Here is a 57,671-nt window from a genome sequence, read left to right as displayed (position 1 = left end):
GCCTGCTCAGGCGCCTTCTCGAATTGGGTCAGTGCCTCGGCCTCGTCGTCGCCGTGCAATGCCCGCAGCCCATCGATGAAGGCCGCCTCGTCGGCGGGGGTGATCAGGCGCTTGAAGAAGCCCAGCGTGAGTCGATCGCGCACCGGCACCGATGGCCGATCCGGTTGCGGCCGCGCGGTGGCGGAGCGGGACTTGCCGCGCCCGGGATTCTGCACCGTGTAGAAGAGCCCGGTGCCGGGCAGGCCGACCGTGGCGCGTGTGCCGCGCGGGCCGATGGTGTACTTGGCGCCACGCGGACCGAGCGACAGCGAGGCGCTGGTCTTGCTCAGATTCAGAGTGACGCCGGGGAAAAGCTGCACGCGGCGCCAGAAGCGAAAGGCCATGAGGTTTCCTCCCTGATGGGCGGTCAATGACGATGGTTGGTTGCGATGCAAGCCTAGCGCAGTCTCGGCGTTCTGTGGCGCCGCGCCATGGACCTCAGGTGCCCTGAATCCGGTCGTAGTAGCGCGGGCGATAGAGCAATCGCGGCACCGCGCCATCGCTGAAGCCGGCGCGAGTGTGCAAGACATTGTTGCTGATCAGTCCCCAACCGGATTCCAGGCGGCCGCGCAGATGCCAATCAGTCTCGCGCTGCAAGATCGCCTTCAGCCGCGCGACGGCCTCCTGCGTCGGCGGATCGTCGCGCCAGGAGATATTGCGTGCTCGATGGGTGTAGCGCATGTGCAGCTGGCCGTCGGCGCGGACCGAGAACACCGGGCCGGTTCGATCGGGACGCACCTGCTCGCCGTCGACGAAACTCGCCGGGATGGTCATGCACTCGGGGTGCATGAGCGCGCGGATCGACTCCGGCGATTGATCGCGCAGCAGGATGTAGGCGATCTCGTGATCGAGCAGGTCGTTGGCGCCGCCCTGCTCGGCAGGCTGGACGCAATGCAGCAGCAGGCTGTCGATGCGCTGCTCGGGCGCGTTGTAGTAGCCGTCGGTGTGCCAAGCAATCGGGCGGTTGGAATAGGGGATGTAGTCGCGATGGCGGGCGTCGGTCTGCACCGTCAGCGAGGTGATGGCATCGTCGTCGGCGCCGCGATTGTGGTCGAGCCGTTGCAGCCCAAACGCGGCACCGAGGCGGGTCGGGATCGCCTTGTCGGGATCGTCGCCGGTCTTGCCGATGTAGATCGCCATGTTGGCGCGCTGGCAACGCTCGAGGATGGCTTGCTGTTCGGCCGGGGTGAGCTGACGCGGGTCGCCGATCTCGACCACCAGTTCTTCAAGTCGGGTTGGGGCGGCGGCGAGTTTGCGCTCGCGCCAGCGTTGGTAGGCGTTGTCGTCGGCGAGATCGAATGGGGAGTTCAACATCTTTGAAACGGCTGAAAGGCGTGATTTGTGTTGTTTTTGGTGTTTGCTTCTGTTGTGAAGCGCGTCTTGCTGTAAGTCTAACCGGGGAAGAGTTTCCCTGTCGGTGACGCTGATCGGCTCATGCCGGCGGCTACCAACCCCGCGCCAGCAACGGCTTCAAGAACTGCCCGGTATAGGACGCCTCGCAAGCGGCGATCTGCTCCGGGGTCCCGCTGGCGATGACCTGCCCGCCCTTGTCGCCGCCCTCGGGGCCGAGGTCGATGATCCAATCGGCGGTCTTGATCACGTCCAGATTGTGCTCGATGACGACCACCGTATTGCCGGCATCGCGCAGCCAGTGCAGCACTTGCAGTAGATGCCGAACGTCCTCGAAGTGCAGGCCGGTGGTCGGCTCGTCGAGGATGTAGAGGGTGCGGCCGGTGCCGCGCTTGGACAGCTCGCGGCTGAGCTTGACGCGTTGTGCCTCGCCGCCGGAGAGGGTGGTCGCGGCCTGGCCCAGGCGCAGGTAGCCGAGACCGACGTCGGCGAGCGTCTTGAGCTTGCGGCGGAGCGCCTGCACCGGCCCGAAGAAGGCGAGCGCGTCCTCGACCGTCAGGCTCAGCACTTCATCGATGGTCTTGCCCTTGTAGCGGATCTCCAACGTCTCGCGGTTGTAGCGCCGACCCTGGCAGACATCGCATTGCACATAGACATCGGGCAGGAAGTGCATCTCGACCCGGATCAACCCGTCGCCCTTGCAGGCCTCGCAACGTCCGCCCTTGACGTTGAAGCTGAAGCGGCCGGGCCCATAGCCGCGTGCGCGCGCCTCGGGCACGGCGGCGAACAGATCGCGGATCAGGTTGAACAGCCCGGTATAGGTGGCCGGGTTCGAGCGCGGGGTGCGGCCGATCGCGGACTGGTCGATGTCGACCACCTTGTCGAACTGCTCCAGGCCCTCGATGCCGGCATGCGGCGCGGGCTGTAACGAGGCGTTGTTGAGCAGGCGCGCGGCGAGCGGATAGAGGGTGTCGTTGATCAGGGTCGACTTGCCGGAGCCGGAGACGCCGGTGACCACGCAGAAGGTGCCGATCGGGATCGCGGCATCGATGGCGCGCAGATTGTTGCCGCTGGCGCCGCGGATGATCAGTGGCTGCTCGCCGCGCCCTGGTCGCCGCTCGCTCGGGATCTCGATGCGCCGGGTGCCGCTGAGATACTGTCCGGTCAGCGAGGCCGGCTCGGCGGCGATCGCCTCCGCCGTGCCTTGGGCGACGATCTCGCCGCCATGGGCGCCGGCGCCGGGGCCGAGATCGAGCACATGGTCGGCGCTGCGGATGGCGTCCTCATCGTGCTCGACCACGATCACCGTGTTGCCGAGATCGCGCAGCCGGGTCAGGGTGCCGAGCAGACGGGCGTTATCGCGCTGATGCAGGCCGATCGAGGGCTCGTCGAGGATGTACATCACGCCGACCAGCCCGGCGCCGATCTGGCTGGCCAGCCGGATGCGCTGCGCCTCGCCGCCGGAGAGGCTCTCGGCGCTGCGCGCGAGCGTGAGATAGTCCAACCCGACATCGACCAGGAAGCGCAGGCGCTGGGTGAGTTCCTGGACGATCTTGGCGGCGATCTCGCCGCGCGTGCCGGGCAGTTGGAGCGTCTCGAACCAGCGCAGCGATTCGCCGACTGGCAATGCGGACAGGGCCGGTAGGTTGCGGCCGTCGATCAGCACCTGCCGCGCCGCCTCATTGAGCCGGCCACCGGCGCAGCTCGGGCAGGGGCGCGCCGAGATGACCTTGGCCAGTTCCTCGCGCACCGCCGCCGAGTCGGTCTCGCGATAGCGGCGCTCCAGGTTCGGGATGATCCCCTCGAAGGCTCGCGGCTTGCCGCTGCCGCGCTCGTGCGGCAGTTTGAACTTGAGCCTTTCCTTGCCGCTGCCGAACAGGATGGTCTGCTGTACCCGCTCGGGGAGATCGTGCCAGGCTGCTTTGAGATCGAAGCCGAGATGCTCGGCGACACTGGCGAGCATCTGGAAATAATAGCCATTGCGCCGATCCCAGCCGCGAATGGCGCCGCCGGCCAGGCTCAGCTCCGGATGCCGGATCACCTTGGCCGGATCGAAGAACTGCTCGACGCCAAGCCCGTCGCAGGTCGGGCAGGCGCCGGCCGGGTTGTTGAACGAGAACAGCCGCGGTTCCAGCTCGGCCAGGCTCCAGCCGCAGTGCGGACAGGCATAGTTGGCCGAGAAGGTCAGCGGCGGGCGTTCTTGGCCAGCCGCGTCTGGGTCCATCCAGGCCACCCGCAGCAGACCCTTGGAGAGGGCTAGCGCGGTCTCGATCGATTCGGCCAGGCGCAGCTGCAGGTCGGCGCGGACGCGGAAGCGGTCGACCACCACCTCGATGCTGTGCTTGCGCTTGGCGTCCAGCGGCGGCGGGCTGTCCAACTCGCAGAGTTCACCATCGACGCGAGCGCGGACGAAGCCTTGGGCATTCAGCTCGGCGAACAGGGACTGCTGATCGCCCTTGCGCTCGACCACCACCGGCGCGAGCAGCATCAGCCGCTCGCCCTCGGGCAGCGCCAGGATCTGATCGACCATCTGGCTGACCGTCTGCGCCGCCAGCGGCTCGGCATGGGTCGGGCAGTGCGGGATGCCGACGCGCGCGAACAGCAGACGCAGATAGTCGTGGATCTCGGTGATGGTGCCGACGGTCGAACGCGGGTTGTGCGAGGTGGTCTTCTGCTCGATCGAGATCGCCGGCGACAGCCCCTCGATGTGATCGACATCCGGCTTGTCCATCATCGACAGGAACTGCCGGGCATAGGCGGACAGCGATTCGACGTAGCGGCGCTGACCCTCGGCATAGAGGGTGTCGAAGGCGAGCGACGACTTGCCGGAGCCGGACAGCCCGGTGATCACCACCAGCCGATTGCGTGGCAGATCGACATCGATGTTCTTCAGGTTATGGGTGCGCGCGCCGCGAATGCGGATCTGCTCGACCGATGGGCTGCCCGGCAGCAAAGCGTTGGTCCTGCTTGATCGTGGGGGCTGGTGATATGCGCTGGCGCATCCGTGGCGGTCGGACTCGTCGAGCGCGCCGCTCGCTCAGAACCCCTCGGTGGAGGTGAACAGACCGACGCGCAGATCCTTGGCGGTGTAGATCACCCGGCCGTCGACATCCATGGTGCCATCGCCGATGCCGAGGACCAGCTTGCGCGAGATGACCCGCTTCATACAGACGCGGTAGGTGACCTTCTCGGCGCTGGGCAGCACTTGGCCGGTGAACTTGACCTCGCCGACGCCGAGCGCGCGGCCGTGGCCGGGGTTGCCGACCCAGGCCAGATAGAAACCGACGATCTGCCACATGGCGTCGAGCCCGAGACAGCCCGGCATCACCGGATCGCCGGGGAAGTGGCAGCCGAAGAACCAGAGTTCCGGTTTGATGTCGAGTTCGGCGATGATCTCGCCCTTGCCGTACTCGCCGCCATAGTCGGCGATGCGCGTCACGCGGTCCATCATCAGCATGTTCGGCACCGGCAGTTGGGCGTTGCCGGGCCCGAACATCTCGCCATAGCCGCAGGCGAGCAGCTGCTCGCGATCGAAGGATTCGGTTCTACTCATTCTTGGTCTGGATTCCGTCTCGGTGGGCGAGATTGCCGTGAAATAAACGCTGCGTGTTCAGTGGGGCAGGGCGCTATGCAGCCAACGGCGCGGCCGATTCGTAGTCAGCGGGCCAACGCGCGTTCGAGGAAGGGAACGATCTCGTCGAGCGCGATCAGCTGCATCTCGGTATCGCGCCGGCCCTTGTATTCGACCTGGCCGTCATCGAGGTGCTGATCGCCGATGACGACGCGATGGGGAATGCCGATCAGTTCCATGTCGGCGAACATGAAGCCGGGGCGGACGTCGCGATCGTCGAGCAGGACCTCGATGCCGACCGCCCGCAGGCGTTCATAGAGGTCGTCGACGGCCGCGCGCACGCGAAACGATTTGCCGAGCTTCATCGGCAGCAGCGCGACCTCGAACGGCGCGATGCTGGCCGGCCAGCGGATGCCGCGCTCGTCGTGGTGCTGCTCGATAGCGGCGGCGACCACGCGCGAGACGCCGATGCCGTAGCAGCCCATGGTCATGGTCACGGCCTTGCCGGACTCGTCGAGCACCACGGCCTTCATCGCCTCGCTGTACTTGCGCCCGAGCTGGAAGATGTGACCGACCTCGATACCGCGTGCGATCGTCAAGGTGCCTTGGCCGTCCGGGCTGGGGTCGCCCTCGACCACGCTGCGCAGGTCGGCGACCGCGGGCGTCGGGAGATCGCGGCCCCAGTTGAGGCCGAACCAGTGCTTGCCGTCCTGGTTGGCGCCGGCGCTGAAGTCGGCGGTAGCGGCAACGCTGCGATCGGCGATGCAGGGCAGGGGCAGATCCTTCGGCCCGAGCGAGCCGGGACCGGCGCCGACCGCGGCGCGGATCTCGTCCTCGCTGGCCATGCGCAGTGGCGCCAGGACCTGGGGCAGCTTCTCGGCCTTGACCGGATTGAGTTCGTGGTCGCCGCGCACCAACAGCGCGACCAGTCCCCGCTCCGCGCCGGTCTCCGAATCGGCGCCGGCGACGACCAGGGTCTTGACCGTGCGCTCGATCGGTTGGCCGAAGCCTGCGACCAGATCGGCGATGGTCTTGGCGTTGGGGGTGTCGACCAGACGCCGCTCCTCGCCGGGCGCCGGTGCGCTGGCGTCGAGTCCGACCGCCTCGGCCAGCTCGACATTGGCGGCGTAGTCGCTGCCGGTCGAGAAGGCGATCGCATCCTCGCCGGAGTCGGCGAGGACATGGAACTCATGCGAGGCGTTGCCGCCGATGGCGCCGGTATCGGCCTGCACGGCGCGGAAGTCGAGTCCGCAGCGACGAAAGATGCGGCTGTAGGCCTGATACATCGCCTCGTAGGTCTGCGCGAGCGAGTCTTGGTCGACATGGAAGGAGTAGGCATCCTTCATCAGGAATTCGCGCGCGCGCATGACGCCGAAGCGCGGACGGATCTCGTCGCGGAATTTGGTCTGGATTTGATAATAATTGATCGGCAATTGCTTGTAGCTGCGCAGCTCGTTGCGCGCGAGTTCGGTGATGATCTCCTCGTGCGTCGGGCCGAAGCAGAACTCGCGCTGGTGGCGGTCCCTGAGGCGCAATAGCTCGGGACCATAGTGCTCCCAACGCCCCGATTCCTGCCACAGCTCGGCCGGTTGCACCGCCGGCATCGAGACCTCCAGGGCACCGGCGCGATCCATCTCCTCGCGCACGATGCGCTCGACCTTGCGCAGCACGCGCAAGCCGAGCGGCAGCCAGGTGTAGAGTCCCGCCGCAAGCTTGCGGATCATGCCGGCGCGGAGCATCAGCCGGTGACTGGCGATCTCGGCGTCGGCCGGCGTTTCCTTGACGGTGTTCAGCGGAAATTCTGAGGTACGCATGGGCGGCGGGACTCTATGAACAAAATGTCGAAGTCTATCTCAATACATGTGCTGGCCGCCATTGACCGACAGCGTGGTGCCGGTGATGAAGCCGGCCTCGTCGGCGACGAGAAACAGCACCGCGCGCGCGATGTCCTCGGGCTGGCCAAGGCGGCCGACCGGGATGCCCGCGATGATCTTCTCCAGCACATTGGCCGGCACCGCGCGCACCATCTCGGTATCCACATAGCCGGGGGCGACGGCGTTGACGGTGATGCCCTTGGCCGCGCCCTCTTGGGCCAGCGCCTTGGTGAAGCCATGGATGCCGGACTTGGCCGCGGCGTAGTTGACCTGGCCGTATTGGCCGGCCTGGCCGTTGATCGAGCCGATGTTGACGATGCGCCCGAAGGCCCGCGCGCGCATGCCCTCGATGACCGCGCGCGCGCAGTTGAAGCAAGAGCCCAGGTTGGTGTCGATCACCTGCTGCCACTGCTCGGGGCGCATCCGATGCAGGGTGCCGTCGCGGGTAATGCCGGCGTTGTTGACGAGGATGTCGATGGGGCCAAGATCCTGCTCGATGCGCTGGATGCCCGCGCCGACGGCGTCGAAATCGGCGACATCGAACTTGTAGGCCGGAAGGCCGGTGTGGTCGCTAAAGGTCTTGGCGGCCTGATCATTGCCGCCATAATTGGCCGCGACCTGATAGCCGGCCGCCTTGAGCGCGATGCAGATCGCCTCGCCGATGCCACGGGTGCCGCCGGTCACCAATGCTGTTCTTGCCATGGGATGGTCTCTCTCTCTCGCTCTCGTCTTTGGTCGATTGTTTTTATGCCGCGTTGCGATCGGTCACCGGCTGAGCCGGAGAATCGGCCATCCGGATCGATCGCCGCGCTGGCGACATAGTAACGCAGACCTCGACCGCGTTTCGCGGCGACGCGGACGCTTGAGCCGGCTAGAATGACGGGAAGAACAATGAGGACAAGCTTGGAGGGGTAATCGCCTTGAAAGAACGCGTGATCGCGATCATCGTATCGCTGTTGGTGTGGAGCCTGGCCGGGGCCTTGTTCGGCGGTTTGTTCATCGGCCTGCACCAGGTCCTGGTGCTGCTCGGGCTCGGCGGTTGGCAGCCGCTGGTGTTCGGCGCCGTGGCTGCGGCAATGACCACGGCCGCGTTCTACAGCGCCATGCCCTTGGCCCTGGTGGGGGCGACCTCCGGGGTGTTGGCGTCGATCGGCTATCTGGTGATCTCCGGCCAGAGGATCGAGCTGGCGGCGATCACGCTGTTAGCGGCCGGGACCGGGATCGCCGCCGGCGCCTTTTTTGCCTGGACCGGCCGCCAGAACGCCCGCCCCCTGGCCGAGACCCTGACCGGGATGCTTGCCGGTTTCGGCGCCGGCTTGGCGCTGGTGTTGGTGTTGACCACCCTGGGGACGCCGGTTGGTTCGTTCGTGATGGCCGCCGGCGTGGTGGCGATGGTCGGCACGCTGTTCCAGCTCAATGAACACTGGATCGTGCAGGCCTGTCACGGCTGGTTGCCGGATAGCCTGGCCGCGCCCCTGGTCGCCGGGCTGATCGCCTCGGTGATCGGCGCCGCCGTCTGGCTGATGGCGGGGATGACGACGCCGATGCTGTTCGGCGGCGAGCGTTCGGTGATCGATCAGGTGTTGCGCGAGGTCCCATCCGGCGCCTTGGGCGGGATGCTCGGTGGCGCGGTGACGGGGCTGATTCTTGAGCTATTGGGCTTTCGGCTCGAGGATCACGATGTGGTTTGAGAGGGATTTGCGGCAATCGCTGGCATGCGCACGCGGCCTCTCTGTGCCGCCGCTCGGCCTTGCGCCTGTTCGGCCCTGCGCAAGCGCGATCGCTGGCAGGGCCGGTCCCGCCTCATGAGCCGGGCTTCCAGGCCTCTCAGACCAGCACGCCCGGCGAGAAGCTATAGCTGTCGATGATGTTGACGTAGTTGGCGCGCTCGAAATCGACCGGATTCGGCACCGCCAGCGCGCTGACGCGGCCGCGAATGTCGGCGATCGACTCGAAGCTCTGCTCGTCCATCCAGTGCGTGATCCCATCGAGGATACGCGCAATCTGGGGGGCGCCATTCTTCAGCAGCGTGCTGCACAGATGCACCGCATCGGTGCCGGCGAGCAGCAGCTTGATGGCATCGTCTGCGGTATGGATGCCGCCGGTGGCGCCGAGCGACAGCCCATCGATACGGCCGTAGAGGATCGCGATCCAACGCATCGCCAGCAGCGCCTCGGCCGAGGTCGAGGGATGCAGGCTCGGCTGCAGGCGCAGGCTGTCGATATTGATGTCGGGCTGATAGAAGCGGTTGAACAGCGACACGCCATCGGCGCCGGCCTCGGCCAGGCGTCGCACCATGTTGCCGACCGAGCTGAAGCTCGGCGACAGCTTCATATTGATCGGGATGCCGATCTGGCTCTTGAGCAGACGCAGGATCTCGAGATAACGCTCTTCGACCTGGCTGCCATCCAGATCGATATCGGCGGCGATATAGTAGACGTTGAGTTCGAGCGCGTCGGCGCCGGCCTGCTCGAGTTCCTTGGCGTGCTCGATCCAGCCGCCCGGGGTGACGCCGTTGAGGCTGGCGATGATCGGGATATCGAGCGCCTCTTTCAGCTTGCGCAGATTGTCGAGGTAATTATCGAGGCCGGTACTGAAGTCGTTCCAGTCCGGGATGAAGCCCTCGCCGATCTCGGCGAAGCCGGTGTCCTGCTGATGCAGGAACCGATTCATGGTCTCGGTCTCGGTGGTCACGGCCTCCTCGAACAGCGAGTACATGATCAGCGCCGAGGCGCCCTGATCCTCGAGTTCCTTCGCTTGCGCGATGCTCTTGGACAGGGGCGAGGAAGAGGGGACGATCGGGTTCTTGAGTTCGAAGCCGAGGTAGTTGGTGGTCAGGTCCATGGGGATCTCCGGGGCGAAGGTCTGAGTCGGGCGAGTGCGCCGCGAGGGGCTTGGCCCCTCGCGCGCTGACGGCTGTTAAGGTCTCACTCGGCGCTTGCGGGCTTCTCCGCCTTCTGCCAGGCCAGATGGGCCAGCTGCTCATAGAGCGAGTACTTGCTCTCGACGTGCTTCTGCGCCAGCTTCAGGAAGCGCTCGGCGTCATCCGGATGGGTGCGGTTGAGCACGCTGAAGCGGGTCTCGCTGGCCAGATAGTCCCGATACGGGATGCTCGGCGCCTTGCTGTCCATGTGCAGCGGATTCTCGCCTTGCGCGATCTTGCGCGGATCATAGCGGAACAGCGGCCAGTGACCGGAGTTCACCGCCATATCCTGCTGGCGCAGGTTGTTCGACATGTCGACGCCGTGCGCGATGCAGGGCGAGTAGCAGATCAACACCGAGGGACCGGGATAGGACTCGGCCTCGAGGAAGGCGCGAATGGTCTGCACGTCCTTGGCGCCGAAGGCGATCTGGGCCACATAGACGTTCTCGTAGGCCATCGCCATCATCGCCAGATCCTTCTTGAAGGTCGGCTTGCCGCCGGCCGCGAACTTGGCCACCGCGCCCATCGGCGTCGCCTTCGAGGTCTGGCCGCCGGTGTTGGAGTAGACCTCGGTGTCGAGCACCAGCAGATTGACATCGCGCCCGGTCGAGAGGACGTGGTCGACGCCGCCGTAGCCGATGTCGTAGGCCCAGCCGTCACCGCCGACGATCCAGACGCTGCGCTTGACCAGGTTCTCGCAGACGCTGAGCAGGACCTTGGCCTCGCGGCTGTCCATCCCGGCGAGCTTGTCCTTGAGCGCGGCGACGCGTTGGCGTTGCTCGAAGATGCCGGCTTCGGTGCTCTGATCGGCCTTGAGCAGCCCGTCCGCCAGGTCGGTGCCGATCTTGTCGGCGAGCAGGGCGACGTATTCGCGGGCCTGATCGGTCTGCTTGTCCACCGCCAGACGCAGGCCGAGGCCGAACTCGGCGGTGTCCTCGAACAGCGAGTTGTTCCAGGTCGGGCCGCGGCCATCGGGGTTGGTCGTGTAAGGCGTGGTCGGCAGGTTGCCGCCGTAGATCGACGAACAGCCGGTGGCGTTGCCCATCAGCATGCGATCGCCGAACAGCTGGGTGGCGAGCTTGATGTAGGGCGTCTCGCCGCAGCCGACGCAGGCGCCGGAGAACTCGAACAGCGGCTGCAGCATCATCGCGTGCTTGATCTTGCTGGCGTCGAGCTTGGTGCGGTCGTATTCCGGCAATGACAGGAAGAAGTCCCAGCGTGGCACCTCGAGGTCGTGACGCTCCTCGGCCGGACGCATGTTGAGCGCCTTGCGGCTCGGGTCCTTGCGGTCGCGGATCGGGCAGACCTCGACACAGAGGCCGCAGCCGGTGCAATCGTCGGGCGCGATCTGATAGCTGATGCGGTAGCCCTCGGGGAAATCCTTGCCCTTGAGTTTGGCGCTCTGGAAGCCCTCGGGCGCTTGCGCGAGCGCTTCCTCGGGGAACACCTTGGAGCGGATCGCCGCGTGCGGGCAGACCAGCGGGCACTTGCCGCACTGGGTGCAGAGGTCGTCTTCCCACTGCGGCAGTTCGAGGGCGATGTTGCGCTTCTCGTAGCGGGTGGTGCCGGTCGGCCAGGTGCCATCGGCCGGCATCAGGCTCACCGGTAGGCTGTTGCCCTTGTTCGCGATCAGGGTGGCGGTGACGCGCTGGACGAAATCCGGCGCGTCGGCAGGGACCACCGGCGGGCGCTCGAACGGGCTGCTGACGGCGCCCGGGATCTGAACCTGGTGCAGCCCTTCGAGCGTGGCATCGATGGCGGCGTAGTTGCGATCGAGCAGGCGCTGGCCCTTCTTGCCGTAGGTCTTCTTCACCGCGTCCTTGATCTTGGCGATCGCCTCGTCCTTCGGCAGGATGCCGGAGATGGCGAAGAAGCAGGTCTGCATGATGGTGTTGATGCGCCGCCCCATGCCGGTCTTCTCGGCGATGTCGTAGGCGTCGACCACATAGAATGCGATGCCCTTGTCGATGATCTGCTGCTGCATCGACTTCGGCAGATCGTCCCAGACCCGATCCGCCGGGGTCGGCGAATTGAGCAGGAAGGTCGCGCCGTCCTTGGCCTTGGCGAGCATGTCGTAACGGGTCAGGAAGGTCGGCTGATGGCAGGCGACGAAACTGGCCTCGCCGTCACCGATCAGATAGGTGCTGTTGATCGGGTTGGGACCGAAGCGCAGGTGCGAGATGGTCACCGCGCCGGCCTTCTTGGAATCGTACTCGAAGTAGCCCTGGCCGAAGTTCGGCGTCTCCTCGGCGATGATCTTGATCGAGTTCTTGTTCGCCGAGACGGTGCCGTCGGAGCCGAGCCCGTAGAAGACGCACTCGGTGACGCCTTCGCCCGCAGGCTTGAAGCTCGGGTCCCAGTCCAGGCTCGTGTGGCTGACGTCATCGATGATGCCGAGGGTGAACTTGTTCTTCGGCTTGTCCTTGGCCAGCTCGTCGAACACCCGCTTCACCATCGCCGGCGTGAACTCCTTCGATGAGAGCCCATAGCGCCCGCCGACGATGCGCGGCAGGGTCGCCATGCTGCCCTCGCCGACCGCCTCGGCGAGCGCCGTGACCACGTCCAGATAGAGGGGCTCGCCATTGGAGCCCGGCTCCTTGCAGCGATCGAGTACGCCGAGGGTCTTGACCGTGACCGGCAGGGCCTCGAGCAGATGCGCCTTGCTGAACGGTCGGAACAGCCGGACCTTGATCAGGCCGACCTTCTCGCCCTGGGCGGCGAGGTGTTCGACCGCTTCCTGCGCGGCGCCAATGCTGGAGCCCATCAACAGGATGACCCGTTCGGCATCCTCGGCGCCGACGTACTCGAACAGCTTGTACTGGCGTCCGGTCAGCTCGGCGAGCTGATCCATGCGCTTCTGCACGATCTCCGGCACTGCGGCGTAGTACGGATTCACCGTCTCGCGGCCCTGGAAGTAGACATCCGGGTTCTGGCTGGTGCCGCGGATGATCGGATGATCCGGATTCATCGCCCGCTCGCGATGGGCCTTGACCAGATCCTCGTCGATCATCGTGCGGATCTGCTCGTGCGAGAGCTTGGCGATCTTGTTGACCTCGTGCGAGCTGCGGAAGCCGTCGAAGAAGTGCAGGAAGGGCACCCGCGATTCGAGCGTCGAGGCCTGCGCGATCAAGGCGAAGTCCATGACCTCCTGTACCGAGCCGGAGCAGAACATCGCATAGCCGGTGGCGCGGCAGGCCATGACGTCGGAGTGATCGCCGAAGATCGACAGGCCCTGGGCGGCCAGCGAGCGCGCCGAGACATGGAACACCGCCGGGGTCAGCTCGCCGGCGATCTTGTACATGTTCGGGATCATCAGCAGCAGACCCTGCGAGGCGGTGAAGGTGGTCGACAGGGACCCCGCCTGGAGCGCGCCATGGATGGCGCCGGCAGCGCCGGCTTCACTCTGCATTTCGATGACACTAGGGACCGTGCCCCAGAGATTCTTGACCCCCAACGAGGACCATTCGTCCGCCCACTCGCCCATGTTGGAGGAGGGCGTGATCGGATAGATGGCGATGACCTCGTTGGTCAAATGTGCGACGTAGGCGGCGGCTTCGTTGCCGTCGACGGTGACCATGTGCTGTTGCGACATCGTGTTACCACGTTGGATGGATGATGGGCGCTCCGACCGAGGAGCCTGTGAGCCGCCGGGGCGGTCTCTCAGCAGACCTTGGCGACGTCTCTTTGACGATCCGGACGCCGGTTCGGTCGGAGACGGAGAACTCGGTGAAACTATAACGAGATTCTTGCCGTCGCCGGCTGATCTCGGTTCAAGAACGACCAGGAATTCACCTCTCACATGATCCGGGTCAGGAAATCGAGACGGTTACTCCTGAAGTGCTCGAGAGCCACGCTCTGTCGCTTTCGGTTTAGGTCAAATCTTATTATTGATTAATACCTTGGCGCTGGGGTTTTGGGTGTGGGTCATTCGTTGTTTCTGGAACCAGCCTTGGTCTGTATCGGGCTGTTGGCGATCTCGCGGTTGGCTATAATCGGCCGATGACTGGCCCCCTGACACCCGTGCGCGCGATCGCCTTGCGGCGCATGACCGAGGCCGATCTCGGCGAGGTGATGCGCATCGAGCGCGCGGCCTATGCGGTGCCCTGGACCGAGGGCATCTTTCGCGACTGTTTGCGCGCGAACTATTGCTGCCTGGTCGCCGATCGCGCCGGGCGGTTGATCGGACACACGGTGATGTCGGTGGCCGCCGGCGAGTGTCATATCCTGAATTTGTGCGTGGCGCCGAGCCACCAAGGCCGTGGCCTGGGGCGTCGTCTGCTGCGGCGCACGCTGGCGCTGGCGCGTCAGCGCGAGGCGGACACGGCCTTTCTGGAGGTGCGCGCCTCGAACCAGGGCGCGATCCGGCTCTATCAAGCCGAGGGCTTCGATGAGATCGGCCTGCGCAAGGGCTACTATCCGAGCGCCGAGCCGGGCGTCGATCCGAGCCGGTCCCGTCGTGAGGACGCGGTGCTGATGGCGCGCGCCTTGTAGCGTCTAGGGGTAGCGTCTAGGGTTGCGTTGCTACCGCTTCGAGCGGCCGCATCGCATGCTCGAAGTCAGCCGTATTCAGATACTGGATGACAACGCCACCGTCCGCATCGCGGGCGATGTCGAGGCCCTTGTCGGGATAAAGCCAATGGACCACGCCGCGTTCCTCGGTAAGTTTGCGCTCGGGCTCGCCGAAGCGACCGACGATATCCTCCGGGCGCAGGCTCTTCCAGGGTAGGTAGGTGAGCGAGCGGATCGGTGCCTCGTTCAGTGCCTCGGCGTCGTCGGGGTCCAGCTTGACCTTGCGGCTGCCGCTCGAGAGCTTGCTCGCGCGCAGACCACGGTCGTACATCCGCGCGAGCTGGTCCTGCGGCACCGCCAGCGAGGCCACCCAGTCGGCCTTGAGATTGCTGAGCAGGATGTTGTCGAAGTAGGCCTCGACGGTGAAATCCCTGTCGGGGGCGTGGGGCCTGGTCTCGGCGAACAGGTTGAGCTTGCCGTCTTCTCCCAACAGCGCGCGCAGATCGGCCAAGGTGCTCTCGCCGAGCGTGAGACCAAAGGCCTGCAGCCGACCGTTCGGCGCGTGGCTGACATCCCAGGGATAGAGCCGAATCGCGGCGCGCTCATCGGAGAAGGCGGATAGCAGCATCCAGATGCCGATGAAGGCGAGCAGGGCGCCGGTCAAGACCGAGAGCAGAATCTTGCGGTCCATTAGCGATGGCTCATGTGTTTAGCGGTGGTTCCGGGCTGTCATCGTGGTCCATGAGTTCAGTGCTGGCTCAGGCGTCGCTGATCAGGGCAACGACCACGCGCCGGCCCTCGCCCGCGAGGATGTTGTAGGTGCGACAGGCGGCGCCGGTATCCATGATCTCGACACCGATGCCTTGCGCGAGCAGCGCGGCATAGAGCGCTGGATCGGGAAACCGCTGCCGAGCGCCAGTGCCGAGCACCACCACCTGTGGGGCGAGCGCGGCGAGGGCCTCGAAGTGCGCGGGCGCGAGCGCTTCGAACTGGGGCGGGCCCCAGTCGTTGAGCACTTGCCCGGCAGTCACCGCCAGGCTGCCCAGGTAGTCCTGGCCTTGGATGCGCACCTGGCCTGGCTCGTAGGCCTCGATCAGCGGACCGACGTCGGTTTCGAACTCGGAGAATTTCATCGAACCGACGCTAACCGACGCCGGCGCCGGAGACAACCCGATCGATTCCGGGGTCATTGGATCGCTGGACGACAGCGCCTGAAACGACCGCAACGCTCAAAGGGGCCGTGCGAACGGCGATCGGCGCGGCCATCACCCGAGCACCGGCGTGCGCGGACCCACCGCTGGTGCGGGCGGCTGGGCGCTGTCGTCGTTGTCGAAGGTCTCCTCCATGAAGGCGAGCGCCCGCTGCTTGGTGCGGATGAAGTGCGACTCTTCGAGCAGATCGAAGATCCGGCCGCGGCGCAGGATGTCATAGATCTGCGCCTTGAGGCTGCAGAAGTAGAGCTCGACGCCATTGTCGCGGAAGGTCTCGATCACATCGCGCAGGCGCTCCTCGCCGGTGACATCGACATCGTTGATGCCGCTGCCGTCGATCAACACCGCGCGCGCCTGCGGATTCTGCGAGCGCGCTTCCAGCAGCACGTCCTCGAAGCGCGAGGCATTGACGAAGTTGAGCGAGCCATCGAAGCGCACCGCGATGAAGCGTTTGCCGAGCGGCTCGACCTGGTTGGTGCTGATGCCGCCCAGGCTGCCATCGGGCAGGCGGCCGAGGATGTCGGTGCGCGGCTTCATGGTGCGCACCAGGAACAGGATGATGGCCAGCCCGGCGCCAAGCAGGATGCCATTGGCGAGCTGCGGCGCCATGGCCAGGGTGGCGAGAAAGGTGATCACGCCCACCAAGGCCTCCTGGCGCTCGATCTGCCAGGCGCGCACCAGTGAGCGGGTGTTGATCAGTCCGAACACCGCCATCATCACGATCACCGCCAGCACTGCCTGCGGCAGGTGATAGAGCAGCGGGGTCAAAAATAGCAGCACCAGCATCACGGCGATGGCGCTGATGATCGCGAACAGCCCGGTCTTGGCGCCATTCTTGGCCGCCACCGCCGAGCGCGAGAAGGAGCCGCTGACGGTGTAGGAGCTGAAGAAGCTGCCGACGATATTGGCCAGGCCCTGGCCGATCAGCTCCTTGCTGGTGTCGACCCGCTCACGGGTCTGGGCGGCGATGGCCTTGGAGATCGAGGTCGCCTCCATGAAACCGATCAGCGCCATCACCAGCGCCGAGGGCAGCAGGGTCCAGAAGAAATCCATGCGCATCTCGGGTAACTGGAAGCTCGGCAGCCCGGCCGGGATCGCGCCGACCACCGCGCCGCCGCCCATCATCTTGACCTGATCGCCATCGACCTTACTGATGCGCCAGGTGTGGCCGTCGGCCTCGACATCAGCCGGTACGGAGCCATGACGGTAGAACCGATCACGGCCATCCTCGGTCAGTACATGCTCAAAGCGCAGGTTATGCAGCGCCACCTGACGCTCGTTGTTGGCGAGCTTGCGCTGGTTCATCTCGCGGTTGAGCACGCGCAGATCGGCCTCCAGCCGCGCCAGTTCGCCGAAACGATCGGGATCGTCGGCGGAGGCCAGCTTGCGCAGATCCTGATTGATGCGGGCGATGGTGACGCCGAGCGTGTCGATCGCGCGCGCGGCCGAGGCATAGCCCGCTGCCAGCTCGCGCGCCTCCTCGTCCTGGATGGCGTCGATCGGAACCTGCTGATTGCGCTCGAAATCGATTGCCCAGCTCACCAGGGTAGTGAGCACCACGGCGAGCAACACGCCGGGGATCTTCGGGATCAGCCGGCGCGCGCCGAGGATGATGGCGAAGGTCGCGATGGCGAACAGCAGAGTCGGCGGATGGGTTTGCGGCAACTGCTCGACCACGGTCCAGAGATCGAGCACGAAATTATCGGTGCGCGGGAAGGGCACATTGAGGATCTTGCTCAGCTGCGACAGGCCGATGATCAATGCCGCCGCATTGGTGAAGCCGACGATCACCGGACTGGAGAGAAAATTGACCAGGATGCCCATGCGCAGCAACCCGAGCACCAGGCGCAGCACGCCGACCATCAATGCCAGCATCACCGAGAGCACGATGAAGTCCTCGCTGCCGAGCGCGGCCAGCGGCAGGATGGCGGCCGCCGACATCAGCGAGAGCATCGCCACCGGACCGGTGTGCAGCTGTGGCATCGAGCCCCAGAGCGAGGCGACGATCACCGGCATGAAGGATGCATAAAGTCCATAGACCACCGGCAGGCCGGCGAGTTGGGCATAGGCCATGCTCTGCGGGACCAGCACCAACGCAACCGTGATGCCGGCAATCAGATCGCCGCGCAGCTGGGCCCCCGAGAGCGGAAACCAGTTCAGGAAGGGGAAGAGTGCGTGCAGCAGGGTGGGGCGCATGGGGCGTCGCGGACCTCGATACATCAGGCGGGCGTTGGGTTTAGAAGGCTGATTTTAGCCTGCTCGTCTCCGGTTAATCATTGATGTTAAGACGATTATGTATCGATGAAGAGCAATTCTTGGCACCTAGGCCGCTATTTAGCGGTGATCGCGCGGCGCGACGAGCGGGCGCGTCTGCGGCACAGTGTCTAGCATGCAACGCTTCAACTCCCTGCGCAACGCGGTCCTGCTCTTCGTGCTGCTACCGCTGCTTGGCATCCTGGTCGCCGTCGGCATGCTCGGGCTGCGTGAGATCGAGGGGCAGATGATGCGCCGTCTGCAGGATGACATCGAATTGGTGGCGCGCTCGATTCGGTTGCCGATCGCGGCGGCCATGGTGCGCGACGATATCGATGCGGTGCACGCGGCCTTGGACTCGGTGTTCCAGATCGACCAGGTGTTCGGCGCCTATGTCTATGACAGCGCTGGCGAGCGGGTCGCGACCAGCGGCCCGCGCAGTCCCCTGCTGGAGCGACGGCGCGATGCGCGCGCGGTGACCGCAGAGGGCACCCAGGGCAGCGTCGATGAGCGGCGCGGGCGCGAGGTGTTCTCGTTCTTTCTGCCGCTGTCCGATCCGGCCGGGCAGGTGGTCGGGCTGTTGCAGGTGACGCGCGACCTCTCGCGCTTCCATGACTATCTGGCGCGTTTGCGTTGGTTCGGTGGTGTCGCGCTGGGGCTGCTGGCGGTGGTCTTCGTGTTGGTCGTGTTGATCGGTCATCATCGCGCCGTCGGTCGCCATGTGCGTGCCCTCACCGGGGCGATGGAGCCGATCGGCACCGGCGAGACGGGCCTGCGCGTGCCGCGGCGCGGGCCGGATGAATTACGCCGCCTGGGCGCCAGCATCAATGCCATGATCGGGCGCTGGGAGGCCTCCGAGCAACGTCTGCGCGATCAGCGCGCGCGCGAGGCCCAGCTGGAGCGCGAGCTGCGGCAATCGGAGAAATTGGCGGCAATCGGACGCCTGGCGGCGGGTTTGGCGCATGAGCTTGGCACCCCGCTGGGCAGCGTCGCCGGACGCGCTCAGCGCGCCGCGCGTCGCTTGCCGGCGGAATCGCCCGCGCAGGTCGAGCTGACGCGGTTGCTGGCCGAACTCGCGCGCGTGGAGCGCATCGTGCGCCAGCTGCTCGATTTCGCCCGCCAGGGTCCTCTGAATCGTCGCCAGATCGAACTGGCGGGCTTGATCGAAGAGGTCGTCGCCCGCTCCCAGCAGGCCTCCCCGCGCCAGGATGTGCGGGTGGCGATCGAACTGCCCGGCGCCTTGGCTGAACTCAGGCTGCTGGTCGACCCGCTGCGCCTGGAGCAAGCCCTGGGCAATCTGCTCGACAATGCCGTCCAGGCGGCCGCGAGTTGGGTCGAGATCAGCGCCGAGTGCGTCGATGATCAGCTGCGGTTACGCGTGCGCGACGATGGTCCAGGGGTCGCTGCCGAGGCTGTGGAGCGGCTGTTCGAGCCGTTCTTCACCACCAAACCGGCGGGACAGGGCACCGGCCTTGGACTGGCGGTGGCGCGCACCGCCATTGCCGAGCATGGCGGCCGCCTTGCGCTTGAGCCTGAGTCCAAGACCGAGTCGGGGCGAGGGGCCTGTTTCTTAATCTGGTTGCCGCTATCCTGATGTCGGCGATACTGCACGGAAGAAGGGACGCCTCTCGTGTGCGGCATAATACCCCTGAAGGGGAGGTTTCAACCGGGAGAGTTCGGAGAGTTCGGAGAGTTCAATGACGGGAGTCGATCGACCCGCGATCTTGGTGGTCGAGGACGACAGCGGCTATCGCCAGCTCCTCATCGAGGAACTGGAGGACGCCGGTTATGCGCTCGCCGGGGTCGGTGACGCCGCCGCCGCACGCGCCGCACTGGCCGCTCAAACCGTCGCGCTGGTGCTGAGCGATCTGCGGCTGCCGGGCGAGGATGGGCTCGCGGTGCTGCAAGCCACGCGCACGCTGACGCCGAGGCCAGGATTCATCATGCTGACCGGCTTCGGCACCATCGACCAAGCGGTGGCGGCGCTCAAGGCCGGGGCCGATGATTTCCTGACCAAACCGGTCGATCTCGAGCATCTGCGCTTGGCAGTCGCGCGCGTGCTGGAGAATCGGCAATTGCAAGCGGAGGTGGCGCAGTATCGCCAGGTGTTCGCCGGCGGCGAATTCCACGGCATGCGCGGCAAGAGTCCGGCGATGCGCGCGCTCTATGACCTGATCCGCCGCGTCGCCCAGTCCGATAGCAGTGTGCTGATCACTGGCGAGTCCGGCACCGGCAAGGAGCTGGTGGCGCGGGCGCTGCATGCCGAGAGTCCGCGCGCGGCGGCGCCGTTCGTCGCGCTCAACTGCGCCGGGATTCCCGAGGCCTTGCTCGAATCCGAGCTGCTCGGTCATGCCGCCGGCGCCTTCAGTGGCGCGCGCGGCGCGCGCCAGGGCCTGTTCGTCGCGGCCAATGGCGGCACCCTGTTCCTCGACGAGATCGCCGAGATGCCACCGGCGATGCAGACCAAGCTGCTGCGGTTGCTGCAAGACGGTCAGGTACGCCCGGTGGGCGCCAATGCCGAGATCAGCACCGATGTGCGGATCGTCGCCGCGACCCATCGCGATATTTCCGCGCGCATCGCCGCCGGGCAGTTCCGCGAGGATCTGTTCTACCGCTTGGAGACCTTCCGCATCCAGGTGCCGCCGCTGCGCGCGCGGGGCGAGGACATCGCGGCCCTGGTCCAGCATTTCCTGACGGCGCAGACGGTCGCGCGCGAACGCCCGGCGCGGCGTTTCGCACCCGAGGCCTGGCGCGCTTTGCTGCATTACAGCTACCCCGGCAACGTGCGCGAGCTGGCAAGCCTGGTCGAGCGCGCCGTGACCCTGGCGCCGGAGGCGGTGATCGGCCTCGAGGATCTGCCGGAGCGGGTGCGCGCCGAGTCGAGCGCGGCGGTGCATGGAGGCCCCGGGGGAGACCCCGGGGGGGGCGCTGGAATGGGTGCTGGGGGCGGTGTTGGGACGGACGCTGGCGGGGACATGGGAGGAAGCCCGCAGGCGCCAGCGACGGCGTCGGTGCCCGCGCCGCGCGCCGATGAGGACTGGCGAACGCTGGCCGAGGTCGAGGCAAGCTATATCCGTTCGGTGCTGGACTGGACCCAAGGCAACAAGCAGCGCGCGGCGAAAATTCTCGGCATCGGCCGTAAGACGCTCTACCGTAAGCTCGATGAACAGGCCCAGGATGTCACGTAGCACAACGATACATGTGTCGGAATGACCCGGTTCGCTGAGCCATCCGGTTCGTGTGCCGGACCGGGTCTGACCGGGTCTGTTGCCATAAGCGACTGATTTTTCGGTTCGTCATTGTCGTTTTCAGGGTTGGCACGGGAGATGAAAGGACTAGGTTGCCATTCATAACTGTCTCACCTGGAGGTAAGACCATGAAGACGATGAAACTCGACCAACGCATCCCCGCACTGACGATGGCCGCCCTGCTTGTGGCCTCGGGTGCCGCCTTCGCTCAGGGTGGCGCCCCGCAGGGTGGCGATCCGCAGGGTGGCGCCCCGCAGGGTGGCGCCCCGCAGGGTGGCGCCGGCGATCCGGCCGCCGCCCCGCCGCCGCCCGCTAATCTGGATGTCGACGATGAAACGGTCTCGGAGTTCGCCGATGCCTTTCTGTCGGTGCAGGAGATCAGCGAGGATCTGACCGAGGAACTCTCCGATGCGCCGAGCGCCGAGGCCGCGCAGACCCTGCAGCGGGAGGCTCAGGACAAGATGGCGAAAAGCGTCGAGGAGAGCGGCATCTCGGTGGAGCAGTACAATGACATCGCGGTTGGCATGCGGCAGGATCCTGAACTCGCCGAACGCGTTAAAACGGCCGTCGATGAGGCGCGGTAAACGCCTTGGCCCAGGGTGCCGCCGCGTGCTGGCGGCATCCATCGAACTCACGTCCTATCGGGCTTGAGGCGCGGTGGCTGAGGGTACCGCGAGCGAGCCGCCGGCCATCCAGGTCGGCGGCTTTCTTGGTTTTCAACACTCGATTGTTCAGGAGCGGGTGATGCGTATAGGCCGTTTCGCAGCAGTGCTCGCGTTCGGCGCCATGAGCCTCCCGGTGAGCGCCGGGACCGCCGAGAGCGCGGCAAAGGCTCAGGTACTGATCGACATGAACCCCTTGCTCAGCGGTTATGCGATTGAGGTCCGAGCAAGCGATGCCGGATTACGTCTCGAAGGCGCGGTCGCTAATGAGATCGAGGCCACTCTCGCCACGCAGCTCGCGCGGCTCCTCGCCGACGAGGGCACCGAGGTGGAGTCGGCGTTGATTCTGGAGGCGCCGATGCCGGAGTCGATCAGCAGCGGCCTGATCACCGAGGTGCAGGATCGAACCACCGCCGCTCGGCTGCAACAGCGGCTGCGTTGGCAGGTCAGGAATATTCCGCTCGACGTGCGGGTCGAGGTCGACCGCAACGTGGTGCGCCTGCATGGTCAGGTCGGCGCCTCGGCGACCAAGGATCGCATCGCCGCGATGGCGGAGAGTACCGAGGGCGTCAACGAGGTGTTCAATTACATCAGCATCGACCCCGACCTGATCGCCGACGAGCGCGAGCAGCACGGGCGTGCCGAGCGGCTGGAGCGAAGCGATCGCTGGATCAGCAGCCGTTTGCGGGCGCTGCTGCAGGCCGACACGACGGTGAATGATCGCGCGATCGAGATCAAGGTGCGCGACGGCGAGGTCACGCTGAGCGGCTCGGTGAGCTCATCGGCCGAGCGCAGCGTCGCCGAGACCATTGCCGGCGATATGCCGGGGGCGCGCGAGGTCGATTCGCGCCTGATCATCGAGCGGCTGCTGTGACACCCACATCGAGCGAACCAATGCGCCGCTCGCACTCGGGCGAGTGCGAGCGGCGCATCTTCCGGGTGGCACCGCGCCATGAGGGTTCGGGCTCGGTAGGCGATCGACGGCAATCGCCTTAGGACTGGGCTTGAGGACGGGTCTCGGGCAAACCGAGTTCGCGCCAGAGCTTCAGCGTCGGCGCCGACTGATTCATGGTGTAGAAATGCAGCCCGGGCGCGTCGCCATCGAGCAGGCGCTGGCACAGCTCCAGCACCACCTCGTGGCCGAAGCTGCGGATCGAAGCCGTGTCATCGCCATAGCCTTCCAACCGCTTCCTGATCCAGCGCGGGATCTCGGCACCGCAGGCATCCGAGAAGCGCGCCAGCTGCGCGTAGTTGCTGATCGGCATCACGCCCGGGATGATCGGCACCTCGATGCCCATGCGCTGGCACTCCTCGACGAACCAGAAGTAGGCCTCGGCACTGTAGAAATACTGCGTGATCGCGGTATCGGCGCCGGCCTCGACCTTGCGTTTGAAGTTCTCGAGATCGGCCTGGGCATTACGCGCCTGCGGATGGAACTCCGGATAGGCGGCCACTTCGATCGTGAAGCGATCGCCATACTCCTCGCGCAGAAAGGCGACCAGTTCGTTGGCATAGCGGAAGGTACCGAGGCCGGCGCGGCCCATGCCGGAGGGCATGTCGCCACGCAGCGCCACCAGGCGGTCGATGCCGTGCTCGATGTAATGGCCGACGATGTCGCGGATCTCGTCCTTTTCCGAGCCGATGCAGGCCAGATGCGGCGCGGTGGCGATGCCTTGCGCGCGCAGCCAGTCGACGGTGGCGAAGGTGCGCGCGCGGGTCGAGCCGCCGGCGCCATAGGTGCAGGAGAAGTAACGCGGTCCGACCGCGTTGAGCCGTTTCACCGCCGTCTTGAGCTTGTCCATGCCCTCGCTGGTCTTGGGCGGGAACAGCTCGAAGCTGAAGGTCTGTTGATGAGGGGTGTTCATAGAGGTCTCCGAGCGTCGAATGAGCCGTTGACCTGTCTGCGGGCGCGCCTGTTGTGATCGGGTTGCGAGACGGGCTGCGAGTCGGGAACTGGGCGCGTCGCCGACAGGGTTGGGGGACGCGAGCGATCGGTCCGGCGCATGTCTGCCCGGGGCCGTTCGCGGCGCGGTCGGCCCACGCGCCGCCGTGGCGACGCTTGGGCGCGACTCCGCTTGGGTGGTCCATGGTCTGCTTGCCGGTGATTGCCCGGTCGTGGGGTTCACATCGGCAAGCAGTGGATGGACGCCGTCTTAGTAGCGGTAATGCTCGGACTTGAACGGACCCTCGACGGTGACGCCGATATAGGCGGCCTGCTCGGGCGAGAGCTGGGTCAGCTTGGCACCGACCTTCTCCAGATGCAGGCGCGCGACCTCTTCGTCGAGATGCTTGGGCAGGACGTGCACGCCCAGCGGGTACTCGTCGGGCTTGTTGAAGATCTCGATCTGCGCGACCACCTGGTTGGTGAACGAGTTCGACATCACGAAGCTCGGATGTCCCGTCGCGCAGCCCAGATTGACCAGGCGACCACGCGCCAGCAGGGTGATGCGATGGCCATCGGGGAAGACGATCTGATCGACCTGCGGCTTGATCTCGATCCACTCCAGGTCCTTGAGCTTGTTGACCTGGATCTCGTTGTCGAAGTGGCCGATGTTGCAGACGATGGCCTGATCCTTCATCCGCGCCATGTGATCGTAGGTGATGATGTCCTTGTTGCCGGTGGCGGTGACGAAGATATCGGCCTGATCGATGACCTCGTCGAGGCGCACCACCCGATAGCCTTCCATCGCCGCCTGCAATGCACAGATCGGATCGATCTCGGTGACCCAGACATTGGCGCCGAGACCGCGCAGCGAGGCGGCCGAGCCCTTGCCGACATCACCATAGCCGCAGACCACCGCGACCTTGCCGGCGATCATCACATCGGTGGCGCGCTTGATGGCGTCGACCAGCGACTCGCGACAGCCATAGAGGTTGTCGAACTTGGACTTGGTGACCGAGTCGTTGACGTTCATCGCCGGGAACAGCAGGGTGCCCTTCTTGAACATCTCGTAGAGACGGTGCACGCCGGTGGTGGTCTCCTCGGTGACGCCTTTGATGTCCTTGGCGATCTTGTGCCAATGCTCGCGGTCCTTCTCGAAGGTGCGCCCGAGCAGGCCGAGCACGGCGGTGAACTCTTCGTCGTCGTCGGCAGTCGGCTGGGGCACCGCGCCGGCCTTCTCGAACTCGACGCCCTTATGCACCAGCAGGGTGGCGTCGCCGCCGTCGTCGAGGATCATGTTCGGCCCCTTGCCGTCGGGCCAGTTCAGCACCTGCTCGGTGCACCACCAGTACTCTTCCAGGGTCTCGCCCTTCCAGGCATAGACCGGGATGCCGCGCGCGGCCATGGCGGCAGCGGCATGATCCTGGGTCGAGAAGATGTTGCACGAGGCCCAGCGCACCTCGGCGCCGAGTTCGACCAAGGTCTCGATCAGCACGGCGGTCTGGATGGTCATGTGCAGACTGCCAGTGATGCGCGCGCCCTTGAGCGGCTTGGAGGCGCCGTACTTCTTGCGCAGCGCCATCAGGCCCGGCATCTCGGTCTCGGCGATGTCCAGCTCTTTGCGGCCGTAATCGGCCAAGGCGATGTCGGCAACCTTGTAGTCGTTGAACTCACTCATGGTATTCAGCTCCTGAGTATCTTGAGTGAGCGCCGTTGATCTTGAGTGTCCCTGCGCGAGCCTGGCAGGACGCCGATGGGTCCTGTTGCAGCGCTCCTCGCGCGGGATGGAGGGGTCGGTGGGTGTTGAGACCCCGGGTTAGAGTCCGGCAGCCTCTTTGAGGGCAGCAGCCTTGTCGGTGCGCTCCCAGCCGAATTCCGGCAGTTCGCGACCGAAATGGCCATAGGCGGCGGTCTTGCGGTAGATCGGCTTGATCAGACCGAGCATCTGGATCAGCCCGTAAGGACGCAGGTCGAAGTGCTCGCGCACCAGCAGGGCGATGCGCTCCTCGTCGATCTTCGCGGTACCGAAGGTCTCGACCGAGATCGAGGTGGGCTCGGCAACGCCGATGGCATAGGAGATCTGGATCTCGCAGCGGTCGGCAAGGCCGGCGGCGACGATGTTCTTGGCCACGTAGCGGCCGGCATAGGCCGCTGAGCGGTCGACCTTGGACGGGTCCTTGCCAGAGAAGGCACCGCCGCCGTGACGGGCCATGCCGCCATAGGTGTCGACGATGATCTTGCGTCCGGTCAGGCCGCAGTCGCCCACCGGTCCGCCGATGACGAAGCTGCCGGTCGGGTTGATGTGGAACTTGGTGTCCTTGTGAATCCACTCGCTCGGGATCACCGGCTTGATGATGTTCTCCATCACCGCTTCCTGCAGGTGCTTGTAGTCGATGTCCGGATCGTGCTGGGTCGAGAGGACCACGGCGTCGACAGCGACCGCGAAGCCGTTCTCATAGCGCATGGTGACCTGGCTCTTGGCGTCCGGGCGCAGCCACTCGAGCACGTTCTCCTTGCGCATCTCCGACTGGCGCTCGACCAGGCGGTGGGCGTAGGTGATCGGCGCCGGCATCAGCACGTCGGTCTCGTTGGTCGCATAGCCGAACATCAGGCCCTGGTCGCCGGCGCCCTGCTCCTCGGGGCTGCTGCGATCGACACCCTGGGCGATGTCGGTGGATTGCTTGCCGACCAGCGACATCACCGCGCAGGTGTTGCCGTCGAAGCCGACATCGGAGCTGTTGTAGCCGATGTCGTTGACCACGCCCCGCACCAGCTCGTCGAAATCGATCCAGTGGTCGGTGGTGATCTCGCCGGCGACGATGACCGCGCCGGTCTTGATCATGGTCTCGCAAGCGACACGCGCATGCTCGGGGTTGCTGTCGTTGGCCAGGATGTCGTCGAGGACGGCGTCCGAGATCTGGTCGGCGACCTTGTCCGGATGGCCTTCGGAGACGGATTCCGAGGTGAAGATGAAGTTCTCTGACATAGATCGAGGGTCTCTCGTTGGGGTTCGCCGCGAACACCGGCAGAATGCCGAGGATATCGCGGTAAGGACGGTTAATCGATTGACGAGAGCACCCCAGTGTAAACGATTGCGCGCTCGGTTGACAGGGCGGGGTAGCGGACGAGGCCTGCGGCCGGGGGCTTGGATCCTGGCGTGAATATCAATGGAAACAAGCGCATGAGCGAGATCCTCGGGGTCTGTCATGGCCTTCGGATCGGGGGCTGGAAACGGCCTTGTGCTGGACCTTGTGCGGGTTTTGGGTGCGGGTTTCGGGCGCGGGTTTCGGGGTCGATGTTGGGGCGGGGCAGGCACGGGCGTTTCCGGGCCTTGGAACGGATGGGGGTTGGGTTACCATAGGCCGCCGATAAACCCAAGCGTCGAGGAGGGTCTTGCACCATGGTTTCACTCGAAACACCCGTTTGCGACTTTGGCCGGGAGGCGCCGGATTTTGCGCTCCCCGGTGTCGACGGCCAGATCTGGCGGCGCGACGATTGCGCCGGCCCAAAGGGGCTGTTGGTGATGTTCATCTGCAACCACTGCCCCTATGTGCAGGCGGTGCGCGAGCGCATCCTGCGTGACACCCGGGAATTGATGACGCTCGGCGTCGGCAGTGTCGCGATCATGTCCAACGATCCCGCAGAGTATCCGGAGGATTCGTTCGAGAACATGAAGGCGGTGGCACTCGAGTACGATTTTCCCTTTCCCTACCTGATGGATGAGAGTCAGGAGGTCGCCAAGCGCTTTGGTGCCGTCTGCACCCCGGATTTCTTTGGTTACAACAGTGCGCTTGAACTGCAATATCGCGGCCGGCTCGATGAAAGTCGTAAAGAGACGGCTCCCGAGGGCGTGCGCCGCGATCTCTTCGAGGCGATGAAGCAGGTCGCCGAGACCGGCCGGGGCCCCGAGCATCAGATCCCGAGCATGGGCTGCTCGATCAAGTGGCGTGATGCCTAGGCGGCCTCAGGGGCTCGCGTCCGGGGCGCGCGGCCAGCCTTGGTGAGCTTTCTCAAGCCGATGATAATGCTTGGTTTTCGTCCCGCTTCAATGGTGTTGGTCAGGCCGCGAGGCGCAACCGGTACTTGCGTAAATCGGTTCGGTAATCCTTAATATTGGGATATTGTAAAACAGCATGGTCTTGATCCCGGGCAATTCTCTTGGCTTACCGACCGTCTATCGGCGAGAATGGAAGGCTTGGTGTCCGCAGCCCACGATGATCGTCGTGCGCGCGGCTGGTTTGGCCGATGATCCTCGCCATCCGACCCCATCCAAGGCATCGGTTGCGAGTGCGCCGCAGCAACAGGCGGACCGCATCCGGATCGATGTCGGCGCAATGCGTTTTCCATGCACAAGACGCCGGTCGCCGTGCCTCGTCGCTCGAGGTCGGCGACACGGGATCATGAGCAGATTGAGTCACCCGCAAAGAAACTGACAATCAGGAGGGGCAGATGTCCTCACGCAGAGAACTTGCCAACGCCATCCGTGCGCTGAGCATGGACGCCGTCCAGAAGGCGAAGTCTGGACACCCGGGCGCGCCGATGGGCATGGCCGATATCGCCGAAGTGTTGTGGAACGACTACATGCAGCACAACCCCGGCAACCCGGAGTGGGTCAATCGCGATCGTTTCGTGCTCTCGAACGGCCATGGCTCGATGCTGCTCTATTCGTTGCTGCACCTCACTGGCTACGATCTGAGTCTCGAGGACATCAAACAGTTCCGCCAGCTGCACTCGAAGACGCCGGGGCATCCGGAGTATGGCTACGCGCCCGGCATCGAGACCACCACCGGCCCGCTCGGGCAAGGCATCAGCAACGCCGTGGGCATGGCGCTGGCCGAGAAGGTGCTGGCGGCCCAGTTCAACAAGCCGGGCCACGAGATCGTCGATCACCATACCTATTGCTTCCTCGGCGATGGCTGCCTGATGGAAGGCATCTCGCACGAGGCCTGCTCGCTCGCCGGCGCGCTGGGCTTAGGCAAGCTGATCGCCTTCTATGACGACAACAATATCTCGATCGACGGCGAGGTCCGCGGTCATGGCGAGACGCCGGCTTGGTTCCTCGATGACACGCCGAAGCGCTTCGAGGCCTATCATTGGCATGTGATTCCGAAGGTCGACGGCCATGATCCGGAGGCGGTCAAGGCGGCGATCGAGGAGGCGCGCGCGATCACCGACAAGCCAAGCCTGATCTGTTGTCAGACCATCATCGGCTTCGGCTCGCCGAACAAGCAGGGCAAGGAGGAATGTCACGGCGCGGCGCTCGGCGATGACGAGATCGCCTTGACCCGCGAGGCGCTCGGCTGGTCGGCGCCGCCGTTCGAGATTCCCGAACCCATTGCCTCGGCCTGGGACGCCAAGGAGCGCGGCGCCAAGGACGAGCAAGATTGGAACCACAGGTTCGCCGCTTACAAGTCCGCGTTCCCGGCCGAGGCCGCCGAGTTCGAGCGCCGCATGGCCGGCGAGCTGCCCGAGGATTTCGACGCCAAGGCCTGGGCGTTCATCCAGTCGGTCGATGCCAAGGCCGAGAAGATCGCCACCCGCAAGGCCTCGCAGAACGCGCTCAATGGCCTGGGACCGCTGTTGCCGGAACTGCTCGGCGGCTCCGCCGACCTGGCTGGCTCCAATCTCACGCTCTGGTCCGGCGCCAAGGGCGTAGGCCCGCAGAACGCCAGCGGCAACTACGTCTACTACGGCGTGCGCGAGTTCGGCATGTCGGCGATCATGAATGGCGTGACCCTGCACGGCGGCTTCAAGCCCTATGGCGCGACCTTCCTGATGTTCATGGAATATGCGCGCAACGCGGTGCGCATGGCCGCGCTGATGAAGATCAACCCGATCTTCGTCTACACCCACGATTCCATCGGCCTCGGCGAGGACGGCCCGACCCATCAGCCGGTCGAGCAGGTCTCGATCCTGCGCCTGACCCCGCGCATGTCGACCTGGCGGCCCTGTGACGCGGTCGAGAGCGCGGTGGCCTGGAAGCTCGCCATCGAACGCACCGGCGGGCCGACCGCGCTGATCTTCTCGCGTCAGGGCGCACCGCACATGAGCCGCAGCGAAACGCAGATGCGCGCCATCGAGAAGGGCGCCTATGTACTGCGCGACTGCGACGGCACCCCGGACGCGATCATCATCGGCACCGGCACCGAGGTCGAGCTGGCGATGACCGCCGCCGAACAGCTCAGCGCCCAAGGCCGTCAGGTGCGCGTGGTCTCGATGCCGTCGATGGACACCTTCGATGCCCAGGACGCGGCCTATCGGGAGTCGGTGCTACCGGACGCGGTCAAGGCCCGGGTCGCGGTCGAGGCCGGCGTCTCCAGTCTCTGGCCGAAATACGTCGGCATGCACGGCAAGGTCGTCGGCGTTGATCGCTTCGGCGAATCCGCGCCCGCCGGCGATGTCTACAAGGCATTCGGTATCACCGCCGAGGCGGTGGCCGAGGCGGTCGACAGCCTGCTTTGAGGCCAGGATCGTCGAACCTGGACGGCGGGGCCACCGGCGTGTCGGAGAGGCGCCGCCGCGCTCGGGTTAGCCTGAATCTCATCCATTCGTTCCCACTCGTTTTCGAGGATCTCCATCCATGACCCTAAAAGTTGGCATCAACGGCTTTGGCCGTATCGGCCGCATGGCCTTCCGCGCGATCTCCAAGGATTTCCCGGACCTGCAGGTGGTCGGCATCAACGACCTGCTCGACCCCGAGTACCTGGCCTACATGCTCAAGTACGACTCGGTGCATGGCAACTTCGCCGGCGATGTCTCGGTCGACGGCAACACCATGACCGTCAATGGCAACGCGATCCGTCTGACCGCCGAGAAGGACCCGTCCAAGCTGGCCTGGGGCGAGATCGGCGCCGATCTGGTGCTCGAGTGCACCGGCTTCTTCCTGACCACCGAGACCTGCCAGGCGCACATCGACGCCGGTGCCAAGAAGGTGGTGCAGAGCGCGCCCTCGAAGGACAGCACGCCGATGTTCGTCTATGGCGTCAACCACCACACCTATGATGGTCAGGCGATCATCTCCGCCGCGTCCTGCACCACCAACTGCTTGGCGCCGGTCTCCAAGGTGCTGCACGACAACTGGGGCATCAAGCGCGGTCTGATGACCACCGTGCATGCGGCGACCGCCACCCAGAAGACCGTCGACGGCCCGTCGATGAAGGACTGGCGCGGCGGCCGCGGCATCCTCGAGAACATCATCCCGTCCTCGACCGGCGCGGCGAAGGCGGTCGGCAAGGTGCTGCCGGAACTCAACGGCAAGCTCACCGGTATGGCCTTCCGCGTGCCGACCTCGGATGTCTCGGTGGTCGACCTGACCTGCGAGCTGGAGAAGCCGGCGAGCTACGACGATATCTGCGCGGCGATGAAGGCGGCCGCGGCGTCCGGCGATCTCGCCGGCGTGCTCGCCTACACCGACGAGAAGGTGGTCTCGACCGACTTCCGCGGTCATGGCACGCCGTCGATCTTCGATGCCGGCGCCGGCATCATGCTCGACTCGACCTTCGTCAAGGTCGTGGCCTGGTACGACAACGAGTACGGCTACACCTGCAACTACCTGCGCCTGGCCCAGCATATCGCTGGCTAAGGCCGAGGTCGTTGTTGGCCGGCTCGGGCGGTGGCGCTCGGGCCGGCGGCTTGCCGGCTGGCCATGGAGCGCGCATCGCGCCTGAACGGCGCGAGCACCGCTCCCCGCTCGCTCATGGAGCGCTTGCGACCGACAGGCCACTGGAACGGCAGGTTTAGAACGATGCGGAAAGCCTGCCTGGCTTTCCAGATCGCTCCAGGTTTTTTCAACACCATCTCGATGAGGCCCTGTGCTATGTCCTTCACCAAACTCACCGATCTCGACCTGGCCGGCAAACGGGTGCTGATCCGCTCCGACCTCAACGTGCCGGTCAAGAACGGCAAGGTCACCTCCGATGCCCGCATCACCGCCTCGCTGCCGACCTTCGAGCACTGCCTCGAGGCCGGCGCCAGGGTCATGGTGATGTCGCATCTGGGCCGTCCCGAGGAGGGCGTCTACTCGGAGGAGAACTCGCTGGCGCCGGTCGCCGCCGATCTTGGCGCCAAGCTCGGCCGCGAGGTGCGGCTGGTCAAGGATTATCTGGAGACCGCGCCGGAAGTCGCCGAGGGCGAGTTGGTGCTGCTCGAGAACGTGCGCTTCAACAGCGGCGAGAAGAAGGACGACGAGGCGCTGTCGAAGCAGTACGCGGCGCTCTGCGATGTCTATGTGATGGACGCCTTCGGCACCGCGCACCGCGCTCAGGCCTCGACCCATGGCGCCGGCAAGTTCGCCCCGACCGCCTGCGCCGGTCTGCTGCTGGCCGAGGAGCTGGAGGCGCTGAAGAAGGCGCTGGCCGAGCCCAAGCGGCCGATGGTGGCGATCGTCGGCGGCTCCAAGGTCTCGACCAAGCTGACCGTGCTCGAGGCGCTCTCGACCAAGGTCGATCAGCTGGTGGTCGGCGGCGGCATCGCCAACACCTTCATCAAGGCCGCCGGCCACCAGGTCGGCAAGTCGCTGTGCGAGGACGATCTGGTCGCCACCGCCAAGGCGCTGATGGAGAAGGCCGAGGCCGCCGGCGCCAGCATCCCGATCGCCACCGATGTGGTCGTCGGCAAACGGTTCGACGAGAACGAGCCGGCGGTGCAAAAGCAGGTCGACGAGGTCGCCGATGACGACATGATCTTCGACATCGGCCCGGACAGCGCCGCCGCGCTCGCCGCGATCATCCAGCAGGCCGGCACCGTGATCTGGAACGGCCCGGTCGGCGTGTTCGAGTTCGATCAGTTCGGCGCGGGCACCAAGACCATCTCGCTGGCGATCGCCGAGACCGACGCCTTCACGCTCGCCGGCGGCGGCGACACCATCGCGGCGATCCAGAAATACGACATCTATGACCGCGTCTCCTACATCTCGACCGCCGGCGGTGCCTTCCTCGAGTACCTGGAGGGCAAGACGCTCCCCGCCGTCGCCATGCTCGAGGCGCGCGCGCAGGCCTGAGCGCCGCCCGCGGCGGCGCGTTCACTCCCACACTGCCGGTTGATCCCGTAGATGCCAAGACGTACCAAGATCGTTGCCACCTTCGGCCCCGCCACCGATGCTCCCGGCGTGCTCGAGGCGATGATGGATGCCGGCCTCAACCTGGCGCGGCTGAACATGTCGCACGATTCGCATGAGCGCCACCGCCAACGGGCGCAGCGGGTGCGCGAGGCCGCGCTGGCGAAACGGCATCCGCTCGGGCTGCTCGTCGACCTGCAGGGGCCGAAGATCCGCATCGGCCAGTTCGCCGAGGGCGCCATCCTGTTGGACCCGGGGGCGGCGTTTGCGATCGATGCCGATTGTCCGCTCGACGCCGGCGATCGGCGCCGCGTCGGCACCACCTTGCCGAGCATGGCCGAGGATCTGGCGGCGGGGGATATCCTGCTGCTCGACGACGGGGCCATCGAACTGCGGGTCGAGGCGGTGGTCGGCGGGCGCATCGATTGCCGGGTGTTGACCGGCGGCCCGCTGTCGAACAACAAGGGCATCAACAAAAAGGGCGGCGGGCTCTCGGCGCCGGCGCTGACCGACAAGGACAAGGCCGATATCCGCTTCGCCGCCGAGGTCGAGGCCGATTACCTGGCCGTTTCCTTCGTCTGCACGGGCGCCGATGTGCGCCTCGCGCGGCAACTGTTCGAGGAGGCCGGCGGCAAGGGCGGTATCGTCGCCAAGATCGAGCGCGCCGAGGCGCTGAACGCGCTTGAGGACATCCTCGAGGCCGCCGACGCGGTGATGGTCGCGCGCGGCGATCTCGGGGTCGAGATCGGCGACGCCGAGCTGCCGGCGGTGCAGAAGCGCCTGATCAGCATGGCGCGCGAGCGCAACAGCGTGGTGATCACCGCGACCCAGATGATGCAGTCGATGATCGAGAATCCGATCCCGACCCGGGCCGAGGTGTTCGATGTCGCCAACGCGGTGATCGATGGCACCGACGCGGTGATGCTCTCGGCCGAGACCTCGGTGGGCAGGAACCCGGCCAAGGTCGTGGAGGCGATGTCGCGCATCTGCGCCGAGGCCGAGAAGGAGCGCCTGGTGCGGCGCTCCGGGCACCGGATTGACGCCGTGTTCGGCCGCGTCGACGAGGCCATCGCGATGGCCGCCATGTACACCGCCAATCACCTCGGGGTGACCGCGATCGCGGCCTTGACCGAGTCCGGCTCGACGGTCAAATGGATGTCGCGCATCAGCTCCGGCATCCCCATCTATGCGATGACCCGACAGGTCTCAACCCGGCGCAAAGTGACCCTTTTCCGCGGCGTCTACCCGGTAAGATTCGACGTCGCGAGCACCGACATCCACGAGGTCAACAGGGAGGTGATCGAAGAACTGCTGCGCCACGGCACCGTGCAAGAGGGCGATCTGGTGATCATCACCAAGGGCGATCGCTGTGGCGTCGAGGGGCAGACCAATATCATGAAGATCATGCGCGTCGGCGAGCATCGCCTGCTCACCGAGGACTAACGCCTCGGCCGCCGATTTCGACCAGGTTTTTACAACGACAGAGGAGAACCGCAATGGCTCTTATTTCGCTGCGCCAGTTGCTCGACCACGCCGCCGAGCACCAGTATGGCGTCCCCGCCTTTAACGTCAACAATCTTGAGCAGATGCGGGCGATCATGGAGGCCGCCGACGAGACCGATTCGCCGGTCATCTGCCAGGCCTCGGCCGGGGCCCGCAAGTACGCCGGCGCGCCCTTCCTGCGTCACCTGATCCTGGCCGCGACCGAGGAGTTTCCGCACATTCCGGTCGTCATGCACCAGGACCACGGCGCCTCGCCGGCGGTCTGCCAGCGCTCGATCCAGCTCGGCTTCAGCTCGGTGATGATGGATGGCTCGCTCGGCGAGGACATGAAGACGCCGATGGACTATGAGTACAACGCCCGCGTCACTCGCCAGGTCGTCGATATGGCGCATGCCTGCGGCGTCTCGGTCGAGGGCGAGCTGGGCTGCCTGGGCTCGCTCGAGTCCGGCATGGCCGGCGAGGAGGACGGTTCCGGCGCCGAGGGCAAGCTCAGCCACGATCAGTTGCTGACCGATCCCGAAGAGGCCGCCAAGTTCGTCCAGGATACCCATGTCGACGCGCTCGCGATCGCCATCGGTACCAGCCACGGCGCCTACAAGTTCACCCGGCCGCCGACCGGCGACATCCTCGCCATCCAGCGCATCCGCGAGATCCACGCCCGCATCCCGGATACCCATCTGGTCATGCACGGCTCCTCCAGTGTCCCGCAGGAGTGGCTGAAGATCATCGACGAGTTCGGCGGCGACATGGGCGAGACCTACGGCGTGCCGGTCGAGGAGATCGCCGAGGGCATCAAGAACGGTGTGCGCAAGGTCAACATCGACACCGATCTGCGCATGGCCTCGACCGGCGCCATCCGCAAGCACCTGGCCGAGAACCCGAAGAACTTCGACCCGCGCAAGTATCTGGCGGCCTCGACCAAGGCCATGAAGGACATCTGCAAGCATCGCTACGAGGCCTTCGGCACCGCTGGCAACGCGAGCAAGATCAAGGTGCTCTCGCTCGAGGCCATGACCAACCGTTATCTCAAGGGCGAACTCGACCCCAAGGTCAACTGATCGGCGGACCGATCGGCTTCGCGGTTGCGAAGGCAGTCAAGGGCGCTTCGGCGCCCTTTTTCATGCCGCTCGATCGCCAGGCGCCGCGCTCGAAACGCTAGCCCAGCGCCAGGAAGCGATCCAACACCCGCCGTTCGGAGAGGTCGCCATAGAGCACCTCCGGCTCGCCGGTTTCGCTCGTGCGCAGCAGGGCGGGCGTGGCAAAGATGCCATAGACGAGCGTTTGCGCCGGGTCGGCGGTGAGATCGATCTCCCGCGTCGCCTCGGCATCAAGCCCGGCCTGCGCCAGCGCCTCGGCCAGATTGGCGCGCGCCCGCTGGGAACGCGGCGCATCGCCGGTCACGAACAGCGTGAGGCGGTGCGGGCTCAGGCGCGCGCCCGCTGAGTGCTCCCTGTTCATGCGTGGTCCCTTGGCGGTAGTCGATGCCGATCGTTGCTGCGACTCATCGGTGCTGCGACTCCTTGGAGTGGTTCGCGTCGGTGTAGCGGACCTGTGGCTGCCGGCGTTTGATGACATCGCGCTCCTGTCTTTGCATGCTTTGCTCGCGCGCCAAACGCTCTTCCTCATGGGCTTGGAGTTCGAGCCGGAGGCGCTCGGCTTCGGCCTCGGCCTGGTTGATCTGTTGTTCGAGCGCGCGCCGGCGCTGCTCATCTTCGAGCGCTAGCAGCTGATGCCGGATCGCCTCCTCGCTCTCCTTCTGCATGCGCGCCGTGCCCATCAACACCTCGGTGCCATATTCGTAGACCTCGGCGAGATCGACGCCTTGGTGACTCAGGATGAGTTCGCGCACTTGGTCCGAATGCGCCGAGCCGCGTGATTTGACCACCGAGAGCGAGCGGTTGCGCTCGCCACCCCGGACGTTGTAGCCGAGCACCAGCCAGGTGTCGGCGAGGGTCGAGGCATGGCTCAGGGTGGCCTCGCTGGTGGGATCGGTTTGGGTGCCCAATGAGGTCAACAGGGTGGTGATCCCGCGCGCGCGGGTAATCGCCAGCAGCTGCTCGATGGCGACCTGCGCGCTATCGGCACCGGCGGCCTTGAGCAGCGCCGAGACCGGATCGATGACCAGGCAATCGGGCTGAAAGCGGTGCATCAATTGCAGCAGCGCGTGATAGTGCTCCTCGACCAGTCCGCTCCAGGCATCGCGGGCGTGGAATTGGATCAGGCCGGCGGCGATCGGCGCGTCGAGATCGATGCCCACCGAACCCAGATTGCGGATCACCGGTGCCTGCTGCTCATCGAAACTGAAGTACAGCGTGCGTTCGCCGCAGGCGGCGGCGGCGGCCGAGAAACTGCCGCAGAGGGTGGTCTTGGCGGTGCCGGGCTGACCCGAGATCAGCGTCGCCGAACCGCGATAGAGGCCGCCTCCGAGCACCGCGTCGAGTTTGTCGATGCCGGTGCTGACGCGCTCATGCGAGGCAGGCCCTGTCGCCGCGAGCGGGCGCGCGGCATAGGGGAAGTGCATGCCATCGTCGTCGAGGAGCATCGCCACTTCGTCGATGACATGCGCGGTGCCGCGGTACTTGGCGATGCGAAAGCGCCGGCTCAGCTGATTCGAGACCAGGGTCGTGGAGAGCACCAACACGCTTGGCAGAAGGAATTCGATGCCTTCCAGATGGGTTGGCGCGAGACGCTCCTCGCTCAGCTTGCCGGTCAGGATCAGCGAGAGGTCGCGCTTTTCGCACCAATTGCTCAGGGCGTGGATCTGATCGGTCGCGACCAAGAGGTCTTGCTGTCGGCGCAGCAGTTGATCGATGCCATCGAACACCAACCAGGGCGCGCCGGTGCGCTCGATGCAGTGCGCGACCGCCGCCAACAGCCCTTCGAGATCGAACTCGCCGGAGACCCGGGCGCCAGACGCCGGACGGGCATCGATCAGTTCGAAGCGCGATTCATCCTGCAGATGGCGTCCCCACGAAAAGGACGCCGCGTCGCGCAGCACCTGCTGGCGCGACTCCTCGAACGAGACGAAGACGCCGCCCTCGCCACGCGCGATCGCCAGCGCGAGGATCTGCAGCGCGAGCACGGTCTTGCCGGCGGCCGGATGGCCCAGGATCAGGGTGCCACCGGCGGCCGGGAGGCCGCCCTGGGTCATCTGGTCCAGGCCGCTGATCCCGGTTTCCCGTTTCACGAGTCCCTCGGCAGGTTCAGTCACGCGGATGCCTCCGATTGGTCGATGTTGGTGGCTGGCGGCCTCGATGCACTCGCGCCGCTGATCTGTAACGGCAGCCGCGAGCCTTGTTCGAGCAGCCAGCGGAAGTCCTCGGTTTCCAGCGGGACGCTGAACAGATAGCCCTGGGCGAACTGATAGCCGAGATCGATCAAGGCCTGCCGCACGGGCTCCGATTCGATGCCCTCGGCGATCAGCTCGGCGCCGAGCGCATCGGCGATGCCCTTGATGGCTTCGAGTACGGTCCGGCTGTAGCGGTCATCGAGCACGCGCGCGACGAAGCAGCGATCGACCTTGATCTCGTCGAACGGATAGCGCTGCAGATAGGCGAGCGACGAATAGCCGGTGCCGAAGTCGTCCAACGACAGCCGAATGCCGAGCGCGCGCAGCGCGTTCAAGTGCTCCAGCAGCGTCTCCGAGGCCTCCGCGAAGACGCTTTCGGTGATCTCCAGGGTCAACGCGCCGGGCTCGATCTCGAAGTGGCGCAGGGTGGCGCGCACCGCTTGCGGGAAGTCGTCGGCGCGAAATTGCAGCAACGAGACATTGACCGCGATGCTCACCACATTCAAGCCGGCATCCTGCCAGGCGCGCAGCAGCCGACAGGCCTCGTGCAAGACCCAGTCGCCAATCGCCACGATCAGTTGGCTCTGTTCGGCGATCGGGATGAACAGGCCCGGCGGCTGCAAGCCGCGCTGGGGATGCTGCCAACGCAGCAGGGCCTCGCAGGCCACCAGGGCGCCGGTCTTGAGGTCCACCTTGGGTTGGAAGTGGAGTTCGAACTGCTCTTCGTACAGCGCGGTGCGCAGATCCCGGGTCAGCGCGATGCGCTCATGGACCTGACGATCGAGGTCGGCGTTATAGGCCACCGCCGACTCGGTGCCCTGTTGACGTTTCTGGAACAGCGCCAGCTCGGCCTGGTGGAGCAGCGTCTCGGCCGAACAGCGCTGCGCGCCGACCAGGGTGTAACCGAGGTCGATATCGATCTCGATGCCGATGGTTGGGAGCAGGAAGCACTGCTCGGTGATGGCGTTGATGGCCTCGACCTGTTGCGACGGATCGAGGCCAGGCTCGCCGCGCAGGAAGATGCTGAACTCATCGCCGGCGATGCGCCCCACCAGGCCACGGCTGCCGGCTTGCCGTTCCAACCAACGGGCGATCTCGATCAGCAGCCGATCGCCGGTCTCGAAGCCGTGGGAATCGTTGACGGCGCGCAGATCCTTGATGTCGAACAAGGCCAGCAGGGTCGACTCTGGATGTTGATCGTGCTCGCCGAGGCGCTTGGCCAGGGCCTCGGTGAAGCCGTCGCGGGTCAACAGATTGGTCAGTCGATCGCGATGCATGAGCTGGTTCAGTTGCAGCTCGGCGAGCTTGCGCTCGGTGATGTCGATGTGCATCACCACCGCGCCACCGTCGCGAGCGGGCTCGTGACCGGGCTCCTGACCGGGCTCGTGGTCGCTCGCGCTTCCGGTCTCGTTCCCCGTTGTGCGCGGCACGTCGCGGTTGTGCCGGAGGCGGTTGGCGGCCATGCGGAACCAACGCTGCTCATGGGGGGCATGACAGGGATATTCGAGCGCAAAAGACTCGAGTTCGCCGGCGAGCAGCGCCTGGAGGCCGCGAGCAATGCTCGGCGCCTCCTCGGAGGCGTCGCCGCTCGCCTGCTGACAGACCGCGATATAGTTCATGCCGGTGCCCGCGCTGGCGTCGGGGAAATCGTTTTGCGCGGCGAACCGGCGCCAGGCGTCGTTGACCTCGACGACCCGGCCATCGGCGTCGAGCAGCGCGATATGGGCCGGCAAGGAATCGATCAGGGCCTTGCGCATTTGCACCAGCTCGGCGAGCTGGTCGCGGGATTGGCGCAACGCGGCCTTCTGCGCTTGCAATTTGCGCAGCATCCGATGCTGTTCGGTGACGTCCTGGAAATAGACCGCGAGCCCCCCTTGGGAGGGAAACACGCGGATCTCGAACCAGGTGCTGAACGGTCGGTAGTATTCCTCCAGGGTGACGGTCTCTTGGACGATCATCGCCCGCCGATAGGCGCGTTCGATGCGCGTGCCGATCGCCTCCGGGAGGCACTGCCAAAAGGGCTTGCCGAGCAGTTGCTCGCGCGGTTGTTGCAAGAGCCGGGCGGCCTCCTGGTTGAGATAGGTGAAGTGCCAGTCGCGATCGAGTGTGTAGAAGCCATCGGTGATGCTCTCCAGGGTCGTTTGGAGCCGCTCGCTGAGGGCCTGCACCTGCTGTTCGGCGGCTTTGCGCGCCGAGATATCCTGAAACGCCCCCTGCACGGCGCAGATGCGACCGTGCTCGTCGTGGACGGCCTCGCCGGAGGTGCGCACCCACACCTGCTCGCCTTGGGCATTGATGATCCTGAGATCCTCGCGATAGGGGACGCCGCGCTTGGCGCAGGCGTTGAAGACACGCCGAATGGTCGCAAGGTCTTGCGGTGCATAGAAGGCGATGCCTTCCTCGAGCGTGGGCGAAAAGCCTTTGGGCATGCCGTGGATCTCGGCGACGATCTCGGACCATTGAACCTGGTTGGTCGCCAGATCGGCCCACCAGCCGCCGATGCGACCCACCCGGCCGGCGATATCGAGCAGCCGGGATTGCTCGCCGAGCTTGATCTCGACCCGTTTGAATTCGGAGATGTCGGTGATCACGGCGACGATCTGGCGCGTCGACGCCGCCGGTGCGTCGAGTGGGAAATAGCGTGCGAGTAACTGGCGCGGTTTGCCGTCCAGGTTCAGGCGTTCGGTTTCGAAGCGCTGGGTGTGGCCAGCGAGGCAGTCATCCAGTTTTGGCTTCAGGACACGCTCGAAATAGTCTTGGCCGAGGATCTCCGGGATGCGCGCGCCCTCGATCTCGGCGCGGGCGCGGCCGAACATGTCGGCATAGGCCTGATTGACCAGCAGGTAGCGATAATCGGCGTCGGCGATCGCCATCTGATCCTCGCTGCTCTCGACCAGTTCGCGATACTGGCGCAGGCGCCGGGCGGTGATCTGATTGTCGCAGCGGCCGAGGAACCGAGTCAGCGCGGTCGCGAGCAGTTTGGAGGGTGTTGGGATTGGCATAGCGCCGGATTATCGCTGATTCGGGGGCAAGAGACGAAAAGATCGGCGCTGAGGGCGCGCGGCCCGCTACCCCGATTCCATACCGATGGACCGACGATGGCACGCAGGGCCGCATCGCGGGATGGGATCAAGGCGCCCTAAGTGGGTCTCGCGTACACTTGCGGTTGGCTCGAGACGAGGTCGCGCTTGCGCTGTGGCCGGTGGCTCGAATGGGATAATCGGTGGATTAAGAGAACGATCGATGGCGAATGCGGTGGTGCTACTGAGCGGTGGGTTGGATTCGACGACCGCGCTGGCGATCTGTCGCGAGGCGGGATTCGTGCCGCACGCGCTCTCGTTTCGTTATGGCCAGCGGCACTTGGTGGAATTGGAGGCGGCGGTGCGCGTTGCCAAGGCATTCGACGTCGCCGAGCATCTGATCAGCGAGATCGACCTGCGCCGGTTCGGCGGCTCGGCGCTGACCGCCGGGATCGCGGTGCCGAAGGATCGTGATGCCGAGGCCATGGGCGAGGGCATCCCGATCACCTATGTGCCGGCGCGCAACACCGTGTTCCTGTCCTTCGCGCTGGCCTGGGCCGAGGTGCTCGCGGCCAACGACATCTTCATCGGCGTCAACGCGCTGGATTATTCGGGCTATCCGGATTGCCGCCCCGAGTACATCGCCGCCTTCGAGCGCATGGCCAATCTGGCCACGGCGGCGGGCGTCGAGGGCCGCCAGCATCTGCGTATCCATGCGCCCTTGATGACCATGACCAAGGCCGAGATCATCCGCCGCGGCAGCGCGCTCGGGGTCGATTATGGGCTCACCAGCAGTTGTTACGATCCCGCTGCCGATGGCCGTCCGTGCGGCCATTGCGACGCCTGCCTGCTGCGCGCCAAGGGCTTCGCCGAGGCCGGGCTCGTCGATCCACTGCGGCAACGGTTCGCGGAGCCGAGCTGATGGCCGAACGCCTCTATCATCAAGCGGCCGCCTCGTTCGAGGCCGCGCGCCGCATCCCCGTGCTGGCGCCGGGGCATCGCGCGCGCCGCCTGCATGGGCATGGCTTCAAGGCGCGCGTCCTGGCCGAGCTGGCGCCGGCGTGGGGCGGTTTCGACGGCGCCGAGACCGAGGCCTTAGCGGCGGCCTTGGCCGCCAGCGTCGCGGCTCTGGATTACAGCGATCTCAATGAACGGCTGGCGGTGCCGAGCGATGCGCATCTGGCGGCCTGGGTACAGGCGCAACTGGAGCAGGCGCAAGCGGTGCCAGGCATTGCCCAGGTCGGCATCCAGAGTACCGGCGAGCAGGGCGTCGAGCTGTCCCTTGGCGCCGATGCGGCAGGTGCCAGGTGCCGACGCGCTCATGTCTGGCGGCGGTTTCGGTTTGAGGCCGCGCATCGGTTGGTCAATGTGCCGCCCGAGCATCAATGCGGGCGGATGCACGGTCATGGGTTCGAGGTCATTCTGCATGCCGAGCAGGCCTGGGCGCCGCAGGCGGATGGCCTCAACAGCGCCGCCGCGCCCAGCGGCATCGATCTCGACGGTGACCAGCTCGGCGCACTCTGGGCGCCGCTGCATGGCGAACTCGACCATGCCTGCCTGAACGACCTGCCGGGGTTGGAAAACCCGACCAGCGAGCTGCTCGCGGCCTGGATCTGGCAGCGTCTCAAGCCGAGACTGCCGGCGCTGTCCGTGGTCAGCGTGTACGAGACCGCCACCGCCGGCTGTCAGTACGATGGCCAGAGCTATCGCATCTGGAAGGAGCTGCGCTTCGAGGGCGCGTTGCGCCTGACCCAGGCACCGGCCGGCGATCCGCGCCGGCGGCTGCATGGGCATAGCTATCTGCTGCGCCTGCATCTGACCGCGCCCTTGGACGCGGTGCTCGGTTGGACCATCGATTACGGCGATGTGAAGGCGCTGTTCGAGCCGGTCTACGCGCGCCTCGATCATCATCCGCTGAACGCACTGTCGGGGCTGTCCGATCCCAGCGCCGCGCGGCTGGCCGGCTGGATCCGGGAGTTCATCGCCGATGTGTTGCCGCAAGCCGATCGGCTTGAACTCAGCGAGCGGCCCGGGTGCGGCGTGTTGCTGGGCTGGGGCGATCGTTGCGGAGCGGGCGGGGCGAACGGCGGATCGGCGTCTGCGCCACGAGCGGCGACCCTGTTGCCGCTCGGATAAGCCCATGCGGTCCGTCTACCAGGTCAAGGAAATCTTCTATACGTTGCAGGGCGAGGGCGCTCGTAGCGGCCGCGCGGCGGTGTTCTGTCGCTTTACCGGCTGCAACCTCTGGTCGGGCCTGGAGCGCGATCGCGCAACCGCACGCTGCGATTTCTGCGACACCGACTTCCGCGGCACCGATGGCCCCGGTGGTGGTCGCTTCGCGAGCGCCGAGGCGCTCGCCGAGCGGATCCTGCGGCAATGGCCAGCGCGCGAACAGGCGCGCGCGCGCGCTGGCTATGTGGTCTGTACCGGTGGCGAACCCCTGTTGCAGCTGGACGCGGCGCTGATCGAGGCCTTGCATGCGCGCGGCTTCGAGGTCGCGGTCGAGACCAATGGCACGCAACCGGCACCGCCCGGGATCGACTGGCTCTGCGTCAGCCCGAAGGCGAACGCGCCCTTGAGGCTCAGGGCCGGGGATGAACTCAAGCTGATCTTCCCGCAGTCTGCGGCGCCACCGGAGCGTTTCGCCCAGCTCGACTTCGCCGAGTTCTTCTTACAGCCGAGGGATGGGCCAGGGCTGGCCGAGCATACCCGGCAGGCACTTGCCTACTGCCAGGCCCATCCGCAATGGCGACTCGGCCTCCAACTGCATAAGCTGCTCGGGATTCCCTAGCCGCCAGCGGCCGCGCCCAGAAAGACGCGCCCAGAAAGACGCGTCCAGAAAGATGCGCCCAGAAAGACGCGTCCAGAAAGATACGCTGAGACTGCGGCCACAGGAGCCCGGGAGCCTGCGCCGGGCCGAGATTGGGGCCGAGGCTGGGGCCGAGATTGGGGCCGACGCGGCCGGCGGGCGAACCGGCTAACTGTCGCCGTCGCCCGCGCTCGCGCGTGGCCGGCTCGCCGCCAGGCTCGGTGCCGTCGGTTGGGCGGCCTTGGTCAGCGCGGTGCGCAGCTTGTCGCCCGTGCCGGCGGGCACCAGCACGCGATGCGGACCATCCGGCAGCGTCTTGCCGCGCTTCAAGCCGGGATTCAATTGCTTGAGTTCGGCGATGCTGACCCCGCAGGCCTGTGCCGCTTGCGCGAGATCGATCTGTTGCCGCCCCTCGACGATCTCGAGGCGCGGCTGATTGGCGATCGCCGGCATCTCCAGGCCATGCGTCTGATGCTCGCGCACCAGCTCGGCGATCGCGAGCAGCTTGGGCACATAGTGCTCGGTTTCGGTGGGCAGATCGAGCGACCAGAAGTCGGTCGGCTTGCCCGCCGCCCGATTCGCGCGTTGCGCGGCACGCACGCGGGCGGGACCGGCGTTGTAGCCGGCCAGCGCCAGCGCCCAGTCGCCATCGAGTTCGCGGTGCAGTTGGCGCAGATAGGCGATCGCACCTCGGGTCGAGGCCAGGATGTCGTAGCGGCCGTCGTACCACTGGTTCTGCGCGAGGCCCATCTCGACGCCCGTGTAGGGCATGAACTGCCACATCCCGGTTGCCCTCATGGGCGAGATGGCCCGTGGGTTATAGCGGCTCTCGACCTCGGGCAGCAGGGCAAGTTCGGCGGGCAGGCCATGGCGCTCCAGTTCCCCAATGATCAGATGGAGATAGGGACGCGCTCGCCGGCTGAGATCCGTGAGATAATCCGGGTCGCGCTTGAGCGCGCGCAGCGCGTGCTCGACCCGCTCATGAGATGTCACGCCCAGGCGATCCCCATGCCGAACCCGATCCCAGAGATCGTCGCCCGAGCCCGCGAAGCGATGGTGTCGGCTGCGCGTCTCCCGCGCCTGGCCGATGACCCTGACGTCGACGGCGGGTCTGACATAGCCATATTCGCGAGCCGAGACGGAAAAGTGTTGTGGGCTGGTGTCACCTTCACCGGTGGGCGGCGTCGCGCAGCCGCTCAGCAAAAGGATCAGACTAGGGGCGGACCATGTGAGCGGATGGGTGCGACGAGCACTGGACATGAGAGATTGAGTAGCAGCCGGAATGTGAAGAGATCATGCGTTTTGTTGTTGTCTTGACGCGCTTGTCAGCCAAAATATACGGGAAAACCCAAAGCAGCGCCAGTGGCGCATGTCCCGGCACGGGGCAGGAACCGGGGGCGAACGGTCGATGAGGCCCTGCAAACAGCAGGCTGAGCCGCTCGCGGTCCTCGCGAAGTGGTACAAGACGCCGGTCGGCCGTCAGGTGGCCCGCGCCGAGACCGCCTGCGTCGAACGCATGATCGAGAACTCGTTCGGCTATTTCCTGGTCCAGATCGGCTGTGGCGGGCAGTTTGGCGATGCCCTCGAACACAGCCGGATCCGCACGCGAGTGGTCATCGGCGAGCGGCCTCGCCTGTGCCCGGGCGGATCCCTGCTGTGCGCCCAGGCGAGTGCATTGCCGCTCGCGGCGGCCAGTGTCGATGCCGTGCTGCTGCCGCATACGCTCGATTTCGTGGCGCATCCGCGACCCGTCCTGCGGGAAGTCGAGCGGGTATTGATCCCGGAAGGACGCATCCTGGTCATCGGCTTCAATCCGCTCAGCAGCTGGGGGCTCATGCGCGGGGTGTTCCAGCCGGCGCGCGTGCCCTGGTGCGGCCATCAACTGACGGCGTCCCGGCTCGGCGACTGGCTCGATCTGCTCGGATTTCAGCTCGAGACGCGCGAATGGCTGCTGTTTCGCCCCCCCTTGCGCTCGGCCTATAGCAGCCGTCTCGACTGGCTGGAGCAAACTGGCGCGCGCTGGTGGCCGCTGTGCGGTGGCGTGTATGTGCTGCGGGCGGTGAAGCGGGTGAGCCTTGCCACGCCCATTCGTCAACGCTGGACGCGGCGCCCGGCCTTGTTGCCCGGCGGTGCCATGAAGCCCACTGCTCGTGAGACCAACCATGTTCGATAGTCACTCGGCGAGGCCGCCCGATCGGCCGCGAAGCCAGCCTCAAGATCCGCCCCAGGCGACCGCCCCGGCGGTCGAGGTGTTTACCGATGGCGCCTGCAAGGGCAATCCCGGACCGGGCGGCTGGGGGGCCTTGCTGCGCTATGGCGCGCATGAGAAGGAGCTGTTCGGCGGTGAAGCGCAGACGACCAATAATCGCATGGAGCTGATGGCGGTGATCCGGGCGCTAGAGGCGCTCAAGCGCCAGAGCGAGGTGATCCTGACCGTCGACTCCCGCTATGTGCGCGATGGCGTCGAACGCTGGATGCAAGGCTGGAAACGCAACGGTTGGATGACCAAACAAAACACCCCGGTCAAGAACCAGGACCTCTGGCAACGCTTGGATCGGGCGCTCGCCGGTCATCGGGTGCGCTGGCGCTGGGTGCGAGGACATAGCGGCCATGCCGAGAACGAGCGTGCCGACCAGCTCGCCAACAAAGGCATTCCCGGGCGCGCCTGAAACCTGATTAGCAACCTGATTAGCAACCTGATCAACGCGGAACCAAGCCATGCGACAACTGGTGCTGGATACCGAAACCACCGGGCTCGATCCGAGCGAGGGTCATCGGATCATCGAGATCGGCTGTGTCGAAATGGTCGAGCGGCGGCTCACCAAGGCCAATTTTCACCGCTATCTGCAACCGGATCGGGAGATCGATGCCGGCGCGGTCGCGGTGCATGGGATCTCGAACGCCTTCCTGGCGGATCAGCCACGCTTTGCCGACATCGCCGAGGCGCTCATCGACTATCTGCGCGGCGCCGAGCTGGTGATCCATAACGCGGCCTTCGATCTAGGCTTCCTCAATCACGAGTTGCGGCAATGGCGCGCGGATGCGCCGCGCATCGAGGATCTTTGCAGCGTGGTCGATACCTTGGCCCTGGCGCGTCAACGCCACCCGGGGCAGCGCAACAGCCTCGATGCCCTCTGTCGCCGCTATGAGATCGACAACGCGCACCGCGAGCTGCACGGGGCGCTGCTCGATGCCGAGATCCTCGCCGATGTCTATCTGGCGATGACCGGCGGGCAGGTGGCGCTGGCGCTCGGCAGCGAAGCGAGTGGCGCCCGGCAGGGGCCGCGCGCCGGCGCCGAGGCGAGCCGGCGACGGCTCAGGGCGGACCGGCCAGCGCTGCGGGTCGTGCGCGCGAGCGAGTCGGAGCTGATGGCGCATCGCGAGCGTCTGCGGGCGATCGGCGCCGCGAGCGCGGACGGCTGTGTCTGGCGCTCGCGCTGCGAGGATGAGGAGGCGCCGGCGGCGTCGGCGATTGTCTGAGCGTCGAGAACCTTGTGGCGAGCCGCGACGGCGATCAATTCGAGCGTTGCTGATGCGTGCTGGAGGGCGTGGAGCCCGCCATCATCTCGAGTGCCGGGAGGTTCAGCACCTCGACATGTTTGCGGTCGACGCGTAGCAGCCCATCCTCCTGGAAACGGGTGAAGAGGCGGCTCACGGTCTCGACCGCCAAGCCGAGATAGCTGCCGATCTCATGGCGCGACATGCTCAGGTAGAAGTCGGTTGGCGAGAGACCGCGCTTGCTCAAGCGGCTGGACATGCTGGCGAGGAAGGCTGCCAGTCGTTCCTCGGCGTTCTTCTTGCCAAGCAGCAGCAGCATGTCGGCATCCTGTCCGATCTCCTTGCTCAGCAGTCGATACATCTGGTGCTGCAGCGATGGGATCGAGGCCGCCAGTTCCTCGAAGCGCTGGAATGGAACCTCGCAGATCGCCGATGTCTCGAGCACCTTGGCCGAACAGGCATGACAGGACTTGTCGATGGCGTCGAGGCCGATGATCTCGCCGGGGAGGTGGAAGCCCAGCACCTGCTCGCCACCTTCCTCGCTCGGCGCGTAGGTCTTGACGGAGCCGGTCTTGACCACGTAGAGCGAGCGGAACCGTTCACCGCCACGGAACAGGTGGTCACCGCGATGGAGGGGCCGGGAGCGCTTGATGATCGAGTCGAGTCGCTCGACATCTTCCGGCGCTAGGCCCATCGGTAGACAGAGCTGCGAGAGGGAGCAGTTCTTGCAGGCGACTCGGATCGTGTCGAACGAGATTACTTTTCGCTGAGTCAAGGCAAGGTTCCAGTAGGTGGTTTGGTCGTATTCTGCAACTCAAGTTGACATGCATCAAGCGTCAATATGATTTACATACACGCGTCCTGCGCGATGAAATACTGGGGCCGATGATCGGGGGGCTCGAGCGCGCGCCAGCGATGGCCGCCATCCGCCTGTCTAAGCTCGATGGGGCTCGACGGGGCTCGATGTGCGGTCAGGCGACGTCAGGAAGGGAAGATCGACCCACTTGGGATCTTGGTGCGGCGCTCGTTCCAAACACAAAAAGCCGCGCCGAGGCGCGGCTTGGGGCGGCGATTAGGGATCGCGCCTTACTTGGCTTCTTCGGCAGCCGGCGCGGCTGGAGCCATCGGAGCGCCATAGGGCATGCCGTAAGGCGCGCCATAACCGCCGTAGGGGGCGCCATAGCCGTAGCCGGGATAGCCATACGGATGATCATAGCCGTAACCACGGCCATAGCCATAGCCACGCCCGCGACCGTAGCCGCGCCCGCCGCCGCTCATGCTCATGTTGAAGTCGCCGTAGCCGTCACCGAACATGTCGCTGAACAGATCGCCCACGCCGTCGCCCCAGCCGTAGCCAGGACCGCCGTAACCGGGACCGCCGTAGCCAGGACCCCACCACGCCTGTGCTGCGCCCATCGAGAAGGCCGCGCTGGTGGCGATGGCGGCGATACCCATAACCTTTGCAAACTTGTTCATTTGGTGATGCTCCGAAGGGTGGTGAGTCGGTCCCTCTCGGATTCAGTCGGAGGTTCGCGTTCGACCCCGTCTCGATCCGAGCTGGAAGTCCGCAGAGATAACGAACACGGCGGAGTATACGTGCCGGCCCGAGGCTTGTGAAGGGTGCGCTGGCTGACAACGCGAATTGTGAGGTCGGGGCCGTTTTGCTACCTTGAGAGGGGTATCCTATCCAGACCCAAGTCGTCTGCCTGTACAGGTCATGCCCAAGTATATTTTCGTTACCGGCGGCGTCGTCTCGTCGCTCGGCAAAGGTATTGCGTCCGCGTCCCTCGCCGCGCTGCTCGAAGCGCGCGGTCTCAAGGTGACCATGATCAAACTCGACCCCTACATCAATGTCGATCCGGGCACCATGAGCCCGTTCCAGCATGGTGAGGTCTATGTGACCGACGATGGCGCCGAGACCGATCTCGATCTCGGTCACTACGAACGCTTCCTGCGCACCCGCATGGGGCGCAACAACAATTTCACCACCGGTCAGATCTACGAGTCGGTGATCCGCAAGGAGCGGCGCGGTGACTACCTCGGGCGCACCGTGCAGGTGATCCCGCACATCACCGACGAGATCAAGGACGCGATCCGGCTCGGCGCCGGGGATGCCGACATCGCCATCGTCGAGATCGGCGGCACCGTCGGCGATATCGAGTCGCTGCCGTTCCTCGAAGCGATCCGTCAGATGCGCGTCGAGGTCGGCGTCGACAACGCGCTGTTCATGCATTTGACGCTGGTGCCCTATATCCCCGCCGCCGGCGAGATCAAGACCAAGCCGACCCAGCATTCGGTCAAGGAGTTGCGCTCGATCGGTATCCAACCCGACATCCTGCTGTGCCGCGCCGAGCGCGACCTGCCGGACGAGGAGCGGCGCAAGATCGCGCTCTTCACCAATGTCCCGGAGCGGGCGGTGATCTCGGCCATCGACGCCGATCACATCTACCGCATCCCGATGCTCCTGCACGCGCAGGAACTGGATGCGTTGGTGACCCATCAGTTTCGTCTCGAGGTGCCCGAGGCCGATCTCTCCGAATGGCAATGGGTGTTGGACGGACTCGAGCATCCGCGCGCGGCGGTCACCATCGGCATGGTCGGTAAGTACACCGGGCTGACCGAGGCCTACAAATCGCTCTCCGAGGCGCTGATCCATGCCGGCGTGCAGACCCGAACCCGGATCAGGATCCGCTACCTCGACGCCGAGGAGATCGAGACCCAAGGCCTCGGCAGTCTCGATGGACTGGACGCGGTACTGGTGCCCGGCGGCTTCGGCGAGCGGGGCATCGAGGGCAAGATCGCCGCGGTTGGGCATGCGCGCAAGCAACGCATTCCCTACTTGGGCATCTGTCTCGGCATGCAGGTCGCCGTGATCGAATATGCGCGCAACGTCGCCCGGCTCGAGGGCGCGTACAGCACCGAGTTCCTCGCCGACACGCCGCATCCGGTGATTGCCCTGATCACCGAATGGCAGACCGAGCAGGGCAAGCGCGAGACACGCGGCGTCGATTCCGACAAGGGCGGCACCATGCGCCTCGGCGGACAACTCTGCCGCTTGGAGCCGGGCAGTCTGGCGCGTGCCACCTATGGCACGCCGCAGGTGCGCGAGCGCCATCGGCATCGTTACGAGTTCAACAACCGCTACTGCGATGCGATGAAGGATGCCGGCATGCGCTTCTCGGGCTGGTCGCTGGATTCGCGCCTGGTCGAGATCGTCGAGATCCCGGATCATCCCTGGTTCGTCGGCTGCCAGTTCCATCCCGAGTTCACCTCGACGCCGCGCGACGGGCACCCGCTGTTCCGTGGCTTCATCGAGGCGGCCCTGGCCTATCGACAGCGCCAGGGGCGCGCGGTGACCGATCTGGATGAGGCCCCAGAGACGGCTCTGGAGCCGGCGGTTCTAAACGCGGGTCGCGCCGACACGCCGCAGGAGCTGGTCTGATGCAGCTCTGTGGCGTCGAGGTCGGTCTCGAGCATCCGCTGTTCCTGATCGCGGGGCCCTGCGTGATCGAGAGCGAGGCGTTGGCGCAGGAGACCGCCGGCCAGCTCAAGGAGCTGACCGCTCGGCTCGGCATTCCGTTCATCTATAAATCCTCGTTCGACAAGGCCAACCGTTCCTCGGTCGATGGCTTCCGCGGCCTCGGCGTCGAGGCCGGCCTGAGGATCCTGGAGGGGGTGCGCAAGGGTATCGGCGTGCCGGTGCTGACCGATGTGCACGAAGACACGCCGCTGGGGGAGGTGGCGGCGGTGGTCGATGTGCTGCAGACGCCGGCGTTCCTCTGTCGGCAGACCAACTTCATCCGCGCGGTGGCCGCGCAAGGGCTGCCGGTCAATCTCAAGAAGGGTCAGTTCCTGGCGCCCTGGGACATGCTGCGGGTGGTCGAAAAGGCGCGTGCGACTGGCAATCAGCAGCTGATGGTCTGTGAGCGCGGGGTCAGCTTCGGCTACAACAACCTGGTCTCGGATATGCGCGCCTTGGCGGTCATGCGCGAGACCGGCTGCCCGGTGGTCTTCGATGCGACCCACTCGGTGCAGTTGCCGGGCGGTCAGGGCCACAGTTCCGGCGGCCAGCGCGACTATGTGCCGGTGCTCGCCCGCGCGGCGGTTGCCGCTGGCGTCGCCGGTGTCTTCATGGAGACGCATCCCAATCCGGCCCAGGCGAAGAGCGATGGCCCCAATGTCTGGCCACTGCCCCTGATGGCCGAGCTGCTCGAGACCTTGATCGGGCTGGACCGCTTGGTCAAGGCCCAAGGGTTGTCGGAGCAGCGACTCTAGCCCACATCATTGTTTATCCCGCCAAGAGGTTTGAGCCATGTCTGAGATCGTTGATATTCGCGCCCGTGAGATTCTCGATTCACGCGGCAACCCGACCGTCGAGGTCGATGTCATCACCGCCGCAGGCGCGCTGGGGCGCGCCGCGGTGCCCTCGGGGGCCTCGACCGGTTCGCGTGAGGCGCTGGAACTGCGCGATGGCGACAAGTCGCGTTATCTCGGCAAGGGCGTGCTGAACGCCTGCGCCCATGTCAACGGCGAGCTGCGTGACGCGGTCGTGGGCCTGGAAGTGACCGAGCAGGAGACGCTCGATCGCCACATGATCGAACTCGACGGCACCGACAACAAGGCCCGTCTCGGCGCCAATGCCATCCTCGGTGTCTCCATGGCCGCAGCCCACGCCGCCGCGCAGGAGAAGGCGGTGCCGCTCTATCAATCGCTGGGCACGGGCGATTATCGCCTGCCGGTGCCGATGATGAACATCATCAACGGCGGCGAGCATGCCGATAACAGCGTCGATTTCCAGGAATTCATGATCCTGCCGGTCGGCGCGCCGAGCCTGCGCGAGGCGGTGCGCTGGGGCGCCGAGGTGTTCCACGCGCTCAAGGCCGTGCTCAAGGGGCGTGGACTGGCGACCGCCGTCGGCGACGAGGGCGGCTTCGCGCCGGATCTGCCCTCCAACGAGGCCGCGATCGAGGCGATTCTGGAGGCGATCGAGAAGGCGGGCTACAAGGCCGGCCAGGACATCTATCTCGGCATGGATGTCGCCGCCTCCGAGTTCTACGAAGCGGGGCAGTACCATCTCAAGGGCGAGGGACGCACGCTCGACGCCGCCGGCATGACCGATCTGCTGCTCGACTGGGTCGCTCGCTATCCGATCCTCAGCATCGAGGATGGCCTCGCCGAGGGCGACTGGGACGGCTGGAAGGACCACACCGAGCGCCTTGGCGATCAGGTGCAACTGGTCGGCGACGATCTCTTCGTCACCAACACCCAGATCCTGCAGGAAGGCATCGACAAGGGCGTCGCCAACTCGATCCTGATCAAGGTCAATCAGATCGGCTCCTTGACCGAGACCCTGGAAGCGATCCGGATGGCCCAGCAGGCCGGCTATACGGCGGTGGTCTCGCATCGCTCGGGCGAGACCGAGGATACCACCATCGCCGACCTGGTCGTCGCCGCCGCGACCGGTCAGATCAAGACCGGCTCGCTCTCGCGCACCGACCGGGTGGCCAAGTACAACCAGCTCATGCGGATCGAGGATCAGCTCGCCGGTGCCGCCATCTATGCCGGTCGCGATGCCTTCAAGCAGGCGCTCTAAGCGCTCGCGGCCATCGCCCATCGGCGAGGTTCCGATCCCATGCGCTGGCTGGTTCTGACCCTGGTCGTGCTGCTCGCCTTCCTGCAGGTTCGCCTGTGGGTCGGCGACGGCAGCCTGGCCGAGCTGCATGCGCTGCGTGCGCGGATCGCCGAGACCGAGGCCGAGCTGGCGCGGTTGCAGATCCGGAACAACGCGCTCGCGGCCGAGGTCGAGGATCTGAAGACCGGCTTCGACGCCATCGAGGAGCGCGCGCGCAGCGAGCTGGGCATGATCCAGGCCGGCGAGGTCTTCTTGCAGGTGGTCGAACAACCGTTGCCCCGGGAGGCGCGATGACCAGGAAGCCCCGCTATTGGGCGGTGATTCCGGCAGCGGGCGCGGGACGCCGCTTCGGCGGGCCGGTGCCCAAACAGTATCTGACGGTGGCGGGGCGTCAGGTCATCGATCACAGCATTGCCGCCTTCATCCAGCATCCGCGGATCGCCGGCTGCGTACTCGCGCTGAGCCCCGAGGATGACTGGTGGCACGAGACCGCTTATGCCGACCATCCGGCGCTGCAACGCGTGGCCGGTGGCGCCGAGCGCTCCGACTCGGTCGCCAATGCGCTCGCGCACCTGGCCGCGCGTGCGGAGGCCCAGGATTGGGTGTTGGTGCATGATGCCGCCAGGCCCTGTTTGACACGAGCCGACTTGGAGCGGTTGCTCGACGCCCTGGGCGAGGAGTCGGTGGGCGCGCTGCTCGCGGTGCCGGTGCATGATACGGTGAAGCGCGCCGAGGCGGTCTCCGGTCGGCGTGTCGAATGCACGCTGCCGCGCCAGCAGCTCTGGCGCGCCTATACGCCGCAGGCCTTTCGTCTGGGTCAGTTGCGCCAGGCGCTGCTGCACTGTCAGACCGCCGGCCTCGCGATCACCGACGAGGCAAGCGCGATCGAGCAGCTTGGGCTGCGGCCGCAGCTGATCGAGGGTCGCGCCGACAACATCAAGATCACTCGCCCCGAGGACCTGCCTTTGGCGGAGTTCTTTCTGGAGCAACAACGGGAGCAACAGCTGCGATGAGGCAGACTCACCCGCATCAGGAAGCCGCGATCGGGGTCGGCCTGCCGTCCCAGGAGGTCGCACGATGCTGATCGGCCAAGGCATCGATGTGCATCGTTTCGCGCCCGACCGGCGGTTGGTGCTGGCGGGCGTCGAGATCCCGCATGCGCTGGGACTCGAGGCCCATTCGGATGGCGACGTGGTGTTGCACGCCCTCTGCGACGCGCTCCTGGGCGCGGCCGGTCTCGGCGATATCGGCCATCATTTCCCGGATTCCGATGCCGCCTTCAAGGACATCGACAGCCGCGTGCTGCTGCGGCGGGTGATGGGCTCGCTCGGCGAACGCGATCTGCGGGTGCATAACGCGGATCTCACCATCGTCGCTCAGGCGCCGAAGCTCGCGCCCCATCTCGCGGCGATGCGCGCGTGCGTCGCCGCCGATCTCGGCTGCCCTCCGGCGCGCGTCAACCTCAAGGCCACCACCAGCGAGCGTCTGGGCTTCACCGGCCGCGGCGAGGGCATCGCCGCCTTCGCCGTCGTGCTGCTCGACGCGGCCGGCGGCTCGACCTCGCCGTGAGCGATCCGCCCCTCTCGGCGAGTGACAGGACGCGCCACGCGACTCGGCATTGGCGGACGTTCGCACAGCTCCCCACCGCCTTCGGCGGGCCGGTGCTGAATGCCCGGCTGCGGGCGCGGCCGGAAGACTTCATCGTCGACGAGCAGCTCGCCTTCGGCCCGGATGGCGACGGCGAGCATGTCTTGCTGCGCGTCCGCAAGACCTCGGCCAACACCGAATGGGTCGCCCGACGGTTGGCCGCGCTTGCCGGCGTCTCGGTCAAGGCGGTCGGTTACGCGGGGCTCAAGGATCGACATGCGGTAACGACGCAGTGGTTCTCGGTGCATCTCGGCAAGCTCCCGGAGCCGCGTTGGCGGTTGCTCGCCGAAGAGGGCATCGAGGTGCTGGAGCAGCATCGCCATCGACGTAAGCTCAAGCGCGGCTCATTGTCCGGGAACCGGTTTCAGATCCGGCTGCGCGAGGTCGCCGGCGATCGCGACGCCGCTGCGGCCCGGATCGCCACCCTGACGGCCCGTGGGGCGCCCAATTACTTTGGTCCGCAACGCTTTGGACGCGGCGAGGGCAACCTGTTTCGGGCCCAAGCCCTGTTCGCCGGCGCCGCGCCGCGCGCCAGCCGCCAGCAGCAGGGGCTCTGGCTCTCGGCGGTCCGCTCGCAGCTGTTCAACGAGGTGCTCGCGCGGCGCATCGAGCGCGATGATTGGGCCACCGCCTTGGTCGGCGATCGCTTGCAACTGCGGGGCAGTCAGTCGCATTTCCTGGTCGAAACCGTGGACGAGCGCATCCTGGAACGCATGCGCTCGGGCGATGTGACGCCGACCGGGCCGCTGTTCGGCGAGGGCGAGCCGCTCACCGAGGCCGCCGTGCGGGCGCTCGAGGAGCAGGTTGCGGCCGACTCTCCCGACTGGGTGGCCGGCTTGGCTGCGGCCGGACTCAAGCAGGAACGGCGCGCGCTGCGTCTTGATATCGAAGGGCTTGAGCTTGAGCCGGTCGCGGAGACCGAACTCGACTTGCGCTTCCAGCTGCCTGCCGGCAGCTATGCCACCACCCTGATCCGCGAACTCTGCCAGACATCTGTGGTTTAGGCGCTTGATGGAACAGCTCGTCGCGAATGGCGCCGGATGTTCGTTGGCCTTCATAAGGGCGGGGCGAGCATTGCCCGCAGAGGCTCAGCGAATCGATGCACTGGAATCACGAAGCCACCACAGAACTGCACGAGGAACGTCTTGAGGCGGTGGTCGACGCCGTGCGATCGAGCGGTGCCCGCAGCCTGCTCGATCTTGGCTGCGGCGATGGCGATGTGCTGGTGCGGCTCGCGCGCGAGCCCGGATTCGAGCGCCTGCTGGGGCTGGATCTCAATGCGCGTCGTCTGCAGCGGATGCGGTCGCGGCTCGATGCCGACGTCCATTTTGTCGCTGCCGACGCGCAGCCACGCACTGGGCTTGCCGCATCCTTCGCCCCAGAGCAACGACGAACGCGCGGTCGCGGACAGCGGCGACAGCCTCGGATCGAGCTGCGCCAGGGCTCGCTGACCGAGCCCGATGACAGCCTCGCCGGCTTCGACTGCGCCATCCTGGTCGAGACCATCGAACACATCGATCCGCGCGAGCTGGCCCAAGTCGAGCAGGCGCTCTTCGCGCGGATGCGCCCTCGCACGGTGATCGTCACCACGCCAAATGCCGAGTACAACCCGCTGCTCAAGGTGCCGCCGAACCGCTTTCGCCATCCCGATCATCGCTTCGAATGGGATCGTGCGCGCTTCCAGCGTTGGGCGCGGGGCGTTGCGCAGCGGCACGGTTACAGTCTGCGTCACCGCGATATCGGCGGTGTGCATTCGCTCTATGGCGGCGCCAGTCAGATGGCGCTGTTTCGCCGCGAGGATCCTGAGTGACCTCAGCGATCTCTGTCAAAGCCCATCCCGCCTTGCGGGTCGTTTCGCTCGCCTTCCGCGGCGCATCGCCGGTCCCCATCGCCGGCCCCATGGCCTGGCGCTGCTCCCGGCGAGACTCCTTGAAGGCCAACGACAATCCGGCGCCATTCGCGACGAGCTGTTCCGGCAATCGCCTTAGCGGCCTTCAGCGGCGCGTTTGTGTTGGATGTCGATGATGTTGTCGGCGGCGAAATCGACCGCGTCGCGGAACGGGTAGAGGATGATCGGCGCGCCGGCACGCCAGAGTTGGGCACCGCGCGCCTCGTCGCGCGCGACCACGGCGATCTCGCCAGTGAAGTGGCGCTCCGCCAGCGCCTGCATCAGCATCCGATTCGAGTCGACATCCGGCAGGGTGCTGATGACCCACTGCAGCCCGTCCAGGGGCAGGGTGTCGAGAAAGGCCGGGTCATGGCCATCGCCAAAGCAGACCGGCATCCCGTCTTGCGCGAGATGGCGCACGAGGTCAGGGTCGCAGTCGACGCCGAGCACGCGGAGATCCGCGGCCCTCAAGCGTTTCGCCAGACGCAGTCCGTAGCGGCCAAGGCCGAGCACCAGCACCTGCGGGCGTTGATCCGCCGCGATCTGGGCCTCGGCGGCGATCTCGCGGAAGGGCGTGCGCCGCTCGAAGACCCCGAGCAGCGGCGTCAGCAACCGATACAGCGGCTGCGAGTACAGGATCATGTAGGTCGAGAGGGTAATGGTGACGATGCCGACCAGGGTCGTCACGCCCAGCGCCTCGACGCCGATATGGCCAAGCCCGATGCCCATGGCGATGAAGACGATCGAGAACTCGCTGATCTGTGCCACGGTCAGCCCGGCCAGGAAGCTGGTGCGCTTGCGGTAGCCCATCCCGCCCATGATGGCCATGACGATCAACGGATTGCCGATCAGCACGAAGAGCGACAGCAGCACCGCCGGCCAGATCTCGGCGCCCAGGGTCGAGAAGTCGAGTTCGGCGCCCAGATCGACGAAGAAGAACAGCAACAGGAAATCGCGGATGCCGCTGAGACGGGCGCTGATCGCCTCGCGGTAGACGCTGGAGGCGAGCGAGAAGCCGGCCAGGAAGGCGCCCGCTTCCTTGGAGAAGCCGACCCATTCGCCGAGTGCCGCCAGCCCGGTGCCCCAGGCGATGGCAAAGATCAGCAGCAGTTCCTGCGAGCGCGCCATGCCGCGCAGCAGCGGCGGGATCAGATAGCGCATCAGGACGAACATCAGCAGGGCCGCGCCAAGGATGCGTGCGAGCAGCGAGACGGCGATCTCCCAGGCCGGCGCGTCGGCGCCGGCGCCGAGCGCGCTCATCGCCATCATCGCCACCACCACGGCGATGTCCTGCACGATCAGGAAGCCGATCGCGATGCGCCCATGCAGGGCATCCAGCTCGCCCTTGTCGGAGAGCAGCTTGACGATGATGATGGTGCTCGAGAAGGTCAGCGCGACGGCGATGTAGAACGCCTCGACCAGATCCTTGCCGAGCGCCAGGATGAGCAGGAAGCCGAAGACGATGGTGAAGGCGAGCTGGCCTAAGCCGGTGGCCAGCGCCACCTTGCCGATGTCGCGCACGCGCGTGAGATCGAGCTTCAGCCCGACCACGAACAGCAGCACCGAGACGCCGATCTGCGAGAGCACGCTGATCTGATCGTGCGCCTTCACCAGCTCGAACCCAGCCGGGCCGACCGCGATGCCGATGATGATGTAGGCGATCAGCAGCGGCTGACGCAGCCGCACCGCGAGCGCGCCGGCCGTCGCGGCCAGCACCAGCAGCAGCGCCAGCTCGGTGAATGGATCGAAGGCCGGTAGGCTCACGGGCAGGCTGATGGGCAGACTCATCGGCATGGATTCGCGCATCA

General features: G+C 65.9%; 47 protein-coding genes, 1 pseudogene and 1 riboswitch (1 of these 49 running past the window's edge). Of the genes and pseudogenes, 27 read left to right on the top strand and 21 right to left on the bottom strand.

Translation table 11 applies throughout. The features are described 5' to 3' along the window. The 6 genes from ACLFQI_RS00600 to phbB form a co-directional block, all read right to left on the bottom strand. A protein-coding gene (locus ACLFQI_RS00600) for a DUF4236 domain-containing protein (protein ID WP_410756853.1) crosses the window boundary here: on the bottom strand, positions 1-383 show its 5' portion. Its footprint begins 658 nt before the window's first position; the window shows 383 of its 1,041 coding nt (coding positions 1-383); the start codon lies at positions 381-383; its stop codon lies off the left edge, out of view. Positions 384-477: 94 nt separating this feature from the next. After that, positions 478-1,353, bottom strand: a complete 876-nt coding sequence (locus ACLFQI_RS00595) for a TauD/TfdA family dioxygenase (protein ID WP_410756852.1) — start codon at positions 1,351-1,353, stop codon at positions 478-480. A gap of 130 nt (positions 1,354-1,483) precedes the next feature. Continuing rightward, positions 1,484-4,342: an excinuclease ABC subunit UvrA gene (gene uvrA, locus ACLFQI_RS00590; protein ID WP_410756851.1), complete on the bottom strand. Its 2,859-nt coding sequence runs from the start codon at positions 4,340-4,342 to the stop codon at positions 1,484-1,486. Positions 4,343-4,426: 84 nt separating this feature from the next. Next, positions 4,427-4,942: a 3-hydroxyacyl-[acyl-carrier-protein] dehydratase FabA gene (gene fabA / locus ACLFQI_RS00585; RefSeq protein WP_410756850.1), complete on the bottom strand. Its 516-nt coding sequence runs from the start codon at positions 4,940-4,942 to the stop codon at positions 4,427-4,429. Positions 4,943-5,046: 104 nt separating this feature from the next. After that, positions 5,047-6,774, bottom strand: coding sequence for a proline--tRNA ligase (locus ACLFQI_RS00580; RefSeq protein ID WP_410756849.1), 1,728 nt, complete (start codon positions 6,772-6,774; stop codon positions 5,047-5,049). A 39-nt stretch (positions 6,775-6,813) separates the two neighbouring features. After that, on the bottom strand, positions 6,814-7,536 hold the full coding sequence (gene phbB, locus ACLFQI_RS00575) for an acetoacetyl-CoA reductase (protein WP_410756848.1): 723 nt from the start codon (positions 7,534-7,536) through the stop codon (positions 6,814-6,816). Between the two features lie 218 nt (positions 7,537-7,754). On the opposite strand from phbB, the gene ACLFQI_RS00570 reads away from it, so the two are divergent. Next, positions 7,755-8,525, top strand: a complete 771-nt coding sequence (locus ACLFQI_RS00570; RefSeq protein WP_410756847.1) for a spermidine synthase — start codon at positions 7,755-7,757, stop codon at positions 8,523-8,525. Between the two features lie 136 nt (positions 8,526-8,661). On the opposite strand, the gene ACLFQI_RS00565 is transcribed toward ACLFQI_RS00570, so the two are convergent. Continuing rightward, positions 8,662-9,678 carry a dihydroorotate dehydrogenase-like protein gene (locus ACLFQI_RS00565; protein WP_410756846.1) on the bottom strand — a complete coding sequence of 339 codons (1,017 nt, stop codon included), beginning with the start codon at positions 9,676-9,678 and terminating at the stop codon, positions 8,662-8,664. 83 nt (positions 9,679-9,761) lie between these two features. After that, the gene (gene nifJ, locus ACLFQI_RS00560; protein WP_410756845.1) at positions 9,762-13,349 is read right to left on the bottom strand and encodes a pyruvate:ferredoxin (flavodoxin) oxidoreductase; all 3,588 of its coding nucleotides are present in this window, start codon (positions 13,347-13,349) and stop codon (positions 9,762-9,764) included. 407 nt (positions 13,350-13,756) lie between these two features. Between nifJ and rimI the strand changes: the two genes are divergently transcribed. Beyond that, complete coding sequence (gene rimI / locus ACLFQI_RS00555; RefSeq protein WP_410756844.1) at positions 13,757-14,248, top strand: ribosomal protein S18-alanine N-acetyltransferase; 492 nt, start codon at positions 13,757-13,759, stop codon at positions 14,246-14,248. 16 nt (positions 14,249-14,264) lie between these two features. On the opposite strand, the gene ACLFQI_RS00550 is transcribed toward rimI, so the two are convergent. The 3 genes from ACLFQI_RS00550 to ACLFQI_RS00540 all read right to left on the bottom strand — a co-directional run bounded on the left by ACLFQI_RS00550 (position 14,265) and on the right by ACLFQI_RS00540 (position 17,673). Beyond that, the gene (locus ACLFQI_RS00550; RefSeq protein ID WP_410756843.1) at positions 14,265-14,957 is read right to left on the bottom strand and encodes a hypothetical protein; all 693 of its coding nucleotides are present in this window, start codon (positions 14,955-14,957) and stop codon (positions 14,265-14,267) included. Between the two features lie 67 nt (positions 14,958-15,024). Further along, entirely contained in the window at positions 15,025-15,399 is a 375-nt protein-coding gene (locus ACLFQI_RS00545) for an Mth938-like domain-containing protein (RefSeq protein WP_410756842.1), read from the bottom strand. A 132-nt stretch (positions 15,400-15,531) separates the two neighbouring features. After that, entirely contained in the window at positions 15,532-17,673 is a 2,142-nt protein-coding gene (locus ACLFQI_RS00540; RefSeq protein ID WP_410756841.1) for a SulP family inorganic anion transporter, read from the bottom strand. A gap of 193 nt (positions 17,674-17,866) precedes the next feature. On the opposite strand from ACLFQI_RS00540, the gene ACLFQI_RS00535 reads away from it, so the two are divergent. The 4 genes from ACLFQI_RS00535 to ACLFQI_RS00520 all read left to right on the top strand — a co-directional run bounded on the left by ACLFQI_RS00535 (position 17,867) and on the right by ACLFQI_RS00520 (position 22,514). Continuing rightward, a complete protein-coding gene (locus ACLFQI_RS00535; protein WP_410756840.1) occupies positions 17,867-19,324 on the top strand; it encodes an ATP-binding protein in 1,458 nt (485 codons plus the stop codon). A gap of 103 nt (positions 19,325-19,427) precedes the next feature. Further along, positions 19,428-20,918: a sigma-54-dependent transcriptional regulator gene (locus ACLFQI_RS00530; RefSeq protein WP_410756839.1), complete on the top strand. Its 1,491-nt coding sequence runs from the start codon at positions 19,428-19,430 to the stop codon at positions 20,916-20,918. A gap of 188 nt (positions 20,919-21,106) precedes the next feature. Further along, on the top strand, positions 21,107-21,562 hold the full coding sequence (locus ACLFQI_RS00525; protein WP_410756838.1) for a DUF4168 domain-containing protein: 456 nt from the start codon (positions 21,107-21,109) through the stop codon (positions 21,560-21,562). A 73-nt stretch (positions 21,563-21,635) separates the two neighbouring features. Next, positions 21,636-22,514, top strand: coding sequence for a BON domain-containing protein (locus ACLFQI_RS00520; RefSeq protein WP_410756837.1), 879 nt, complete (start codon positions 21,636-21,638; stop codon positions 22,512-22,514). Positions 22,515-22,632: 118 nt separating this feature from the next. Here ACLFQI_RS00520 and metF read toward each other — a convergent pair whose 3' ends face one another. The 3 genes from metF to metK all read right to left on the bottom strand — a co-directional run bounded on the left by metF (position 22,633) and on the right by metK (position 26,508). After that, complete coding sequence (gene metF / locus ACLFQI_RS00515) at positions 22,633-23,505, bottom strand: methylenetetrahydrofolate reductase [NAD(P)H] (RefSeq protein ID WP_410756836.1); 873 nt, start codon at positions 23,503-23,505, stop codon at positions 22,633-22,635. Positions 23,506-23,793: 288 nt separating this feature from the next. After that, positions 23,794-25,200 (bottom strand): adenosylhomocysteinase, encoded by a 1,407-nt coding sequence (ahcY, locus tag ACLFQI_RS00510; RefSeq protein WP_410756835.1) that lies wholly within the window; start codon positions 25,198-25,200, stop codon positions 23,794-23,796. 20 nt (positions 25,201-25,220) lie between these two features. After that, positions 25,221-25,305, bottom strand: a riboswitch (S-adenosyl-L-homocysteine riboswitch). 33 nt (positions 25,306-25,338) lie between these two features. Then, positions 25,339-26,508, bottom strand: coding sequence for a methionine adenosyltransferase (gene metK, locus ACLFQI_RS00505; RefSeq protein WP_410756834.1), 1,170 nt, complete (start codon positions 26,506-26,508; stop codon positions 25,339-25,341). A 414-nt stretch (positions 26,509-26,922) separates the two neighbouring features. On the opposite strand from metK, the gene ACLFQI_RS00500 reads away from it, so the two are divergent. From ACLFQI_RS00500 to fba, 6 genes are all read left to right on the top strand, one after another. Continuing rightward, positions 26,923-27,480 carry a thioredoxin family protein gene (locus ACLFQI_RS00500; protein WP_410756833.1) on the top strand — a complete coding sequence of 186 codons (558 nt, stop codon included), beginning with the start codon at positions 26,923-26,925 and terminating at the stop codon, positions 27,478-27,480. Positions 27,481-27,971: 491 nt separating this feature from the next. Further along, positions 27,972-29,984, top strand: a complete 2,013-nt coding sequence (gene tkt, locus ACLFQI_RS00495) for a transketolase (RefSeq protein WP_410756832.1) — start codon at positions 27,972-27,974, stop codon at positions 29,982-29,984. Positions 29,985-30,102: 118 nt separating this feature from the next. Beyond that, positions 30,103-31,104 (top strand): type I glyceraldehyde-3-phosphate dehydrogenase, encoded by a 1,002-nt coding sequence (gene gap, locus ACLFQI_RS00490; RefSeq protein WP_410756831.1) that lies wholly within the window; start codon positions 30,103-30,105, stop codon positions 31,102-31,104. A gap of 234 nt (positions 31,105-31,338) precedes the next feature. Continuing rightward, positions 31,339-32,520, top strand: a complete 1,182-nt coding sequence (locus ACLFQI_RS00485) for a phosphoglycerate kinase (RefSeq protein WP_410756830.1) — start codon at positions 31,339-31,341, stop codon at positions 32,518-32,520. Between the two features lie 51 nt (positions 32,521-32,571). Next, positions 32,572-34,020: a pyruvate kinase gene (pyk, locus tag ACLFQI_RS00480; protein WP_410756829.1), complete on the top strand. Its 1,449-nt coding sequence runs from the start codon at positions 32,572-32,574 to the stop codon at positions 34,018-34,020. Between the two features lie 53 nt (positions 34,021-34,073). After that, positions 34,074-35,138, top strand: a complete 1,065-nt coding sequence (gene fba, locus ACLFQI_RS00475; RefSeq protein ID WP_410756828.1) for a class II fructose-bisphosphate aldolase — start codon at positions 34,074-34,076, stop codon at positions 35,136-35,138. Positions 35,139-35,235: 97 nt separating this feature from the next. On the opposite strand, the gene ACLFQI_RS00470 is transcribed toward fba, so the two are convergent. From ACLFQI_RS00470 to ACLFQI_RS00460, 3 genes are read right to left on the bottom strand one after another with little or no spacing between them, the layout of a single operon-like run. Next, positions 35,236-35,538, bottom strand: a complete 303-nt coding sequence (locus ACLFQI_RS00470; RefSeq protein WP_410756827.1) for a hypothetical protein — start codon at positions 35,536-35,538, stop codon at positions 35,236-35,238. 43 nt (positions 35,539-35,581) lie between these two features. After that, on the bottom strand, positions 35,582-37,291 hold the full coding sequence (locus tag ACLFQI_RS00465) for an ATPase domain-containing protein (protein ID WP_410756826.1): 1,710 nt from the start codon (positions 37,289-37,291) through the stop codon (positions 35,582-35,584). Then, on the bottom strand, positions 37,288-40,371 hold the full coding sequence (locus tag ACLFQI_RS00460; RefSeq protein ID WP_410756825.1) for an EAL domain-containing protein: 3,084 nt from the start codon (positions 40,369-40,371) through the stop codon (positions 37,288-37,290). The genes ACLFQI_RS00465 and ACLFQI_RS00460 overlap by 4 nt, the downstream gene beginning before the upstream one ends. 241 nt (positions 40,372-40,612) lie before the next feature. Here ACLFQI_RS00460 and queC point away from each other — a divergent pair, with 241 nt between their 5' ends. The 4 genes and pseudogenes from queC to queE all read left to right on the top strand — a co-directional run bounded on the left by queC (position 40,613) and on the right by queE (position 43,180). After that, the gene (gene queC / locus ACLFQI_RS00455) at positions 40,613-41,311 is read left to right on the top strand and encodes a 7-cyano-7-deazaguanine synthase QueC (RefSeq protein WP_410756824.1); all 699 of its coding nucleotides are present in this window, start codon (positions 40,613-40,615) and stop codon (positions 41,309-41,311) included. Continuing rightward, a pseudogene (locus tag ACLFQI_RS00450) lies at positions 41,311-42,090 on the top strand (6-pyruvoyl trahydropterin synthase family protein); the annotation flags it as partial. The gene queC and the pseudogene ACLFQI_RS00450, both read left to right, overlap by 1 nt. A 9-nt stretch (positions 42,091-42,099) precedes the next feature. Then, on the top strand, positions 42,100-42,525 hold the full coding sequence (locus tag ACLFQI_RS00445) for a 6-pyruvoyl trahydropterin synthase family protein (RefSeq protein ID WP_410756854.1): 426 nt from the start codon (positions 42,100-42,102) through the stop codon (positions 42,523-42,525). 4 nt (positions 42,526-42,529) lie between these two features. Then, positions 42,530-43,180: a 7-carboxy-7-deazaguanine synthase gene (queE, locus tag ACLFQI_RS00440; RefSeq protein ID WP_410756823.1), complete on the top strand. Its 651-nt coding sequence runs from the start codon at positions 42,530-42,532 to the stop codon at positions 43,178-43,180. Between the two features lie 186 nt (positions 43,181-43,366). On the opposite strand, the gene ACLFQI_RS00435 is transcribed toward queE, so the two are convergent. After that, entirely contained in the window at positions 43,367-44,191 is an 825-nt protein-coding gene (locus ACLFQI_RS00435) for a transglycosylase SLT domain-containing protein (RefSeq protein WP_410756822.1), read from the bottom strand. Between the two features lie 415 nt (positions 44,192-44,606). Here ACLFQI_RS00435 and ACLFQI_RS00430 point away from each other — a divergent pair, with 415 nt between their 5' ends. The 3 genes from ACLFQI_RS00430 to dnaQ are packed head-to-tail and all read left to right on the top strand — an operon-like array spanning position 44,607 to position 46,678. After that, positions 44,607-45,371: a class I SAM-dependent methyltransferase gene (locus ACLFQI_RS00430; RefSeq protein ID WP_410756821.1), complete on the top strand. Its 765-nt coding sequence runs from the start codon at positions 44,607-44,609 to the stop codon at positions 45,369-45,371. Next, positions 45,361-45,867, top strand: a complete 507-nt coding sequence (gene rnhA, locus ACLFQI_RS00425; RefSeq protein ID WP_410756820.1) for a ribonuclease HI — start codon at positions 45,361-45,363, stop codon at positions 45,865-45,867. Before ACLFQI_RS00430 ends, rnhA begins: the two co-directional genes overlap by 11 nt. A 49-nt stretch (positions 45,868-45,916) precedes the next feature. Beyond that, positions 45,917-46,678 carry a DNA polymerase III subunit epsilon gene (dnaQ, locus tag ACLFQI_RS00420; protein ID WP_410756819.1) on the top strand — a complete coding sequence of 254 codons (762 nt, stop codon included), beginning with the start codon at positions 45,917-45,919 and terminating at the stop codon, positions 46,676-46,678. A gap of 34 nt (positions 46,679-46,712) precedes the next feature. Here the strand turns inward: dnaQ and fnr are convergent, their stop codons facing one another. Together fnr and ACLFQI_RS00410 are read right to left on the bottom strand one after the other, a co-directional pair. Continuing rightward, positions 46,713-47,471: a fumarate/nitrate reduction transcriptional regulator Fnr gene (gene fnr / locus ACLFQI_RS00415; RefSeq protein ID WP_410756818.1), complete on the bottom strand. Its 759-nt coding sequence runs from the start codon at positions 47,469-47,471 to the stop codon at positions 46,713-46,715. Between the two features lie 311 nt (positions 47,472-47,782). Then, positions 47,783-48,172, bottom strand: coding sequence for a sulfur globule family protein (locus ACLFQI_RS00410; protein ID WP_410756817.1), 390 nt, complete (start codon positions 48,170-48,172; stop codon positions 47,783-47,785). Between the two features lie 241 nt (positions 48,173-48,413). Here ACLFQI_RS00410 and ACLFQI_RS00405 point away from each other — a divergent pair, with 241 nt between their 5' ends. The 8 genes from ACLFQI_RS00405 (at position 48,414) to ACLFQI_RS00370 (ending at position 55,785) form a co-directional block, all read left to right on the top strand. Then, positions 48,414-50,138, top strand: coding sequence for a CTP synthase (locus tag ACLFQI_RS00405; protein WP_410756816.1), 1,725 nt, complete (start codon positions 48,414-48,416; stop codon positions 50,136-50,138). Continuing rightward, entirely contained in the window at positions 50,138-50,971 is an 834-nt protein-coding gene (kdsA, locus tag ACLFQI_RS00400) for a 3-deoxy-8-phosphooctulonate synthase (RefSeq protein WP_410756815.1), read from the top strand. The genes ACLFQI_RS00405 and kdsA overlap by 1 nt, the downstream gene beginning before the upstream one ends. 37 nt (positions 50,972-51,008) lie before the next feature. Next, positions 51,009-52,289: a phosphopyruvate hydratase gene (eno, locus tag ACLFQI_RS00395; protein ID WP_410756814.1), complete on the top strand. Its 1,281-nt coding sequence runs from the start codon at positions 51,009-51,011 to the stop codon at positions 52,287-52,289. Between the two features lie 39 nt (positions 52,290-52,328). Next, positions 52,329-52,622, top strand: coding sequence for a cell division protein FtsB (ftsB, locus tag ACLFQI_RS00390; protein WP_410756813.1), 294 nt, complete (start codon positions 52,329-52,331; stop codon positions 52,620-52,622). Continuing rightward, positions 52,619-53,341: a 2-C-methyl-D-erythritol 4-phosphate cytidylyltransferase gene (gene ispD / locus ACLFQI_RS00385; RefSeq protein ID WP_410756812.1), complete on the top strand. Its 723-nt coding sequence runs from the start codon at positions 52,619-52,621 to the stop codon at positions 53,339-53,341. The genes ftsB and ispD overlap by 4 nt, the downstream gene beginning before the upstream one ends. A gap of 64 nt (positions 53,342-53,405) precedes the next feature. Beyond that, a complete protein-coding gene (ispF, locus tag ACLFQI_RS00380) occupies positions 53,406-53,897 on the top strand; it encodes a 2-C-methyl-D-erythritol 2,4-cyclodiphosphate synthase (RefSeq protein WP_410756811.1) in 492 nt (163 codons plus the stop codon). Then, positions 53,894-54,979: a tRNA pseudouridine(13) synthase TruD gene (gene truD, locus ACLFQI_RS00375; protein ID WP_410756810.1), complete on the top strand. Its 1,086-nt coding sequence runs from the start codon at positions 53,894-53,896 to the stop codon at positions 54,977-54,979. The genes ispF and truD overlap by 4 nt, the downstream gene beginning before the upstream one ends. A gap of 95 nt (positions 54,980-55,074) precedes the next feature. Then, positions 55,075-55,785 carry a methyltransferase domain-containing protein gene (locus ACLFQI_RS00370; RefSeq protein WP_410756809.1) on the top strand — a complete coding sequence of 237 codons (711 nt, stop codon included), beginning with the start codon at positions 55,075-55,077 and terminating at the stop codon, positions 55,783-55,785. Between the two features lie 174 nt (positions 55,786-55,959). Here ACLFQI_RS00370 and ACLFQI_RS00365 read toward each other — a convergent pair. Then, positions 55,960-57,671: cation:proton antiporter (locus tag ACLFQI_RS00365; RefSeq protein WP_410756808.1), on the bottom strand; the 1,712-nt coding region annotated here is incomplete at its 5' end.

Origin of the sequence: Halochromatium sp. (assembly GCF_046541315.1) — a bacterium.
Classification (GTDB): domain Bacteria; phylum Pseudomonadota; class Gammaproteobacteria; order Chromatiales; family Chromatiaceae; genus Lamprobacter.
Note: the sequence above shows the minus strand (reverse complement) of the source record. Positions and strands in the feature narration are given on the sequence as shown.

Bases quoted from the DNA above. Each gene is read 5' to 3' on its own strand.
- ACLFQI_RS00595 (WP_410756852.1), bottom strand. From the start codon at position 1,353: ATGTTGAACTCCCCATTCGATCTCGCCGACGACAACGCCTACCAACGC.
- fabA (WP_410756850.1), bottom strand. From the start codon at position 4,942: ATGAGTAGAACCGAATCCTTCGATCGCGAGCAGCTGCTCGCCTGCGGC.
- ACLFQI_RS00580 (WP_410756849.1), bottom strand. From the start codon at position 6,774: ATGCGTACCTCAGAATTTCCGCTGAACACCGTCAAGGAAACGCCGGCC.
- phbB (WP_410756848.1), bottom strand. From the start codon at position 7,536: ATGGCAAGAACAGCATTGGTGACCGGCGGCACCCGTGGCATCGGCGAG.
- ACLFQI_RS00565 (WP_410756846.1), bottom strand. From the start codon at position 9,678: ATGGACCTGACCACCAACTACCTCGGCTTCGAACTCAAGAACCCGATC.
- nifJ (WP_410756845.1), bottom strand. From the start codon at position 13,349: ATGTCGCAACAGCACATGGTCACCGTCGACGGCAACGAAGCCGCCGCC.
- rimI (WP_410756844.1), top strand. From the start codon at position 13,757: ATGACTGGCCCCCTGACACCCGTGCGCGCGATCGCCTTGCGGCGCATG.
- ACLFQI_RS00550 (WP_410756843.1), bottom strand. From the start codon at position 14,957: ATGGACCGCAAGATTCTGCTCTCGGTCTTGACCGGCGCCCTGCTCGCC.
- ACLFQI_RS00545 (WP_410756842.1), bottom strand. From the start codon at position 15,399: ATGAAATTCTCCGAGTTCGAAACCGACGTCGGTCCGCTGATCGAGGCC.
- ACLFQI_RS00540 (WP_410756841.1), bottom strand. From the start codon at position 17,673: ATGCGCCCCACCCTGCTGCACGCACTCTTCCCCTTCCTGAACTGGTTT.
- ACLFQI_RS00535 (WP_410756840.1), top strand. From the start codon at position 17,867: ATGCAACGCTTCAACTCCCTGCGCAACGCGGTCCTGCTCTTCGTGCTG.
- ACLFQI_RS00530 (WP_410756839.1), top strand. From the start codon at position 19,428: ATGACGGGAGTCGATCGACCCGCGATCTTGGTGGTCGAGGACGACAGC.
- ACLFQI_RS00525 (WP_410756838.1), top strand. From the start codon at position 21,107: ATGAAGACGATGAAACTCGACCAACGCATCCCCGCACTGACGATGGCC.
- metF (WP_410756836.1), bottom strand. From the start codon at position 23,505: ATGAACACCCCTCATCAACAGACCTTCAGCTTCGAGCTGTTCCCGCCC.
- ahcY (WP_410756835.1), bottom strand. From the start codon at position 25,200: ATGAGTGAGTTCAACGACTACAAGGTTGCCGACATCGCCTTGGCCGAT.
- metK (WP_410756834.1), bottom strand. From the start codon at position 26,508: ATGTCAGAGAACTTCATCTTCACCTCGGAATCCGTCTCCGAAGGCCAT.
- ACLFQI_RS00500 (WP_410756833.1), top strand. From the start codon at position 26,923: ATGGTTTCACTCGAAACACCCGTTTGCGACTTTGGCCGGGAGGCGCCG.
- tkt (WP_410756832.1), top strand. From the start codon at position 27,972: ATGTCCTCACGCAGAGAACTTGCCAACGCCATCCGTGCGCTGAGCATG.
- gap (WP_410756831.1), top strand. From the start codon at position 30,103: ATGACCCTAAAAGTTGGCATCAACGGCTTTGGCCGTATCGGCCGCATG.
- ACLFQI_RS00485 (WP_410756830.1), top strand. From the start codon at position 31,339: ATGTCCTTCACCAAACTCACCGATCTCGACCTGGCCGGCAAACGGGTG.
- pyk (WP_410756829.1), top strand. From the start codon at position 32,572: ATGCCAAGACGTACCAAGATCGTTGCCACCTTCGGCCCCGCCACCGAT.
- fba (WP_410756828.1), top strand. From the start codon at position 34,074: ATGGCTCTTATTTCGCTGCGCCAGTTGCTCGACCACGCCGCCGAGCAC.
- ACLFQI_RS00470 (WP_410756827.1), bottom strand. From the start codon at position 35,538: ATGAACAGGGAGCACTCAGCGGGCGCGCGCCTGAGCCCGCACCGCCTC.
- ACLFQI_RS00460 (WP_410756825.1), bottom strand. From the start codon at position 40,371: ATGCCAATCCCAACACCCTCCAAACTGCTCGCGACCGCGCTGACTCGG.
- queC (WP_410756824.1), top strand. From the start codon at position 40,613: ATGGCGAATGCGGTGGTGCTACTGAGCGGTGGGTTGGATTCGACGACC.
- queE (WP_410756823.1), top strand. From the start codon at position 42,530: ATGCGGTCCGTCTACCAGGTCAAGGAAATCTTCTATACGTTGCAGGGC.
- ACLFQI_RS00430 (WP_410756821.1), top strand. From the start codon at position 44,607: ATGAGGCCCTGCAAACAGCAGGCTGAGCCGCTCGCGGTCCTCGCGAAG.
- rnhA (WP_410756820.1), top strand. From the start codon at position 45,361: ATGTTCGATAGTCACTCGGCGAGGCCGCCCGATCGGCCGCGAAGCCAG.
- dnaQ (WP_410756819.1), top strand. From the start codon at position 45,917: ATGCGACAACTGGTGCTGGATACCGAAACCACCGGGCTCGATCCGAGC.
- ACLFQI_RS00410 (WP_410756817.1), bottom strand. From the start codon at position 48,172: ATGAACAAGTTTGCAAAGGTTATGGGTATCGCCGCCATCGCCACCAGC.
- ACLFQI_RS00405 (WP_410756816.1), top strand. From the start codon at position 48,414: ATGCCCAAGTATATTTTCGTTACCGGCGGCGTCGTCTCGTCGCTCGGC.
- kdsA (WP_410756815.1), top strand. From the start codon at position 50,138: ATGCAGCTCTGTGGCGTCGAGGTCGGTCTCGAGCATCCGCTGTTCCTG.
- eno (WP_410756814.1), top strand. From the start codon at position 51,009: ATGTCTGAGATCGTTGATATTCGCGCCCGTGAGATTCTCGATTCACGC.
- ftsB (WP_410756813.1), top strand. From the start codon at position 52,329: ATGCGCTGGCTGGTTCTGACCCTGGTCGTGCTGCTCGCCTTCCTGCAG.
- ispD (WP_410756812.1), top strand. From the start codon at position 52,619: ATGACCAGGAAGCCCCGCTATTGGGCGGTGATTCCGGCAGCGGGCGCG.
- ispF (WP_410756811.1), top strand. From the start codon at position 53,406: ATGCTGATCGGCCAAGGCATCGATGTGCATCGTTTCGCGCCCGACCGG.
- ACLFQI_RS00370 (WP_410756809.1), top strand. From the start codon at position 55,075: ATGCACTGGAATCACGAAGCCACCACAGAACTGCACGAGGAACGTCTT.